47 protein-coding genes and 1 pseudogene are annotated in these 49,795 nt (G+C 59.4%); 17 read left to right on the top strand and 31 right to left on the bottom strand.

Annotated elements, in window-relative coordinates:
• Positions 1 to 132: 132 nt before the first annotated feature.
• Together ACH2ED_RS16790 and ACH2ED_RS16785 are read left to right on the top strand one after the other, a co-directional pair.
• The gene (locus ACH2ED_RS16790; RefSeq protein WP_395093595.1) at positions 133 to 2,019 is read left to right on the top strand and encodes an ATP-binding protein; all 1,887 of its coding nucleotides are present in this window, start codon (positions 133 to 135) and stop codon (positions 2,017 to 2,019) included.
• 62 nt (positions 2,020 to 2,081) lie between these two features.
• Positions 2,082 to 3,848, top strand: a complete 1,767-nt coding sequence (locus ACH2ED_RS16785; protein WP_395093593.1) for an ABC transporter ATP-binding protein — start codon at positions 2,082 to 2,084, stop codon at positions 3,846 to 3,848.
• 19 nt (positions 3,849 to 3,867) lie between these two features.
• On the opposite strand, the gene ileS is transcribed toward ACH2ED_RS16785, so the two are convergent.
• The 3 genes from ileS to ACH2ED_RS16770 all read right to left on the bottom strand — a co-directional run bounded on the left by ileS (position 3,868) and on the right by ACH2ED_RS16770 (position 10,422).
• Complete coding sequence (ileS, locus tag ACH2ED_RS16780) at positions 3,868 to 6,666, bottom strand: isoleucine--tRNA ligase (RefSeq protein WP_395093590.1); 2,799 nt, start codon at positions 6,664 to 6,666, stop codon at positions 3,868 to 3,870.
• A gap of 274 nt (positions 6,667 to 6,940) precedes the next feature.
• Complete coding sequence (locus tag ACH2ED_RS16775; protein ID WP_395093588.1) at positions 6,941 to 7,525, bottom strand: hypothetical protein; 585 nt, start codon at positions 7,523 to 7,525, stop codon at positions 6,941 to 6,943.
• On the bottom strand, positions 7,522 to 10,422 hold the full coding sequence (locus ACH2ED_RS16770; protein ID WP_395093585.1) for a prolyl oligopeptidase family serine peptidase: 2,901 nt from the start codon (positions 10,420 to 10,422) through the stop codon (positions 7,522 to 7,524). The genes ACH2ED_RS16775 and ACH2ED_RS16770 overlap by 4 nt, the downstream gene beginning before the upstream one ends.
• 37 nt (positions 10,423 to 10,459) lie before the next feature.
• Between ACH2ED_RS16770 and ACH2ED_RS16765 the strand changes: the two genes are divergently transcribed.
• A complete protein-coding gene (locus ACH2ED_RS16765; RefSeq protein WP_395093582.1) occupies positions 10,460 to 11,131 on the top strand; it encodes a hypothetical protein in 672 nt (223 codons plus the stop codon).
• Positions 11,132 to 11,393: 262 nt separating this feature from the next.
• On the opposite strand, the gene ACH2ED_RS16760 is transcribed toward ACH2ED_RS16765, so the two are convergent.
• The 16 genes from ACH2ED_RS16760 to ACH2ED_RS16685 all read right to left on the bottom strand — a co-directional run bounded on the left by ACH2ED_RS16760 (position 11,394) and on the right by ACH2ED_RS16685 (position 27,050).
• Positions 11,394 to 12,602, bottom strand: coding sequence for a hypothetical protein (locus ACH2ED_RS16760; RefSeq protein ID WP_395093580.1), 1,209 nt, complete (start codon positions 12,600 to 12,602; stop codon positions 11,394 to 11,396).
• Between the two features lie 10 nt (positions 12,603 to 12,612).
• Positions 12,613 to 16,323 carry a methionine synthase gene (gene metH / locus ACH2ED_RS16755; protein ID WP_395093577.1) on the bottom strand — a complete coding sequence of 1,237 codons (3,711 nt, stop codon included), beginning with the start codon at positions 16,321 to 16,323 and terminating at the stop codon, positions 12,613 to 12,615.
• Positions 16,324 to 16,351: 28 nt separating this feature from the next.
• Positions 16,352 to 16,606, bottom strand: coding sequence for a hypothetical protein (locus ACH2ED_RS16750; protein ID WP_395093575.1), 255 nt, complete (start codon positions 16,604 to 16,606; stop codon positions 16,352 to 16,354).
• 15 nt (positions 16,607 to 16,621) lie between these two features.
• Entirely contained in the window at positions 16,622 to 18,250 is a 1,629-nt protein-coding gene (locus ACH2ED_RS16745) for a cytochrome c biogenesis protein CcdA (RefSeq protein ID WP_395093573.1), read from the bottom strand.
• Between the two features lie 2 nt (positions 18,251 to 18,252).
• Positions 18,253 to 18,744 (bottom strand): protein-disulfide reductase DsbD N-terminal domain-containing protein, encoded by a 492-nt coding sequence (locus tag ACH2ED_RS16740; protein ID WP_395093571.1) that lies wholly within the window; start codon positions 18,742 to 18,744, stop codon positions 18,253 to 18,255.
• A 78-nt stretch (positions 18,745 to 18,822) separates the two neighbouring features.
• Entirely contained in the window at positions 18,823 to 19,509 is a 687-nt protein-coding gene (locus tag ACH2ED_RS16735; protein ID WP_395093568.1) for a hypothetical protein, read from the bottom strand.
• 42 nt (positions 19,510 to 19,551) lie between these two features.
• Complete coding sequence (locus tag ACH2ED_RS16730; protein ID WP_395093566.1) at positions 19,552 to 20,289, bottom strand: hypothetical protein; 738 nt, start codon at positions 20,287 to 20,289, stop codon at positions 19,552 to 19,554.
• A gap of 29 nt (positions 20,290 to 20,318) precedes the next feature.
• Entirely contained in the window at positions 20,319 to 20,831 is a 513-nt protein-coding gene (gene ruvC, locus ACH2ED_RS16725; protein ID WP_395093563.1) for a crossover junction endodeoxyribonuclease RuvC, read from the bottom strand.
• Positions 20,832 to 20,835: 4 nt separating this feature from the next.
• Positions 20,836 to 21,432, bottom strand: a complete 597-nt coding sequence (locus ACH2ED_RS16720) for a hypothetical protein (protein ID WP_395093561.1) — start codon at positions 21,430 to 21,432, stop codon at positions 20,836 to 20,838.
• Positions 21,429 to 22,892 (bottom strand): glycoside hydrolase family 10 protein, encoded by a 1,464-nt coding sequence (locus ACH2ED_RS16715; RefSeq protein WP_395093559.1) that lies wholly within the window; start codon positions 22,890 to 22,892, stop codon positions 21,429 to 21,431. The genes ACH2ED_RS16720 and ACH2ED_RS16715 overlap by 4 nt, the downstream gene beginning before the upstream one ends.
• A gap of 55 nt (positions 22,893 to 22,947) precedes the next feature.
• Positions 22,948 to 23,634 carry a hypothetical protein gene (locus tag ACH2ED_RS16710; RefSeq protein ID WP_395093557.1) on the bottom strand — a complete coding sequence of 229 codons (687 nt, stop codon included), beginning with the start codon at positions 23,632 to 23,634 and terminating at the stop codon, positions 22,948 to 22,950.
• Positions 23,635 to 23,637: 3 nt separating this feature from the next.
• Entirely contained in the window at positions 23,638 to 24,510 is an 873-nt protein-coding gene (locus ACH2ED_RS16705) for a hypothetical protein (RefSeq protein ID WP_309695163.1), read from the bottom strand.
• A complete protein-coding gene (locus tag ACH2ED_RS16700; protein WP_395093554.1) occupies positions 24,510 to 25,493 on the bottom strand; it encodes a hypothetical protein in 984 nt (327 codons plus the stop codon). Before ACH2ED_RS16700 ends, ACH2ED_RS16705 begins: the two co-directional genes overlap by 1 nt.
• Positions 25,494 to 25,495: 2 nt before the next feature.
• The gene (locus ACH2ED_RS16695) at positions 25,496 to 26,317 is read right to left on the bottom strand and encodes a DUF6754 domain-containing protein (protein ID WP_309693377.1); all 822 of its coding nucleotides are present in this window, start codon (positions 26,315 to 26,317) and stop codon (positions 25,496 to 25,498) included.
• Positions 26,314 to 26,598, bottom strand: coding sequence for a hypothetical protein (locus ACH2ED_RS16690; RefSeq protein ID WP_395093551.1), 285 nt, complete (start codon positions 26,596 to 26,598; stop codon positions 26,314 to 26,316). The genes ACH2ED_RS16695 and ACH2ED_RS16690 overlap by 4 nt, the downstream gene beginning before the upstream one ends.
• Positions 26,595 to 27,050 (bottom strand): hypothetical protein, encoded by a 456-nt coding sequence (locus tag ACH2ED_RS16685; RefSeq protein ID WP_395093549.1) that lies wholly within the window; start codon positions 27,048 to 27,050, stop codon positions 26,595 to 26,597. Before ACH2ED_RS16685 ends, ACH2ED_RS16690 begins: the two co-directional genes overlap by 4 nt.
• 165 nt (positions 27,051 to 27,215) lie before the next feature.
• Here ACH2ED_RS16685 and ACH2ED_RS16680 point away from each other — a divergent pair, with 165 nt between their 5' ends.
• Together ACH2ED_RS16680 and ACH2ED_RS16675 are read left to right on the top strand one after the other, a co-directional pair.
• Positions 27,216 to 27,827, top strand: coding sequence for a TetR/AcrR family transcriptional regulator (locus ACH2ED_RS16680; protein ID WP_395093546.1), 612 nt, complete (start codon positions 27,216 to 27,218; stop codon positions 27,825 to 27,827).
• 54 nt (positions 27,828 to 27,881) lie between these two features.
• A complete protein-coding gene (locus ACH2ED_RS16675) occupies positions 27,882 to 28,460 on the top strand; it encodes a sigma-70 family RNA polymerase sigma factor (protein ID WP_395093543.1) in 579 nt (192 codons plus the stop codon).
• A gap of 5 nt (positions 28,461 to 28,465) precedes the next feature.
• On the opposite strand, the gene ACH2ED_RS16670 is transcribed toward ACH2ED_RS16675, so the two are convergent.
• The 12 genes and pseudogenes from ACH2ED_RS16670 to purF all read right to left on the bottom strand — a co-directional run bounded on the left by ACH2ED_RS16670 (position 28,466) and on the right by purF (position 39,211).
• Positions 28,466 to 29,686, bottom strand: coding sequence for a M20/M25/M40 family metallo-hydrolase (locus tag ACH2ED_RS16670; protein ID WP_395093541.1), 1,221 nt, complete (start codon positions 29,684 to 29,686; stop codon positions 28,466 to 28,468).
• Complete coding sequence (locus ACH2ED_RS16665; protein ID WP_395093539.1) at positions 29,683 to 30,300, bottom strand: hypothetical protein; 618 nt, start codon at positions 30,298 to 30,300, stop codon at positions 29,683 to 29,685. The genes ACH2ED_RS16670 and ACH2ED_RS16665 overlap by 4 nt, the downstream gene beginning before the upstream one ends.
• Positions 30,301 to 30,326: 26 nt before the next feature.
• A complete protein-coding gene (locus tag ACH2ED_RS16660) occupies positions 30,327 to 30,728 on the bottom strand; it encodes a hypothetical protein (RefSeq protein ID WP_395093536.1) in 402 nt (133 codons plus the stop codon).
• A gap of 17 nt (positions 30,729 to 30,745) precedes the next feature.
• Positions 30,746 to 30,979, bottom strand: coding sequence for a hypothetical protein (locus ACH2ED_RS16655; protein ID WP_395093534.1), 234 nt, complete (start codon positions 30,977 to 30,979; stop codon positions 30,746 to 30,748).
• A 71-nt stretch (positions 30,980 to 31,050) separates the two neighbouring features.
• Positions 31,051 to 32,337, bottom strand: a complete 1,287-nt coding sequence (locus tag ACH2ED_RS16650) for an alpha/beta fold hydrolase (RefSeq protein WP_395093531.1) — start codon at positions 32,335 to 32,337, stop codon at positions 31,051 to 31,053.
• On the bottom strand, positions 32,337 to 32,948 hold the full coding sequence (locus tag ACH2ED_RS16645) for a hypothetical protein (RefSeq protein WP_395093530.1): 612 nt from the start codon (positions 32,946 to 32,948) through the stop codon (positions 32,337 to 32,339). Before ACH2ED_RS16645 ends, ACH2ED_RS16650 begins: the two co-directional genes overlap by 1 nt.
• 11 nt (positions 32,949 to 32,959) lie before the next feature.
• Positions 32,960 to 33,922, bottom strand: coding sequence for a quinolinate synthase NadA (nadA, locus tag ACH2ED_RS16640; protein WP_395093598.1), 963 nt, complete (start codon positions 33,920 to 33,922; stop codon positions 32,960 to 32,962).
• 96 nt (positions 33,923 to 34,018) lie between these two features.
• A complete protein-coding gene (locus ACH2ED_RS16635) occupies positions 34,019 to 35,716 on the bottom strand; it encodes a YncE family protein (RefSeq protein WP_395093600.1) in 1,698 nt (565 codons plus the stop codon).
• A gap of 115 nt (positions 35,717 to 35,831) precedes the next feature.
• A pseudogene (locus tag ACH2ED_RS16630) lies at positions 35,832 to 35,954 on the bottom strand (transposase); the annotation flags it as partial.
• 55 nt (positions 35,955 to 36,009) lie between these two features.
• Positions 36,010 to 36,726: an MBL fold metallo-hydrolase gene (locus ACH2ED_RS16625; protein WP_395093527.1), complete on the bottom strand. Its 717-nt coding sequence runs from the start codon at positions 36,724 to 36,726 to the stop codon at positions 36,010 to 36,012.
• Positions 36,727 to 36,736: 10 nt separating this feature from the next.
• Positions 36,737 to 37,708 (bottom strand): ankyrin repeat domain-containing protein, encoded by a 972-nt coding sequence (locus tag ACH2ED_RS16620; protein ID WP_395093524.1) that lies wholly within the window; start codon positions 37,706 to 37,708, stop codon positions 36,737 to 36,739.
• Between the two features lie 63 nt (positions 37,709 to 37,771).
• Positions 37,772 to 39,211 (bottom strand): amidophosphoribosyltransferase, encoded by a 1,440-nt coding sequence (gene purF / locus ACH2ED_RS16615; protein ID WP_395093521.1) that lies wholly within the window; start codon positions 39,209 to 39,211, stop codon positions 37,772 to 37,774.
• A 300-nt stretch (positions 39,212 to 39,511) separates the two neighbouring features.
• Here purF and ACH2ED_RS16610 point away from each other — a divergent pair, with 300 nt between their 5' ends.
• The 12 genes from ACH2ED_RS16610 to ACH2ED_RS16555 all read left to right on the top strand — a co-directional run bounded on the left by ACH2ED_RS16610 (position 39,512) and on the right by ACH2ED_RS16555 (position 49,701).
• Positions 39,512 to 39,955, top strand: a complete 444-nt coding sequence (locus ACH2ED_RS16610; protein ID WP_395093518.1) for an acetyl-CoA carboxylase biotin carboxyl carrier protein — start codon at positions 39,512 to 39,514, stop codon at positions 39,953 to 39,955.
• Between the two features lie 3 nt (positions 39,956 to 39,958).
• Complete coding sequence (locus ACH2ED_RS16605) at positions 39,959 to 41,245, top strand: homoserine dehydrogenase (protein ID WP_395093516.1); 1,287 nt, start codon at positions 39,959 to 39,961, stop codon at positions 41,243 to 41,245.
• 3 nt (positions 41,246 to 41,248) lie between these two features.
• Positions 41,249 to 41,425 carry a DUF6883 domain-containing protein gene (locus ACH2ED_RS16600; RefSeq protein WP_395093513.1) on the top strand — a complete coding sequence of 59 codons (177 nt, stop codon included), beginning with the start codon at positions 41,249 to 41,251 and terminating at the stop codon, positions 41,423 to 41,425.
• Positions 41,422 to 41,658: a DUF4926 domain-containing protein gene (locus ACH2ED_RS16595; protein ID WP_395093511.1), complete on the top strand. Its 237-nt coding sequence runs from the start codon at positions 41,422 to 41,424 to the stop codon at positions 41,656 to 41,658. Before ACH2ED_RS16600 ends, ACH2ED_RS16595 begins: the two co-directional genes overlap by 4 nt.
• 32 nt (positions 41,659 to 41,690) lie before the next feature.
• Positions 41,691 to 42,761, top strand: a complete 1,071-nt coding sequence (gene thrC / locus ACH2ED_RS16590) for a threonine synthase (RefSeq protein WP_395093509.1) — start codon at positions 41,691 to 41,693, stop codon at positions 42,759 to 42,761.
• Between the two features lies 1 nt (position 42,762).
• Positions 42,763 to 43,224 carry a DUF3565 domain-containing protein gene (locus ACH2ED_RS16585; protein WP_395093506.1) on the top strand — a complete coding sequence of 154 codons (462 nt, stop codon included), beginning with the start codon at positions 42,763 to 42,765 and terminating at the stop codon, positions 43,222 to 43,224.
• Positions 43,225 to 43,246: 22 nt separating this feature from the next.
• Positions 43,247 to 44,116 carry a hypothetical protein gene (locus ACH2ED_RS16580; protein ID WP_395093503.1) on the top strand — a complete coding sequence of 290 codons (870 nt, stop codon included), beginning with the start codon at positions 43,247 to 43,249 and terminating at the stop codon, positions 44,114 to 44,116.
• Complete coding sequence (locus tag ACH2ED_RS16575; RefSeq protein ID WP_395093500.1) at positions 44,113 to 45,120, top strand: alpha/beta hydrolase; 1,008 nt, start codon at positions 44,113 to 44,115, stop codon at positions 45,118 to 45,120. The genes ACH2ED_RS16580 and ACH2ED_RS16575 overlap by 4 nt, the downstream gene beginning before the upstream one ends.
• A 71-nt stretch (positions 45,121 to 45,191) precedes the next feature.
• Positions 45,192 to 46,964, top strand: coding sequence for a Fe-S protein assembly chaperone HscA (hscA, locus tag ACH2ED_RS16570; RefSeq protein WP_395093498.1), 1,773 nt, complete (start codon positions 45,192 to 45,194; stop codon positions 46,962 to 46,964).
• A gap of 36 nt (positions 46,965 to 47,000) precedes the next feature.
• Positions 47,001 to 47,699, top strand: coding sequence for a hypothetical protein (locus tag ACH2ED_RS16565; protein WP_395093495.1), 699 nt, complete (start codon positions 47,001 to 47,003; stop codon positions 47,697 to 47,699).
• Positions 47,696 to 48,166: a DinB family protein gene (locus ACH2ED_RS16560; protein WP_395093492.1), complete on the top strand. Its 471-nt coding sequence runs from the start codon at positions 47,696 to 47,698 to the stop codon at positions 48,164 to 48,166. Before ACH2ED_RS16565 ends, ACH2ED_RS16560 begins: the two co-directional genes overlap by 4 nt.
• Positions 48,163 to 49,701, top strand: coding sequence for an NFACT family protein (locus tag ACH2ED_RS16555; protein ID WP_395093490.1), 1,539 nt, complete (start codon positions 48,163 to 48,165; stop codon positions 49,699 to 49,701). Before ACH2ED_RS16560 ends, ACH2ED_RS16555 begins: the two co-directional genes overlap by 4 nt.
• Positions 49,702 to 49,795: the final 94 nt, after the last annotated feature.

Genomic DNA, 49,795 nt, shown 5'->3' with positions numbered 1-49,795 from the left:
GTTATGGCTTTTATGGATATATTGACTCACGGAGCATTGTAAAGCATTCTATGCGGACGCGGAGCAAGCTCCGGGGAATGTACCCGTCCGAGATTCATCAGCGCCGATTTCAATCGGCGGTACACTGTGCCCATGCGGAAAGAGCGTGGGCGGGTGATAGAGGTTCTTCAAGAAGAGAATCAGGCGGTTCCGATTGGCGTGGTCGGGTCACCGTCGGACACCAACCAGATCACCATTGATATTCTGGAGAGCGCGGAGAACTCCCGGATTCGGGGGCAGATGGTCTATCTGGTGGTGCCGCTGGGAAACAGCGGCCAGCAGATGGCGGTGCTGGGGCAGATCAGCCGGGTGGAGACCAAAAACCGCTGGCACGAGGACATGGCCTTTCGCGGGATCATCAAGCGGCAGGGCGAGCTGCAAAACCTCTCGGGGCGCGCCGATGTGCGCACGGCGACGATCAGCGTGCAGGCCGCGTTTCTCATTGATGAGAACGAAAAAGGCGAGGAGTTTGCCAGTGAAGACATGCTCGGCACCTCGCCCAGCACGGGTAAGGCCGTCTACGCCGTGCGCGATGAGGTTCTCTCGATTTTATTAGAGAAGCACCAGAAAGAGATCGTGTATCTCGGGAAAGTCTTTGGGACGCAGGTCAAGATGCCCCAGCACCTGCGGCACTTTGGCAAGGGCGCGGGCGGGGTCGGGGAGGCGTATCACATTGGCGTCTTTGGCAAGACCGGCTCGGGTAAGAGCGGTCTCGCGGCCTACTTGCTGCTCTGCTACGCCCGGCAGCGCGAGATGGGTGTTTTGTTTATTGACCCGCAGGGCCAGTTCTCCAGCGGCTGGGGGCTGCCTTTTGACCTACACCGCGCACTCTTTGCCCAGGGCCGCGATGTCAAAGTCTATAAAATGGCGACCGGACTGCGGCTGGGAGACAACGCGCTTCAGTTCTGCGAGCTACTCGCCAAAGCAAAGTTCTATCAGTTCCTCGGCATCAAGAACGCCGATAACGCCGAGATCGCGATAGAGGTTTTGTACAACCACGTACGCAAGGCACTGACGGCAGCCGGGGCGAAGCTCGATGCCGCGCCGGGGAACTTACTCAAGGACACGCTGACGAGCTGGGTCACCGACGAGAAATCGCTGGAGCGCATCTACACAGGAAAAGAGCGCCGTGAGCAGCTCGCCGAGCGCCTACGGCAGATTCTCAGCGACGACGAGGAGTTCACCGACTGCCAGAAGCGCTGGACGACGGCGCTGGATATGTTCCAGAAAATTGACTCCAAAGGCAACGAGCGCACGCCGCTGACGCAAGTCGTTGCCTCGATGATCAACACGGCGGAGACCGACACACAGCCCTTTGTGTTTCTGGACATCTCGGGCGAGGGCACGGAGTTCAAGGACGATGACGAAATAAAAGCCTTGCTCTTGAAAGAGATCGCCAGCACGCTCAACCGCGAGGGCGGCGAGGCGTTTGCACAGGGCAAGCAGCTCAACTGCTTAGTGGCGCTGGATGAGGCCCATCGGTTTGTACGGAACTTTACGCGCTCGTCGGACACCACGGAGATGTCCAAGCTCACTACGGAATTTGTGGACGCGGTGCGCACCACCCGAAAGTATGGCCTCGGGTATTTATTTATCACGCAGACCCTTGCCAGCCTCCACCGCGAGATTATCGGGCAGCTCCGGCTCTGTGCGTTTGGCTACGGCCTGACTATGGGCAGTGAGCTGGCGAACTTAAACGAGCTGGTCGGCGACCCAGAGGCACTCTCGCTCTACCGCTCGTTTGTGGACCCGCAGAGCCGCAAGCAGTACCCCTTCATGTTCACCGGCCCGGCCTCACCTCTGAGCTTTACCGGCAGCCCGATCTTCGTGGAGATGTTCACCCGCTACGAGGACTTTGTCGCCGCAAACCCCTGGGCAGATTACTCCAGCGTGCCGAAAGTGCGCAACACTCCCCTCCCCACGCGCGGCTACAAAGATGAGGAGAGCTTCGAGAAAGCCCGAACGCTGGACTTTGATTGAGCGCTCCCCTGAACGGGAGCTGTCGAATTCAGGGGAGCGTCCTGTGGTAGACTAAACGCACCATGGGGCAGATAGGGCGATTCATTCGGGAGCTGGGAAAGTACCGGGCCACACAGGCGTGGATCGCGTTTCTGACTCTGATCTCGGCACTACTCTCCCTCCAAACACCTGGGCTGATCAAGCAGATATTCAACTTTCTCGACCCACGTAAGCCCCAACCATTTCACCTACCCGGACCGTTTTCCAGCCTCACGGGGGCCTTTATTTTGCTGCTGCTCGTCTCGCTCGCGGCGGGGTTGATGAGCTACGTGATGGGCGTGACCATTCAGGCGATGGGCCAGCGCTTTCTGCTCGACATGCGCGTCCGGCTCTACACACATCTTCAGGAGCTCTCTCAGGGATTTTTTGAGAAGTCCCAGACCGGGAAGATCGTCGCCACGCTGGTCAATGATGTGGGGCAGGTCAACGGGCTAATTACGGGAGCGTTTGTCACTATCATCCAGGACTCGGTCACTCTAATTGGTGTTTTGATCCTGATCTTTATGCAGAACCCACGCCTCGCACTTCTCGCCCTCGCGGTCTACCCCATCTATATCTTGAACTATGTCTTCTCCCGCACGGTGCTCAAGGAAAACGCTAGCAAGATCAGCGAGCTTCGCGGAGTGATTCTCTCGGACTTGCAGGAGAAGTTGGCGGGGATTCAGGTGGTGAAATCCTATGCTCAGGAGCGCTCCGAGGTACGCAGCTACACCCACCTGAACCGCGACAACTTAAACCTCAATATCCGACAGAGCAACATGGGGACACTGCTCTTTGCCCGTGCGGAGTTCATCACCGCTATCGGGACAGCGACCGTGCTCTGTGTCGGAGGCCAGGCAGTGATCAATGGCGAGCTACGCCAGGGGGACCTTGTGGCGTTTCTGGTGCTGGTGACGGCCTATCTCTACGCCCCGACCGTGCGCCTGATCCAGCTCAACGACCAGCTTGCCCGCGCCCAGGCCAGCTTGCGCCGTATTTTCGACCTACTAGACACCGAGCCCGTGGTCAAGAACGATCTGCAAGCACCACCGCTTCCCAAAATCTCGGGGCGCGTGGTCTACGGGAGTGTCTGGTTTTCCTACGAACCCGAGCAGTTTGTTCTCAAGGGCATTGATCTCACGGTCGAGCCCGGACAAATGATCGCCTTTGTGGGCGGAAGCGGTAGCGGCAAGACCACCATGATCAGCCTGCTCTCGCGCCACTACGATGTGATCAAGGGCAGCATCACCATAGACGGCCACGATGTCCGAGAGATCGAGCTCACCTCCCTGCGAAAACAAATTGGGGTGGTGCTGCAAGAGAGCATTCTCTTTCACACCACGATCCGCGAAAATCTACGATACGGCAAGCTAGACGCCACCGATGAAGAACTAGCCGCCGCCGTGGAGGCCGCAAATCTCACGCAAGTGATCGAGGCGTGTCCGCTGGGCTACGATACCAAGATCGGGGAAGACGGCGTCAAGCTCTCCGTTGGGGAGAAGCAGCGCCTCGCCATTGCCCGCGCTCTTTTAGCCGACCCGCGCATCTTAGTGCTCGACGAGGCCACCAGCTCACTGGACTCCGAGACCGAGGCGCTCATTCAAGAAGCACTGGATCGCCTGATGCAAGGCCGCACGAGCTTTGTGATTGCTCACCGCCTCTCGACAATTGTCAAAGCCGATAAGATTGTCGTGATGGAGCTAGGCGAGATCAAGGAGATCGGCAGCCACTCCGAACTTTTAGAGCTTGGCGGAATCTATGCTAGGCTCTACGCCGAGCAGTTTAGAGCGGAGCTAGAGGCCGGTTCCTAGCAATACGTCGCGAGGGATTTTAATCCCCGCTGATCGCACCACGCCGCACCAATTCACGGACCACAGCGGCCTGACTCGCAGAGATTTCGGGGTACGCTGAGTCACTCCCGACATCCTCGCGCACAAACCACGACCGGGCACACTTGGTTCCTGGTGCCGGTGCGACGGTGACCAAGAGCGTCTCTCCCGTCGTAACCGTGAGCTTGGGCACGACCAGAGCCTGAGCCAGAAGCTCCAAGATCCCGTCCCCGATGGCACTTGCCAGCTCTGGCGTCACGGTGATAGTGGCCTGGGCTTCCTCCGGTTTAGAGATCAGCCCCACCGTGGATTCCTTGGCGTTGCGCGCCGCCGCGAGCGCCTGACGAAAGGGCTCCATCTGAAGATTAAAGGCATCGCGAACTGTCAATAGTGCCTCGAAACGGGCTTCCAGAGCCGTATCGGGCTCCCCTGCCACAGGCCAGTCCGCCAGATGCACACTCTCGGCTTTTCCGTCCCAGGAGGGAAGAAAATCCCAGGCTTCCTCTGCCGTGTGCACCAGAACCGGCGCGAGCATTCGGATCAGCGCGGCGGTGATTTCCAACATCGCGGTCTGTGAGGAGCGGCGCTTGGGGTCCTCGGGCAGCGACGTGTAGAGCCGATCTTTAAGCACATCTAAGTAAAACCCCGAGAGTTCCGTGTTACAGAAGCCGATCAGTGCTTGGGTGGCTTTGTAGAATGCGTACTCCTCGTAGGCCGCCGTGACTTCCCCTACCACGCCGGAGAGCTTGGAGAGAATCCAGGCGTCTAACGGATCGAGTTTGGCGTGCTCCACCCCATCAGTATTGGGGTTGAAGTCCGCGAGATTTCCGAGCAAGAAGCGCAGGGTGTTGCGCAATTTGCGGTAGCTATCGGCGAGCTGCTTTAAGATAGTATCGCCCAGCTTGGTGTCCTCGGTGTACTCGATGCTACCCACCCAGAGACGCAAGACATCCGCGCCGTAGCGCTCCACCACACCGAGCGGGTCCACGGTGTTGCCCTTGGACTTGCTCATCTTGTAGCCCAGCTCGTCCACCGTGAAGCCATTGGTGACCACGGCCTTGTACGGCGGGACGCCGCGTAGCGCGGTGGCGATCAGAAGTGAGCTATTGAACCAGCCCCGGTGCTGGTCACTTCCCTCCAGATACAGATCGGCGGGCCAGCGCAGGTCGGGCCATACCCCCGAGTCCAGTACAGCAAAGCTGGTGCTGCCCGAGTCGAACCAGACATCCAGCACGTCTTTTTCTTTCTCGAAGTCTTGAGCAGCGACCCCCTTATAGCTAAACCCAGTGGGCAAGATATCCTCGGGCGCGGCGGCGTACCACGCCTCGACACCACTCTGGCGGATCACGGCGACGGCGGCATCGAACGCGACTTCCTCCATGACCGGCTCGCCGTTGGCATAGAACAGGGCGATAGGAACGCCCCAGTGGCGCTGGCGTGAGACGGTCCAGTCAGGCCGCCCAGCGACGGCAGCGGTGATGCGGTTCTCCGACTGCGCGGGATACCAGGCGACGTTTTTGATACCCTCCAGCGCTTTTTGCCGCAGTCCGTTGTGCTCCACGGAGACGAACCACTGAACCGTGGCGCGAAAAAGCAGCGGTTTGTAGGGCGCACGCGGTGAGTGCGGGTAGGAGTGCGTGAAGCTGTAGCTCCCCAGAAGGGCCCCGAGCTCGGCCAATCGCTCCGGGATAGCTTTGTTTGCCTCGTCGGTGCTCATGCCTTCAAATGGCCCCGCCTCGCTGGTATAGCGGCCCCGTCCGTCGAGTGGCGAGAGGATCTGTAGACCGTACTTCATCCCCGTCAGGTAGTCGTCGGCACCGTGCCCCGGCGCCGTATGAACAATGCCCGTACCCGTGTCCGTGGTCACGTAGGTTGCCAGCACGCCCACGGAGTCACGGTCTAGCTCGGGCAGCGGGTGACGGAAACGCATGCCCTCAAAGTGCGCGCCTTTTCGCGTTTCGAGTACCGTGACGGCCCCTAAATCACACGCTGTCGCCGTGGCTTCGAGTAGCTCGGCAAGCAGCACGAGCTTTCCAGCTCTCTCGGTCTGAACAACCACATAGTCAAAGTCCGGGTGAAATGCCAGGGCTAAGTTGGCTGGGATGGTCCAAGGCGTCGTGGTCCAGATCACGGCGCGCAAGCCGGGCTCATTCACGCTCTCAAAAGCCACATAGATCGCCGGGCTCACGTGGTCTTTGTACTCGGCCTCGGTGTTGGCGAGCGCTGTCTCGTTGGCGATATCCCAAAGAACCGGCTTCAGTCCACGGTACACAAAACCCTTACACGCCATCGCCAGAAAGGTCTCGACGATCTTAGCCTCAAACGCGGGAGCCATTGTCAGGTACGGGTTGTCCCAGTCGCCCCGGATTCCCAGGCGCTGGAACTGCGTTTTTTGCACCGCCACCCACTCGGCAGCGTAGGTGCGGCAGCGGGCACGCAGCGTGTCTGGTGTCCAGGCTTCTTTCTTCTCTCGGAACTCTTTGACTACCTGCACCTCGATAGGCAGCCCGTGGTTGTCCCAGCCAGGCACATACGGCGACTGGAAGCCCGACATGGTCTTGTAGCGCGTGACGATGTCTTTGAGCGTCTTATTGAGCGCGTGGCCCAAGTGCAAGTTGCCGTTGGAGTACGGCGGACCGTCGTGGAGAAGAAACATGCCCTTTGGGGCGGGTTTGTCCAGCGATTTTCGGTAGAGATCCTGCTCCTTCCAGCGTGCCTGGAAAAGCGGCTCGCGGGCGGGCAGATCGGCGCGCATCGGAAAGTCCGTCTGCGGCAAGTTCAGCGTTTTTGAGTAGTCCATAGTGATCTAAATTTTGGAGAGAGTGCGCGGGTCGGCAGCGAGACAAAGCAACAGCGCCCCTGAAAGCAAAATCGCCACGGTTCGCCGAACCCTGGGGCAAGCACCATCGCTCGCCCCGAACCGTGTGTTGCTCAGGAGCGCTGGATAATCTGGGCGATACCGCCACAACGGGAGAAGAAGTGCATAGGTTGGAGATCAGTATACCGCCTGCTTCCGGAAGGTGCATCCGCGGTCCATAAAGCCTCACAGCAGGGACACTTGGACTCGTTGCTATCTACCCGCGATTACGTGCCGCCAGGACCATGACCATGAGCCCGAGTAGTGCGAGCGTCTCCTCGTCGGTGGACAGATCCCCGTGCTTTTCCAGTGCAAACTTGCTCTCAAAGAGCGAGGGTTTCTTCACCAGACGCAGCACTTTCGTGTCGCCGCGCTTGACGAGATAGGCGGGGTGAAAAAGAAACGAGGTCGCCAATCCGAGAATCGGAATCTCGCCCAACACGCCGTCAATCACCTTGATCCAGGGATTTTCTTCGTCTATCTGAAGAGTCGCATTTTCCATTCCCACGGGCCGAATCTGATAGTCAATATTCCAGAGAGACTTCCAGCCGTTACAGGTCACGGTTCCCAGTTCCGCACCCGAAGCGTTGGTAAAGGTGTAGACGGGTGAGACGGCGATAGCCTTGTGCGACTCAATATAGTAGAGCGGCTGGGTCTGCCCGGAGTCCGAGAAAATCGTAATCTTCTCCTTCCAGGAAAACTTGCGCTTGAGGTAACACACCGTCGCGCCCGATGCATCCGTGACAGTGAGCTGGCTGAGCAGTGCCAGGAGCTTAAACGAGACGGTTAGTGGGTAGTTCATTGAATTTCTTTCTTTTCTTCCGGACGGGTGTAGAACGCGCGCAGGTCACGGACGCCGCGCTCGGTGTAGGGGACGCCTTTTTGCATCCACTCGGGGCGAGCCGTATTGAGCAAGTAGTGGTCGAAGAACTCGGCCATGTGCACGGTCCAGTGCTTCATGTTGTCGCGGTTGGTCAGGCCATGCCCCTCGCCGTTGTAGTTGAACATAAACGCCTCTTTACCAAGGCGGCGCATTGCCGAGAAAAACTCGATGCCCTGCGTCCACGGCACCGCGCCGTCGGCGTCGTTGTGGATCGAGAGATACGGCGTCTGCACTTTGTCTACCCAGAATATGGGAGAGTTCTCGATGTACTTGAGCGGATCAGTCCACGGTGGGCCACCGATGCGGCTCTGGGTGCGCTCGTACTGAAACGCGCGGCTCATCCCAGACTCGTAGCGAATCCCTCCGTAGGCACTCACCATGTCCGAAACAGCAGCCCCCGCCTCGACGGCGCGGAAGAGATTGCTGCGGGTAATGAGATACGTGATCTCGTAGGCCCCCCAGCTATGCCCCTGAATCCCGATGCGCTGCGCATCTATGTAGCCGCGTCGGAGCACTTCCTGAACCGCCGGGATCACGCACTTCAGCGCTGACTCGCCGGGGTAGCCGGTTCGGTAGGTGATGTCCGGGCGTAGGACAATATAGCCATTGCTCACGTAGCGGCTCACATTGATGCTTGTCCCACCACCAGGCCGGACGTAGTTATGGAGCTGATCGGCCATCCGCTCGTAGATATAGACCATCAGGGGGTACTTCTTATTAGGATCGAAGTTATCCGGCAGCGTGAGCACCGCGGGGAGCTTCTGCCCATCGCCCGTCGTGTACTCCATCAGCTCACTCTTTCCCCAGATAAAGTCTTTCTGCTGCGGGTTCGCGTCGGTAATCTTGACCGCTTCCGTGAGTTTGGAAATACTCGGAGCGAGCCACAGATCGGGAAAAACATCGAAGCGCTCGCGGGTAAAGAGCACCGTCTCAGCATCGCGGGCCTTGACCGGCGGCCCAAAGGAGCAGTCGTCCATGACGATTTGGGTAGGACGTCCCTCCCGGAGCGATGCGGCACGCCAGTAGCCCTCGGCCTTAGAGGTCTGATCCGTGACAGTAAAAAGAAGGGGTTTGTTGGTGGGAATGGTCGGCTTCTCGGGGTCGAAGCCCAGGCGGCTCAACCGGAACGTCAGCCCCGCCTTTCGTCCCCCGGTTACCTGCCGCGCATCGCCATTTTCCGGGTTCACCTCCCAAAGATCGAACTTATCATAAAACAGCACGGACTTATCGCCCTCTGTCCAGCCTGCGGAGCCATAGGTCGGCGGCGGGGCGGGATGGTCATCGTCCTCGTTCCAGAGCGGGTGAGGAATCTTGGCCCCGAGGTTCACCACTTTCTCGCCGCTAGCCTCGCGGCACAGCCAGGTGCGCTGCGCTTGATCCCACCAGAGCAGATACTTCTCGCTCGGCGAGAGAAGCGCCGCTGCCCCTTGCTTGGTCAGCACCCGCTTCTTCTCCCCCGTCTCAATATCCATTAAGTAGATATCGTCATAGCTCTGATCCCAGGACGTAAGCTGCTGGTAGGGCTTGGCATCGCGCGCCAGTGCCCAGCGCTTGGTCGCGTCGCCCACCAGCACCGTGGGTTGATCCAGGCCGGAGAGCACTATGAGCTTGCCGCTCTTGAGGCTCAGACGTGCGGGGTAGGAGGGCTTGACCGTGCCACGCAGCTTTTGCACTGTCTGGAGCAGCCCATCGCCCGTGGTCCAGATATCAACATTGATGGAATCCACGGGGTCTTTTGGTTTGGGAGCGGGCTTGGGTGCAAGTGCCATGCTAAGGTGGCTCCCGTCTTTGGAGAAGCGCACCTGTCCCACCTCTGCGAGTTGCCAGCCTGTAGGGACGCCCGGAGTCTTCTCCGTCACCCACTCCTTGGGCTTGTCCTCACCCACTTTCCAGTGCCAGAGGGTACTCACACGGGCAGCCTGCGCTCCGGTAGCCGCTTTGGGTGTTCGTACAAAAACGAGCTGTTCCCCGGCATCGTCCCAGGAAAGGCTCCGAATATCCGACGGCCCCGCGCTCACAGTGGTATCCCCGTCTTTGTCTTTGTCTAGCTCCCGCACAAAGAGACCGTCTTTGGCATCGTCCTTACTGTCCACTACATACGCGAGTCGTGCACCGCTCTTATTCCAAACAAAATCCGTGACATCGGCAATGGTCACCCCCTGCCCCATTGTTAAATCCCGTAGCGTCAGTTCCGCGCCAACAGGCTGACTCGGTCCCGGTTGCGCCACCGCTCCTGCTCCACCCGCGGGGCGCGGGCTGGGCGTAGGGCTGGCTGGCACACGCTCCAATTGATATGCCAGCCAGCGGCTCCCCTCACTTGCCAGTGTGAAGCGACGAACTTTCTCAATTGTCTCCGTCTTCCCGGTCGTCAGATCCAGAATCCCCAGCGCCGAGGGCAAAGCGGGTTTCTTGTCCTTACGCGCCTTCTCACTCTCCGCGAACAGCGGCGCGACTGTAAAAACCACAAAACGGCTATCGGGAGTGAGCTGGGGAGTGCGCCCTCGCGGAATCTTGTACTCCGTCGCCCCCTCCGTGCTTCGAGTAAAAAGTGTCCCGTCGCCCTCGGCGGGGGCAATTACATAGGCTACCCATTTCCCATCGCGCGCGAGCTGTTGTGACTGAATACTTTTCCAGAGCTCGTAGTCGTAGTGCTTCAGTGGGCGCTTGCCGGCTTGTGCCGCTGCAACAGCACGAGGCTGGAGCTGGTTGATTGTCGCGCCCCCATTCACACGAGCAGGAAGGTTTTCCTGTCCGTAGGCCACGGCGAGCATCCCAAAAGAAAGAGCAAGAGAAAACGTCAGGCGAGTACGGTTCATGACAGCAATTATAACGGTTTTCTGCTATGATTCAGCCATGCAGATAAGATTTACTTTTTGTGTTGCCGCGCTTTTCGCGGCCAGTGGTGCCTGGGCGCAGAGTGCACCGGGTGGCCCCCTCTCTCCATCGGCGGGTTGGGCAGCGCAGCGAGCCGGTATCGGGCCGGCCAGTAGTCAGGCGGCCATTCTCGCTAAGAGCCAGTTCTTTCTCTCCACTCTCTCCAACTCCGCGATTGTCGGCAAGACAGAAACCGTGCTCCGCTACGGGGTGACGGAAAAGCTTTCCGTCGGGCTCTCGCACCTACGAAAACAGGGGACACTCCGGCCCAATGCCAACTACACCCTCACCTCCGAGTCCGTGGAGTCGCCCTCGCTGAATATCGGCATTTACGAGAATAGTATCGGTGGCAAGGGCTCCGCATTCTACGCCACAGCAGGCCGAACACTCTCGGACATGGGGGCCGTGACGTTTTCCGGGTATGTGGGCGTGGCAAAAGTCAGCGGCGAGCGTGCCCCACGCTTTCTGGTTGGCGCAGCTCTCCCACTCCTGAACAATGCGATCACCGCCTCAGCGCAGTGGGAAGGCAAGAAACTCTCCCTAGGCATCGTCGGGATGGTCGGCACACTCGGCAAGTACCCCATACGCTTTGGCCTAGTCGCCGTCGGCGACACCCTAGGCACGCTGGGCGCAACAACCTGGCAGCGCTAGTACAGCTCCGCGTAAATATCCCTGTAGTTTCCGGTCATATAATTTTGCCTGTTGCTGGTTTCGGCGGGGAGCTGCATAGGAAACGCCCCGTCACTCTATCGGGCCTCCCAGAGCGACAACAGGCAAAATTACATGACCTACCCAAGAGCGGAGCGCCGAACGCATCGCGAGCCACCAGCCCGGTTATCATAGAGGCACCGCCCCCACTTCCGGCGTGCTCACCATGAGATACCTGGGCACAGTATACCCGCCTAGCGACAGTCTATGTTTTTGTAGAAGCGCGAATAAGCGCCCGTGCCGTGCCGCGGCCAGCCTGCTGCTGGTCGTAGAGTTTGTAGGCGAGCGTGACTTCGTAGCCGCCTTCGTCGAGGGCGGAGTCGGGATACAGATAGCCCAAGTTACCGTTGGCAAACCCGACCGGCCAGCCTTCGGAATCGAGCGCTTGCCCGATCTCGGTGAAGATCTCGCCGGGCAGACCGATCAGGGTGAGTGGGCCGAGTGTGAGGCGCGAGACGGTGGCGACAGCGAAATTACGGGCGGGCTTGCGGCGCACGGCGGCGATCCACTCCAGGGACGCCTGATCAATATCCGAGCGCCCCAGCGCGGCGAGCTTTGCCCGAGACTCACTCTCGATAGCAGCCAGCATGGGCTCGTCCGGGTACGGGTTCAGCGGCAAGTGCGCGCGGTAGTGCGTGGCCGTGGGTGTGGTCAGCGCGAGGGCTTTACTCTGCTGGACGGCTTCCAGCACCGCCTCCGCGATTTCTTTGCCAACACGCTGCGCCTCGCCCTCGCCCCGACTGGTGCCAAAGCGCGGGTTGATGTCACCGCAGCAGCCTTGCAAAAAAAGGGTTGGGCAGCCCAGCGCGGGTTCGGCGTGCTCGCGTAGGCTCGCCACCCAGTCGGCGGACAGAAGCGTGTTCTGATTACCTAGAGCGACAGGATGGCAGGCGAAGTGCACTAGTGTGACCAAGGGGCCACGCTTGGTGTGAATCTGGAGAGTACGCACGCGCTCATCGCGGGGGCCGTCGGGCTTGCGCCGGTTGATCGCCGCATCGCAGCCCATCGAGCCAAGCAATGCCCCCGTGAGTGGCTCCGCAGTGGCTTTTGCTTCCCGCGCCGCTGCTTCCAAGCGCCGGAAAAGCTCCTGTGTCCAGCCGACTTCTTTGTCGCCCGTCGCTCGGATCGTCATGGTCGCCGGGCCAGAGTGCGTGTGGCTACAGGCGATGAGCACCGCCTCAGGTGCACAGCCAACAGCTTTGGCGAGCCGCCGACGCAGCGCTCTATCGTCACGGGGAGTGAACCCGATGGTGTCCAGACCGACAATCAGTACACCTTCGAGCCAGAGTGCCGTTGCCCGTAGAGTATCTCGGACGCCCGTGCTGACAAAGCCTGGCACGGGCCGCCCCGCAAACCCGGAGAGCCGTGTCCCGACGGGTGGGGTGATGTCTACCAGTGCAAGCCCGGCCTTCACGCCCGATTCCCTACTTAATCGCCTCGGGCTCGTAGCCCAGTGCAGGAGAGAGCCAGCGCTCGGTTTCTTGCAGCGTCCAGCCCTTGCGCTTGGCGTAGTCCGCCACCTGGTCGCGGTCAATCTTACCCACCGCAAAATAGTCCGCTTCGGGGTGCGCAAAGTACCAGCCTGAGACACTACTTGCCGGGTACATCGCCATGCTTTCGGTGAGAGTCATGCCAATGCGGTCTGGCTGGAGCAGCGCGAACAGCGTGGTCTTCTCCGTGTGATCGGGGCAGGCGGGGTAACCCGGCGCGGGACGAATCCCCTGGTACTCTTCCTTGATGAGCTGCTCCGACGTGAGGCTATCGCCAATGCCCCACTCGCTGCGGGCCTTCGCGTGCAGCCACTCGGCAGAGGCTTCAGCGAACCTATCGGCCAGTGCCTCCAGCATAATGGCGCTGTAGTCATCGCCTGCGGCTTTGAACGCCTCGACTCGCTCCGCCATCCCAATTCCCGCCGTCACGGCAAACGCGCCGATATGATCGCCTTCGGGCGCCAAGAAGTCCGTCAAGCAGCGATTGGGCTCGCCTGCGCGCTTCTCGCTCTGCTGGCGCAGGCTATGCAAAACCCACCCCCTATCCCCCGCCCGGTGGGGGGGATACAAGGAAGAATTTTCCTTATTGTCCCCCCGCTCGGCGGGGGTTAGGGGGTAAAGAAGAATATCATCGCCATTTGGCGTGGCGGGGAAGAAGCCGTAGACGGCGCGGGCGGTGATCCACTTGTTCGAGACAAGCTGATGGAGCATCGCCTGAGCATCATTGAAAAGCTTGAGCGCCTCGGAGCCGACGATCGCATCGTCAAAGATCGCCGGGAACTTGCCGTGCAGCTCCCAGGAGATAAAGAACGGCGTCCAGTCAATGTACTTTGTCAGCTCGTCGAGCGGGATCTCGTCAATTACTTTCACGCCCGTGAAGCTCGGAGTGGGCGGGGTGTAGGGCTTTGTTGCCTTCCAGTGATTGGTGCGCGCCTTCTCCAGCGGCAGAAAGACCGTCTTCTGTTGGCGCTGGGCAAACTGAGCGCGCGCCGCTTCCTGCATCGCGGTGTTCTCGGCCAGATAGGCCTCGCTCTCGGCCCCGATCAGGTTTTGCAGCACCCCGACGGCGCGGCTGGCATCCAGTACGTGCACGGTTTTAGCGTAGTACGGCGCGATCTTCACCGCCGTGTGCAGTCGGCTTGTCGTGGCGCCTCCAATGAGCAGCGGCACGGTAAATCCCTGGCGGGTCATCTCCTTGGCGACATGGATCATCTCGTCGAGGCTTGGCGTGATGAGCCCCGAGAGCCCGATCACATCCGCCCCGATCTCGCGGGCCTTCGCAAGGATTCGGTCGCAGGAGACCATCACGCCCATGTCAATCACTTCGTAGTTGTTGCACGAGACCACAACCCCAACAATATTCTTGCCAATATCATGCACATCGCCCTTCACGGTTGCGATCAGCATCTTGCCCTGCGCTCCCGTCGCGTTCTGCGCTTTCTCCGCCTCCAAATACGGCGTTAAGACGGCCACGGAGCGCTTCATCACACGGGCGGATTTCACGACCTGCGGCAGGAACATCTTGCCCGCTCCAAAGAGATCCCCCACGACATTCATGCCGTCCATCAGCGGCCCCTCGATCACGAGCAGGGGGCGCTTGATTTTCTCTAGCGCCTCCATCGTGTCGGCCTCGATATGGTCCGTCAGCCCCTTGAGCAGCGCGTGCTGGAGCCGCTCCTCCACGGTTCCCGCGCGCCACGCATCGTCCGCGCCTGCTGCTTTCTTGCCCTTGCCTTTCACCGTCTCTGCGAGTGTGAGCAGGCGCTCCGTGGCATCGGGGCGGCGGTTGAAGATCACATCCTCGACATGGTCCAGCAGCTCCTTGGGAATATCGGCATAGACCGGGAGCTGGCCCGCGTTCACAATGCCCATGTCCATTCCGGCCTGAATCGCATGATAGAGAAATGCCGCGTGCATCGCCTCGCGCACCACATTGTTGCCCCGGAACGAGAACGAGAGGTTAGAAACGCCGCCACTGACCTTCGCGCCGGGAAGATTCGCCTTGATCCAGGTGACGGTCTTGATAAAGTCTACGCCGTAGTTCGCGTGCTCCTCCATGCCTGTGCCGACCACCAGTATGTTCGGGTCGAAGATAATATCCTCGGGCGGAAACCCCACCGTGTCCACCAGAAGCCGATACGCCCGCTCACAGACCTCAATGCGACGCTGGTAGGTATCGGCCTGCCCTAGCTCATCGAAAGCCATCACCACAACGGCGGCACCGAACTGGCGCACGATCCTCGCTCGGCTCAGGAACTCCGTCTCGCCCTCTTTCAGGCTGATCGAGTTGGCGATGGACTTGCCGACGCTGCACTTGAGGCCCGCTTCGATTACTTCCCAGCGCGACGAGTCAATCATCAGAGGCACTTTGTTGATGCCCGGCTCCGCTTGAATGAGCTTCAGAAAGTGCGTCATGCACGCCTCGCGGTCCAGCATTCCCTGGTCGTCAAAACAAATATCTAAGACTTGTGCACCGTTGTCCACTTGCTCTAAAGCCACACTCAGCGCGTCCTCGAACTTCTCCTCCTGGATGAGCTTTAAGAACTTCGACGAGCCCGCGACATTGCAGCGCTCCCCCACGTTGACGAAGTTCGTCTCGGGGCGCACCACAAACGGCAGGGTGCCCGAGAGCCGTAGGTAGGTCTCAACACTCGGGATTTCGCGCGGCGGCAAGCCCTTCACGGCCTCACCAATGGCCTTGATGTGCGCCGGGGAGTTGCCGCAGCAACCACCGATAATATTGATCAGTCCGGCCTGTGCCCACTCCCGCAGCATCGGCCCCATGGTCTCAGGCGTCTCGGGGAACCCCGTCTCCGAGAGCGCATCGGGTAGCCCCGCGTTGGGGTAGGCGATGATCGGAATATCCGCAATCTCCGCGAGGCGCGCCAGAATCGGGCGCATCTCTTTGGGCCCTAGCGAGCAGTTCAGCCCCACGGCAGTCAGTGGGAAGTGGCGAATCGAGTACCAGAGCGCCTCAATGTCCTGGCCCGAGAGGTTTCCCCCTGCCAGGTCCACAAAGCACGATGCCATCACCGGAATATCGCGACCAAGCTCGGTCAGCAGCCCGTCAATGGCAAAGAGTGCGGCCTTTAAGTTCAGCGTGTCAAACGTCGTCTCGCAGAGTAGCACGTCCACGCCGCCCTCGATAAGCGCACGCGCCTGTCGTCCGTAAGTCTCCACCAATTCGTCCCAGCTCACGTTGCGATACGCGGGCCGATCCGCATCTACGACCACCGAGGCGCTTCTATTCAGCGGCCCGATGCTTCCCGCCACCCAGCGCTGCTTGCCGTCTTTGGCAATCGCCGCGTCTACCACTTGGCGACAGATGCGTGCGCCCTCAAGGCTCATCTCATCCGCAAAGCCTTGGAGCCCGTAGTCCTCTTGTGAGATCGTGGTCGCCGTGAACGTGTTGGTCTCGATCAGCTCCGCACCAGCATCCACATACGCCTGGTGTGTCTCCGCGACAATCTGCGGCTGGGTGATGTTGAGTAAGTCGGGGTTGTTTTTAACATCCTTCGGGTGATCTTTAAACCGCTCGCCCCGGAAATCGGCTTCCTCTAAGCCTTTTTTCTGGAGGAGAACCCCGTAGGAGCCATCAATGAGGAGAATACGCTGGGCAAGATGTGCCCGAAAATCGGCAGACATGGGCATATTCTATCATCGGAGGGCAGTGTTAACCGCCCGCCGACTTCAGCCACGCCGTCATCCGCGTAGCATCTTTGGCGATGTTGTAGTCGGTACTGGCGAGAAGCTTGCCTTCGCCATCAATCACGGCGTAGAGCGGATTGACGGCGTTATTGAGTAGCTCCAGAGCGTACTGACCGTTTTTGTTCTCGGCCTCGCTACCATTGTCGGTGTAGAGACGAACACGGATGTATTTTTTGAGCTCCGCACTAACAGCAGGCTCGGGGAAGACGCGGAACTCCACGTCGCGGCAGTTCTGTCAGGTGTGGCCCGTGAAGTCAATCAGAACCTTCTTGCCCGTCTCCTTTGCCTCGGCCTTGGCTTTCTCCAGATCACTGCCCCACTCCAGCTCGCCTTCTAGCTTCTTACCATTACCAAACCCATAGTCTGGTGGCGGCAAAAAGCCCGCGAGCAGCGGATGGAGCGGCCTGCCAGAGACACCGTAGAAGAAGTAGAGCGCGGCGACGATAAACACGCCTGACCAGATGCGCCGCGCAGGCGTTGGGTTACCCTGTGGGGTGTTGAAGCCAATCGAGAGTTTTCCTAGTAGCCAGACTCCCCCCGCGAGCAGGGAGAGGCCGTAGAGAAGCAAACACATCGGGCTACTGAGGAGCTTCCAGTTCCAGACCAGATCGGCGTTCGAGAGAAACTTGACGGCGGCGGCGAGCTCCAGAAAGCCCATCGCGCCTTTAATCGTGGTCAGCCAGTCGCCAGACTTAGGCATTTTCTTGAGCAAGCTAGGGAAAATTGCCAACAGAAAAAACGGAAGAGCGAGCGCGGTGGCAAAAAGCGCCATCCCCAGTATCGGGCGGAAGAACTCCTTGCCATTGGCCGCGAGCACCATCACGGTTCCTACAAACGGTGCGGCACAGGTGAAGCTGGCGATCACAAACGTCAGTCCGAGCAAGAACACGCCCAGATAGCCGCCTGCCTTGTGGCCACTTCCGGTCAGACTCATCACTTTGCCGGGGAGCTTCAGCTCAAAAACTTCAAGCAACGCCAGTCCAAAGACCACAAAAAGCGTTGCAAATCCGAGGTTGACCCAGGGATTTGCGGCAAAACGTGTGGCCCCGGCGGCTCCCACCGTGACGGCCATAATTAAGCCAAAGGCTGTAAAGCTGACAATAATTCCTGCACAGTACAGTGCTGCAAGATGGACAATTGTCTTCTGAACTGCCGCCGGGCTATGATCTGTTTTTCCTGTGGCAAGCTTGGTGAAGTAGGAAAACGTCACCGGGATCATCGGGAAGACGCAGGGCGTGATGAGCGCAAGTAGCCCCGCCCCAAATGCCGTCAGCATAAACGTCAGCAAGCTCGTTGGAGCAGCCTCCCCCGGCTTGCTGGGGCTCGCCACCCCCTCCGGCTTCGCGAAGGGGGATATTGGTGCTTTGCTAAACTCGGAGCGCACGGCTCCTGCTTCAATTGCCAGCGGATTGAGCTTGACTTCTTCCGTGGTAGGTGGCAGGCAGCCGGAATCGTCGCACGCCTGATAGCGCACCGAGATTTTTAACGGAACGCTTCTTGGTGTGGCATCGGCGGCAAGTGAGAGTGCCTGGGTAAACGTCGCTTGGGTCTCGTGCACGCCAACCGTCACCTTGTCCACGGAGCTGTAAAACGGCTCGGTCTTTGACTCGGTGGGCTTTCCTACAGCCGTGATCCCCTTGCCCTCAATCGTGATACTGGTCGGGGTAAAAAGGCTCTCGTCGGCAGTGACACTGTAGAGATGCGTGCCCTTTGGAATCGTCGCCCTCACCGTGACAGTGACAAGCTCACCGGGATGGGCGGGGCTCGGCGCAATCGCCGCAGAGAAAGCGGGCTTCTGCGGTGTAGCAAAGGCACTGCTTACCACAGCGAGCGTGACCAGGAAGAGGGCGAGGAGGCGACGCATGGCTACTTGTTCACCATAAGCGGAGCGGGGAGTGTGATGGTGTCAGGCGGCAGGCAACCGGTCTCGTTGCAGCCTTGCGCTTTCACGGCGGCCCCCAGCTTGAGCATCCCCGGCTTCACGGTTTTGGCAAGTGTGATTGGCACCGTGACCGTGATCACTCCCTGATGAACCCGCATTTTCTCATGGATCGTCGGGGCGGGCCAGACCGCTTTCCCGTAGGTGACACCCGCAGCTTTCAGCGGCATCACTTCGGAGGCAATTGCATACTCATCGCCGGGCTTGGGGTCGTAGATATGAAATCCCGGAGCCATGGTGAGCGTAATCGTAAGCGTCGCTTTGCCGCCCGCCTTCACTTTTGCCGGTGCGATGCTTGCTTTTGCCGCCGCGAAAAAACCGGGGAGCTTGGGAGCCGCTGCCGGTGCGGCAACTGCCAGAGACGAAACAAGAGCAGCCAGAGCTGCGGTGCGAAAAAGTGCCGTAGTGCGAATCCACATGATCGTAAAGTCCTCGTGATTACTGTACAAGTTAGGCGGGGAAGAAAGTTCCCTGCACCAAAATTAGACCTGTCCTAACTATTGTACCCGGCGCGGCCCTTCGTCTTCTGAGGCCGGGCGATCTTTCCACCAGCGTCGAAGCGCCACCGCGAGGCTTGCCAACGCACTGGCCCCTCCCAGATAGAACATAAGCCCGATCAACATCGAGGAGAGATAGTTTCCACTCGGTACCACTGTGAGTAAGAAGCCGACCCAGCTAATCAACCCAACCGCCGCACCGCCTAGGAGTCCGGCCCGCCGCGAACGCGAACTTGCCCCAGAGACCAGTGCCGCCACAGCGGGCACAGCCACCATGATTCCCATGATAATCAACTCAAGCCCCGGCTTAAAATCACTTTGCATCGCGACTGCCAGAATAGGACCGACCACCCACACTAGCGGCGTAATTGCTAGGGCAGGCAGGAGCACTTTACGAATGGTCTTGCGAGAGAGACGCTTAGGAGAGGCCTCCGTTTGCACCCGTGCGAGAGGCTCGACATGAGACGTTGGCGCTAAGTACTGCTGGGTCTCTTCTTCTTCCACCAGCACCAATGCCTTGCGAATAAACTCGGGCGAAAGACCTAAGTCCTCCCCCATCTGCTCGACTTGGGCGGCAGTTAGGGTCTCGTAGTGCTGGTGCTGAAGCCTTGTGGCAAGCTCGACCACTTGTTGGAGCTTTTTAGCGTCGTAGCGCTTCTCTTCGGGCTGCTGAAACTGTTGCTGCATAAGTCAACTCTCCTTAGCTGCCCTATGATAACCCATAACCCTCTAGTTTCGGTACTCGATCTCCCAGTCCACAATATCTAAGTTCGGTTCATCTACCAGCGCATTCACATGGTCGCGCACATCGTTCTGAGTGGGCTCGCGACGGTCATCGCTGTTGCGACGTAGCTGATTCTGGCGGGTATCAAACGTGAGAAACTGGTTGAGCGAGCCGGTCGAGCTGCCATCTCCGAGAGCATCCCAGAGTTTGGGAGCATCTTCAGCACCCTGTGGGACATTGTTAGTGGCAATGAGATTGAGCTGGACATAGCGCAGGGTCTTATTGGGCAGCGTGTTGAGATCCACTTGAAACGAGAGTGTCTTGCTCCCACGCGACACGGGCGTGGACTGGTAGGGCAGCCCCAGAGGTGTAAAGATCCCCTCGACAGGGTTCTTGAGCACGCCGCCGCTCTCGCAGGAGAACACCTGGTAGCCGGGGCCACGGTAGTTGAAGGCGACAAAGCCCACGAAGCCTTGCCCCGTGGCGGAGTTTGCCGCCGCGAAGCCATTTCCCCAGGGCCGATCCACCACGGGAGCGGGGCCACTGGCTCCCGCATCATCCGTGCGGTTGATCGTCACAAAGTAGTAGTACGGCAGGCCCGTCTCACTGCTCTGCACCTCGCCGCGCAGGGCAAAAGTGACGCGCAGCAACTTAGGGGGCTCAAACGTTCCTGCGGGCGGAATCTTAGCACAACTGGTAAGCACAACAAGCGGGAGAAGCAACAAGCGGGATCGTTTTTGCATAGCGTTTGATTGGACTGAGGGAGAGGTCTTTACCTTCGATTGTCGCGGCCACGGGTGCGCCCCATGCCACTGATTTTATGGGAGTGCGCGTGGCAGATCGCCACCGCGAGGGCATCGGCGGCATCGTCGGGCTTGGGAATTTCGCTCAGGGTGAGCAGTCGCACCACCATCGCCTGGACTTGCTGCTTATCCGCAGCCCCGTAGCCCGTCACCGCCGACTTTACTTGCATCGGCGTGTACTCCATCCACGGCAGAGAGCGCTGGGCAAACGCCAGCAAGATCACGCCACGCGCCGCGCCCACCGCGATCCCATTGGTGACATTTTTATCAAAAAAGAGCTTCTCGGTCGCCACCATATCCGGCGTGTAGCGATCCAGCAATGTGTTGATATCGTCGTAGATAGACTTGAGACGATCCGGCAGCGCCATGTCGGGCGTCGTGAGCAAGACCCCCACATCCACGGGAATTAAGCGCCCCTCTTCGTAGCGGATAATGCCAAACCCCGTCGTCGCCGTGCCCGGATCAATTCCCAGTATCGTCACGAGGTCAGGATACCACGCGCTCTGCCCCTAGGAACCGTGAGAGTGCCGCGCCGTCAATGGCGACCACTACATAGAGATTCGGGTTCGGGGTATTGGAGGTGAGCTCGGTGAGTGCACCGGACTCATCAACCGAAACACGTGCGGGGACGGTGCGAAAGAGTCTTAGCCAGGGCAGGGGCTCCGGGTGGCGGGCGAGGCAGAAGGCGGGAAGCGTGGAGAGCAGAGTTGCCTCTTGCTTTTGTTCGTCCCAGTGCCGCCAGAGACAGACATCGCCGGGGAGCCAGATCACGCCCTCACCGGAGGTGAGTAGGCGACCAAACGCCGGGTCGGGTGCGCCACCGAAGCGCTCGGGGTAGCGCGCTTTGAGGCGCGGGTCAATCGGCAAGAAGCCCTCAGCACGCCCGCCGATCAGAAACAGCCGCGCGATTTTGGTACGGACTAAGGCACGGTCCGTTTCGAGTAGCGCCGCAAGGATGTCGAAGCCTGCTGTCGCGATCAGGCTCACGGGCTCGGGCACAGTGCGAAGTGTCTCGGCCAGTGTTCCTGGCGCGATTTGCGGCGCGTCGTTGTAGGGATCGGAGGGGCCAACCTGGAGGATCATCGTGATTCGGAGGCGTTCCCTAGCCGATCCACAGCGGTGACGACGGCTTGATCAATCTGCGCTCCCGTATCGTGGCTGGCGTGGTCGCCGGGGAGAACTACGATGCTCCAGCGCTCGCCCGTGCGCCACTGGACGGCGTAGACAAACGCCTTGTCTACGGGCTGCCAGGTGATACGCTCGCCGCTCACTCGGACGCCGCGCGGAGGGGGTGGGAGATCGCTGCCCAGCCAGGGACACGACGGGACGAGCGCGGGCTCGGGGTAGACAATACTGGCAAGATGGCCTGCCATCGTGTTTGTATCGTCCTCCATGCCTTTCTTGAGCACCACTGCGGAGAAGTGCAGGTGTCCGTGGGCGCTGCCCGAGAGCCCCCGTGCCACTTTGATCTGGTACTCGATCTCCAGTGGCGGATACTTGCTGGTGTAGAGCCCCGGCCACAGATGCCGCTGCATCGCATTTTGCTCAGACCACCAGATCAAGAGGATCGGGAAGCTCTGGCCCGCCTGATCAATCTTCCAGTAGAGCTGCGGCGCAAAGTAGTCCGCCCAGCCCTCGCGCATCCACTTGCGACTGTCGCCATAGAGGTTCTCGTAGGAGTCGTAGCCGGTAATCTGAGGAGGAAAGCCCGGTCGCCAGATGCCAAACGGGCTGATCCCAAACTTCACCCACGGCTTCTCGGTTTTGATTTGTTGGTAGAGATCACGAATAAAGTCATCAATGTTCTTGCGCCGCCAGTCCGAGCGCGCGAGCTTGCCACCAGAGAGCGTGTAGCGCTTCCAGGCGGGCTCATCGGGAAAGGGCTTCTCGATTTTGTTCTTTTCGTCGGTGTAGATCTTATAGGGATAGAAGTAATCGTCCACGTGTAGGCCGTCTATATCGTAGCGGCGGACAATATCCATCAAGACATCCAGTGAGTGCTTGCTGGCATCGGACTCACCAGGGTCTAGCCACTGGAGGTTGCCGTAGGTCTTGACCCAGCCAGGGCGGGTCACCGAGAGATGGTTAGGCGCAGCAGGGCCTTTAGCACCAGACTGCCGTGCACGAAATGGGTTCACCCAAGCATGAAGCTCGATCCCTCGATCATGGGCCTCCTTCACCGCTTCTGCAAGCGGATCCCAGCCGGGATCTTGCCCCATCGTGCCGGTGAGATACTCACTCCAGGGCTCTTTTTCTGAGCGGTAGAGGGCATCGCACGCGGTACGCACTTGCAGCAGAACGGCATTGAGCTTGAGGCGCTTGGCGCGATCCAGTAGGGCAATCAGCTCCGCACGCTGCTGCTCAGGGGGTAGTCCAGGTTTGCTGGGCCAGTCAATATTATTGACACTGGCAACCCAGAGCCCCCTGAACTCACGGGCAATAGGCGGGGGGAGGCCCGCACTCTGTGCGTGTGCCTGCCCATCACTTGTCATTAGTGCGGCCCCAGCGCCCGCCGAGAGAGTAAGGAAATCACGTCGCTTCACGGAGTCAGTTTACCCCCTACCCCGGCAGGACGGGGTTAAGGGGCAAGTCCAGCCTCTAAGGTCCCGCATTGGCGCTGGCGCTGATGGCATCGGGAGCGTGGATCATAAAATAGATCCGTCCGATCAGAAGCGCCATACGGGCCATGATCGTGTTTCCAAACATCGCTCCAAAAGCGATCATCATGGCGTAGCGACCGAACTTAGAAACTTTATTCACTGCGGTGTTCTTCTGCTCAAAAGAGAAGAAGAAATAGACCATAACAGAGGCAAGAATCGCTAAGAAAATCAGGTTGTTGATCGCCGTGGCATAGGCAGCCACCGGATATTCCGGCTTGATCTTCGCGGGGTCCACCCAGACAGTCTTCGTGGCAGCGGTCTGGAGCTTGGGCCAGTAGTCGCCCGCAAAGCTCTGGAATGCCTGGCCAGACGCGAAGCCAATAAAGACACCAAAAATCAGGCGCGCCATCCAGCCGTTGCGCTTGGAGTAGATGAAGTAGAACAGCGACCCGGCAGGCAGGATCAGTGCGAGGCCCCACTGGCCCTCTTTGACCATCGGCTCCCACCAGTTGGGCTTGAGCACATCGTTCCAGGTGGCGGCGATCGCGTAGCCCCCCGCCAGCCCCAGATAGAGATGCTCAAAGAGCCGGAAGATCTTGTTTTCTTTGTAGAGAATCGAGTAGATGCCCAGGGTGCAGACCACCCCAAGAACCACGACAATCATTTTCAGCAGACTATCACTCATGGTTTAGCGCCCTCCTTCGGCAGCGGCGCGCTGCTTGCGCTCTAAAAACATTCCCAGGTTTCCCAAAAAGATCAGCACAAGAATCAGCAAGTGGGACAGCGAGAGAGAGGCCGAGGCTGAGGTCGCAAAGCCCGCTTTCTCTAGGAGAAGCTCGTACTCGCTCGCTCCCTTGAGGCCCGTCAGCATACCCTGGAGCTGGCCCGTCTCCAGCATGGGGATCGCCTCGGTTGCCATCACGGAGGTGGGGCAGTAGAGAGTGGGGATGGGAGTCTTTCCCGCACGCTGGTAGAACTGAATCCACACGGGAATGGTGTTGGCCGAAGCGATCTCGATAATGATCGAGACATCATTGACCCCTTTGATTCCCTGCATACACGCGACCTCGCCCAGTGCCATGCCCTTGATATCTTTGCCCAGGGCGCCGGGCAGATCGTTGACGGCAGCTTTGATCAGCGCTGTCGCGGCGCCTGCCGGTCGGTAGCCCCAGTTGACATAGTCGCGGCCGTACTGGTAGTCGTACTCCTTGGCGAGCTTTTCCACAGCTTGCTGCCCCAGCTCACGCCCTTGCGGGTCGCTGAAGCCAAAGATGGCGAACTTCACTTTACGCATCATCAAGTGGCGCACTGTGGCCTCGCACTGGGAGAGATTCTCGGCGAGAGTTCCTGCGGCAAAGTTGCAGGCCACGATCACAATCTTGTTCTTAGCGGCGGGATCGCTGGCCACTTTCTCGATTGTCTCGTAGTAGCTACGGGTCGCGGCGGTGATGGCGGGCTTGGGCAAGCCCTTAGTCACCGCAGGAGCAAGCAGCGGAATCGCGATCACGACGATCAGCAAGAGATAGAGAAGGCGGCGATCTACGTTATTAAGAAATTTCACTAGAGTTCCTCCTCGAAGTAGGAGCCGCGCTCAAGAGAGAGCCAGAGTCGCAGAGAGGTTGCCAGTGCGCCCACGGCGAGCCCGAAGTCAATCGCCATCGTGGCCGGGGAGCTAGCACGCTTCTGAATCCACTGGCCGATATTTTCCAGCCGCAGGTTTGCGACAATATCGGTCTTCTCATTAGGAATCCAGTTGGTCAGCGCCTGCCCAATCGGGACATTTCCTAGCATCACCAGCGCGGCAGCGACCAGTAGAATCGTCGCCTCGACGGAGCGAATGCGAAACGCGCGGTACGCGGCGGAGACGATATAGAAGGCGATAATGGAGAACATCGTGGCATCGAGGTTTTTCATTAGCCCATCGTAGAGCAGCACATCCAGGGTCTTAAATGGCCCCGTTTTCACGTACTCTTTCCCGATGTGCGCCACCGTCATCAGAACAATTCCCCCGATTAGTGTCGCCGAGTTGCCCCAACCGGAGCGCTTCATGGCGATATTGCGCAGGTGAACTGACATCAGGGAGTAGATACCCAGGCCAATCGCGAAGGCTTGCAGCGCATTGGAGATATCCGAGACTTGCTTGAAGTACGGTGTCAGGAAGTTCTCCTGCGCCGTCATCTTCTCCACATCGTCGCTGGTGAGAGGCTTCTCGGAGGTCGCGGGGAGCTGTTTGAGAATCAGCCGTGCATCTTCCGGGGAGAGCTCTTTGAGCTTGGTCTTCGCCGATTCGTCTAAAGTCGCCACCAGCTCCGAGTCGGCGAGTGGCGTGTTTTCAGGCTGGTACTTGAGCTTCTTAATGACATCCGCTTTATTGGCAACCGTCGCGTGGGTGGGCCAGAAGAACTCCACGGCGTAGAAACAGCCCGCTACCAGAGTCACCATTGCGATCAGTGGCTTGCGAAGCTTGTTGGGCACTAGGGTGAGCAGAAACAGAACCACCGCTCCAATAAGCAACCCCACAAAAATCATTCCATAGTTTCCCATAGCTACTTGCCCCCTTTCGCACTCTCTTCAGGATCCACCAGGAAGTTGCTAACATTCTGATCCGCAAACAGATTGCGGAAGAGATGCTTATTCACAAACGTGGTGCACAGCGAGCCAATCACAATGGTCGCCAGAATGCCGATCTTAACCCTATCTTGCGCCACAATTGAGCCTAGCAACGTCGGCTGCCGGGTGAGATAGGCCGTCGCGGCGTAGTACTCATCGCCGATAATCACGTAGTCACAGGCGGCGATAAAGAACGGGACTTGCGTCGTTGAGGGGGTGCCCGCCACTTGAATGGCCCCGACCATGTTGGCATTCTCCGCCATGATCAGCGACTCGGCAAAAAACGTCCCAAAAAGAAACGTCGCGGCGAACTTCTCGCGCTGGATCATGCCCGCCACACCAGCGGCGTAGGCGAACTGCTGGTTGGACAGATAGCGCACATCGTCGGGAGAGTAGGCATCGCCCCGCCCGGCTTGCTGGTAGGCGTTGGAGATCGTGTCCTCGGCGATGGGCAGCATGGCGGAGTTGTAGACCGGCATCTGAACCCGTGTTCCGTAGCGCGCCGCCGACGATGCCACGCTGGCACAGATCGCGAGTGCTTGGAGCGTAATAATATCAATCCCATCGGAGAGCCCGGTCGAGAGCAAGATCCCTCGCCCCATCTCCACCGCACGTCCCACGGCTTCATCAATGGCCGAGAGTCCGGGGATGCGCCGAATAAAATACTGCTTTCCCTTCTGCGCTGAGACCACGGTCACCACGATGACAATGGACATCAGAAGCAGCAAGATAAAAGCAGGCCAAGTTGAGTGGTTCATACTGTTTTATCCTCAATGCGACGGATGAGTGCTTCGACACCGCCTGGCTCTGCCAGTAAGCGCCCAAAAAACTGCATCCGGTTCAGGCCCACCACGGGGCCAAAAAGGGGGGTGAGGGCGATCATGCTCTGCGAGAGAATAAACGCCAGTGGGCGGTGCATCTCCAGCGCAATAATCGCGGGGACGCTCAGCCCACGCTTCACGATCTGGGTGGCAATACTCTCCAAGAGTTCCTCGCGCTCCGTCTCCGGCAGAGGCTCGTTCCATTGTGCCAGGCTCATGACGTTTGGCTCCAAAGTTTTTTCACGGTCTCCCGTACAAGCACTTCATTGTCTTGTGCGAAACGTAGACGAATTCCCCGGAACGAGTCCAGCCGGGAGGGAATCTTGAGGGTTGAGAGGTATACCCCGTCTCTACCTCGGGTCGCGCGGCGAATATCGCTCCAGAGTAGCTCCAGCTTAATGGCTGGGCCACAGGAACAGTAGACTTTTTTGTTGGTGAGCTTGTAATCCACGGGAAAAAGATACTCCGCCATTGCCCCTGTGAGGGCGATCATCGGGAGAAACAGCCCAAGAGGGTAGGGAAACGCCAGCCGCCAGAAGGCAAACGCGAGCCCATAGCCCAGTGCTACCAGGCCGATCTTCTGCGGCTCGTCCCGCAGGCGGTGGATACGCCAGGTAAGGATCACTTCCTCACTGGTTTCTTTCTCCTCAACCACATTCATCAAAGTCAAATCGGTGGGAGTATAGCCGCTCTGAGGGGCTTTCGTCAATGCACTCACAGTAGTAGGTACGCGACCGTGTGTCCCTTGGGGGACGGCTCGCCGATTAATCTCCGCAGGACTTGCGAAGAATTTAAGCCTATGGTAAACTTATGACCAGAATACGAATCCAGTCACATGATACAAAAAGAGAACAACTGCACTGGTGGAGAAGAGACACGGCGCGCTATCCTAGAGGCAGCGCGTAAGCGTTTTTTGCACTACGGCTTTAAGAAAACCACCATTGACGAGATCGCGTCGGACGCGGGAATCGGCAAGGGGACGGTCTATCTGCATTTTGAGACCAAAGAGGCGCTTCTTCTGACTCTGGCCCGTGAGGTGAAACGCAATGTCACCGACCAGATGCGTGCCATTACGGAGTCTCTTGCCTCCCCTGAGGAGAAGCTCCGCCGGATGCTCATGGCCGCGATTCTTTCGGTTCACGATGTTGCTCAGGTGACAGTGCACGGAACCGAGCTAGTTGACGAGCTGCTCTCGCCGCGCCTCATGGCGTGTGGTCAGCCAGAGCGTCAGGCACAGCTCGACCTACTCACCCGTGTGCTCTCCGAGGGAGAGTTTGACCTGCCCTGCGCACCTGCCGAGGCCGCCTCGCACTTCTTGCTCGCGATGGTGCCGTTCTTCCCGCCCTACCTGAACCCCTGCCACGCTAAACCCTCCTGCCGCAAGGGCCTGGAAGCGCAAGCGAGCGCTATGCTAGATTTCTTGATCCATGGAATCCGCAAGCACTAGATTTTTCAGGGAACCTTCTGACCGCAAAACGAATTTAGTCATCAGGAAACGATCATGCTAAACACAAAAACCGTACAAGCCGAGATATTTGAAAAGGTGATTCTCCCCCACGAAGCGTCGCTCTACGCCCCGGCGATGGCGCTCACTCGCAGCGCCTCCGATGCCGAGGACTTAGTACAGGAGACGCTCCTACGCGCCTTCGACCGCTTTGATACCTACCGCTCCGATGGCAGCCCACGGGCCTGGCTACACACAATCATGCGGAACTTATTTTACAATATGTACCGCAAGAAGTCCCGCGAGCCACGGCAAGTCCCCCTTGAAAATGCTGATGGAAGCTCCATTGAACAGCCGACTGCGCCCAATGCTTCTCCGGAGCGCCAGGTGCTCTCGCAGCTCGAAGGGGCCGCGCTGCTCCAAGCCGTCCGCACGCTTCCTGAGGAGTACCGACGCGTGGTGGCGATGGCGGATATTCAAGGGATGGCTTATCAAGAAATTGCCCAGGATCTGCACATTCCCGTCGGTACCGTCCGCTCCCGCCTCTCCCGTGGCCGTGAACGCGTCCGCCGCTCCCTGACTTCCTGGCATCCCGAGACCGCCCCCACTCTCTCTGTCCGTGCGCTGGTGAACTAAACGCCCTACCGCCCCACAACGGCGGGCAGTCCGCGTGCGCCCTGGGGACCGATAGCGCGTACTCCGAACAAATAATCGTCTTTGGAGAGCGGCAAAATAGCCTGCGTTGTCGTAAAGCTCTTGCTCCCGCTCCAGTCAAACTCCGTCGTGCGTCGCCAGAGAACCTCGTAGGTTACTGCCCCGTCCACTGCTGCCCACTGGAGCGTGGTCTGGGCACTTAGGTTCTGCTTGAGGCTCACGCGAACGGGAGCGGGCGGGGCCTGAGCGAGCTCGGAGAGCCAGGCAACGGCCACTTGCGCAACACGGGTGAGGTAGTTATAGTCCACGAACTCAGGCAGATCGCCGTACTTCGTGCCTTTCTCCACTCGCAGATCCTGGTGTTGGTGCCGCCAGTCCTCGCCAGGTTCCGTGAAGCGCACAGACGCCGGAAAGCCTACGGCCAGAAACGCACTGTGATCGCCGCCGCGCCCATAACGGTCGTTGCGTAGCGTCAATGCCACAGAAAATCCCTTCACTTGCCGCCGTGCGGAATCCGCAATGGCACGCGCTAAAGTCCGCGCAGGCGAGTCGCCGTCGGTGCCGAGGCTCTTACGGCGCGTAGCCTGGGTCGCCAGCTCGCCAAGCTCATCGGACGTGGAAAAAACCCGGATGTGCTTATCATCGCGCTTGCCCGCCTCGCTCACGGAGTTACCCACAATATCGTAGGTAGCCATCGCAACAATACTCTTGCCCTGCTCTTTCAAGCTCTTTGCAAGCTGTGCCGAGCCCAGCAGGCTCTGCTCCTCGCCCGTCACGGCGGCAAACATCACGGTGCAGCGCGGGCGCATTCCCGCCATCAGCCGCGCACACTCCAGCACCACCGCCACACCCGACGCATCGTCGTTGGCTCCCGGCGCAGGAGAGCTTGCATCCAGCACATCGGTCACCCGAGAGTCGTAGTGACCAGAGACAACCAGCACGCGCTCGGGAGAGTCCGTACCCGGCAGGGTCGCCAGCACGTTACCGATCTCCACGGCTTTTGTCATGCGCCCACCCGCCGCCTGCACCCAGCGCTGCTGCGCCACTTGCAGGTTCCCACCGTAGCTCTTCAGCTCCCGCTCCAGCCACGCCGCCGCCGCATCCGCCCCGCGTGCTCCTGAGAGCGTGTGCCGCGTCGGAATCGTCGCCAGCGAGCGCACGGTATTTTCCAGCCGCACACGGGAAACCTGCGTGATAAGCTGCCTCATGCTGCTGTTTCTCCTCGCAAGATCGCGATCAATGTTCGCATCAGGCGCTCGGTGTCGGTAGGAACTGAGAAGATATCTTGATCCTGCGTAATGCGCTTTGCCCCACGCTCCAGTGTGCCAAAGCGCCAGATATCGCCGACGGAAACCGCGCCGTAGAGGATATCTATCGTCGAATCCGTCCACTGATCCACGGCGATGAGCTCGGCGCAGAGCTGAGAGAAGCCTCGCGTGAGATCCGCCTGCTTTGCCTCGACCACCAGGAGGTTTCCCTGTGCCTGAAGCAGGTAGTCAAGCGCCCCTTTAAGCTGTGTATTAACCCGCACGTCCAGCTCAGAGCGTACTTGCGCGTCCACATGGCGGGCCGCTTCTCCTAGAATCGGGGCTATCAGGAACTCACGGCGTGGTGTCTCACTGCTCATTCCCACATGGCGGAAGGCAAAGTCTAGGCGCACACTAAGCTCGGCAAGCCAAGGGAGCGGCTCCTGAGCAAGTGGGAGGGCAAGTGTTTTGGCATCAAAATGGTAGCCAAAGGCGACGACAAGTTCTTCCGGGATAGCGGTCAGCTTGAAGTAGTCATGAAAGCCGCGAACACTGGTAGGGAGGATGAGTGCCATGCGCCCATTATAGCGCAACGCGTGCGCTATTTTTTCTCCTGCTGCGACTGCAGATGTAGCGCCAGCGAGCCTTCCGGGGTGCTGGGATCGGCAGGTTTTCCATCCACGTAGACCCGTCCTCCCTGCGACTGCACCGACTTTCCGCCGATGAAGGTGGTGGGCGACGAGAGGCGACGGGGAGACGGAGCACTCAGGCGTGTGTAGGCAAAAAATACCCATAAAACTATCCCAATGATGCTGATGATCTGCCCTGCTTGGACAAGTCCGCGCTGACTGGAGCTAGGATGGTGATCCAGTGTGCGCAGGGCGGCATTGGCCATGATCCAGCTTACAATCGTGAGGGGGCCGCAGAGCAAGAGCCCTAAAATACTCAGTGCCAGTATGAGTCCCCCGTTGACCTCAGGCTCGCGTGGTGATGTGTTCGACATTGCAATATTCCTCTCAGTTATTGTAGCATAACACCAGGGTTGCCTTTCTCCAGTGAGCCGATTTTCTGAAACTGCTGAAGTGTCTCAGCGAAGACGGCGAAGAATCCTTTTAGCTTTTTAATATCCGTCACAACGCCCCCGACGGCAAAGTAAAGCTCATCCATGCCCTCGGGGAACTTGGTGGTAAACCAGCCTTCGGCGTTCTTTACTTCCAGCCAGAGGGTGGGGTCAGCAGTGAGTTTTTCTCGCAACGGAAGCCGTCTCGGTTAACATACGGCACCCGCATCCGAGTATAGGAATGCGGGATGCAGAATGGGAACCATCAGCGGGGATTTGGTTGCTCAAAAAAACGCATCACATCATCGAGAGCATCTTGGACGACGGTGAGATGCTCGCAGTCTGGGTAGATCTTGCACTCGGTCTTGAGCGCTTTGGCCAGGCTCTGCGCCATCGGCTTACCAAAATCCGATGCGCCCGCTCCGATCAGAAACGGCGGAAGACCCTCAGGGGACGTTATGGCACCGCCCCCCGCAAGCACCGCCACAGCAGCGAAGAGCTTCGGGTACTTTTGCGCCGTCTGCACCGCCATCGCCGCCCCCATCGAGTGGCCCGTGAGATAGACGCGCTTGGGATCATAGGCATAGAGCTTGCCCAGCTCAGCAAGTAGCTTGGGAAGCTCGCCCAGCCCTTGGCCATTTCGCAAGGTGAGAAGCAGCCAGCCGCGCTTTTCACAGAGCCGCACGAGCTTGCCCGCGCCGTAGGTATCGAAGAACATGTTCTCCGAGCCGCCCGACCCGTGCAGCGCAACGACCAGCGGCAGAGGCTTGCCCGATGTCACGGCCTCGGGTGCAAGCAGGCGCACGGGAACGTTGTTGAGAGTGAGCCAGAACTGCCCGGGACGCTTCTTTCCCCAGAGCGGCGCGTTTTTTGCCACCGCTTCGGCATCACGGAGTAGCTTCAGTGCGGGATAGTCCGTCTCCAGCGCCTCACCTGAGGCAAGCTTTTTCAGGACACCGAGCAGAAGCACCACCGACGGCTCCTTCACACTCTCCAGCGCCGCCAACCGGGCTTTCAGGTTCTTTGCGTAGTCGAGGGAAATAAGCCGCTCTGCCACAAGATTCTGTCCTCGGAGGGCAATGCGAACGCTACCGCTAACCTCGCGTGGTGCGGCGTAGTAGGTAAATGCGGTCATAGGAAAGCCCGTCACGGGAACCTCGCCTAAGTCACCTTTCAGAGGTGAACCTACCCCACCAACACCAACGACGAGATTCTCGGGAGCCTTCTCTGGTGTCTCGTAAAGCCGTGAGACACGGAACTCAACACCGACACCGGTATCCGCAAGCTGAACGGAGGTACTGAAGACAAGCGGCATTGCCCAACGTCGCTCTGGAGTGCGGTCTTTCTCCTCCCCTAACAAAAGGATTGCTTGATCAAGCGGCTTGGCGCTTGCAGAGGGGCCACCGGCGAAGAAGCCCATCACGGCCTGATTGACCAGCGGCAAGACTTGGCGCTTCTGCTCCGGATTTGCCGTCTCCCAGAGCCGCTCAAACTGCTGGAGCCGCTTGCCTGTTTCATAGCGCGCCGCAATAGGATTGTTTTGTTGCTTCATCAGCTCTCTCCTCGCAAGATCGCAATCAGCACCCGCACCAGCTTCTCCGTATCTACGGGCACTCCCAGAATGCCAATATCCTGCGTAATGCGTTTCTCCGAGCGCACCAGCCGTCCGAAGCGCCAGAGATCACCAAAAGAAACCGCACCGTAGAGCACATCAGAGGTTATCTCCCCCTGCTGATCCACCGCAATCAGCTCCGCACAAAGCTGGGAGAACCCTCGGCTGAGATCCCCTTGCTTTGCCTCCACCACACAGATATTCTGCTGGGCACGCACGTAGTAATCCAGCGAACCCTTGAGCTGCTCGCTCACCCGAATCCCATACTCAGAGCGCAAGTCCGCACCTAGATACTGCGCCACATCAAAGAGCACCGGGGCAATCAGAAACTCGCGGCGCATCATCTCACTTTCAAAGCTGAGATGGGAAACCGCATAGGAAAGCTTGTTTTGCAGCGCCCTACACCAGGAAAGTTCTTCGGAGGCTTGGGAGAGCGAGAGCGTCTCCGCCTCAAAAACATAGCCGAATGCCTCCGTGAGATCGCGCGGACTGGCCGTAAGCTTGTAGTAGTCATGAAAACCACGAACGGTGGTGGGCAAAGTAAGCTGCATAGTAGAGGCTCCTATTTGTTCGGGGCGACAGAGGGGATTTTTGCGCTCCACTCCAGCATGCGTCGCAGCGGGACTTCAGACTTTAATCGCAACCCCTCGTCCATGAGAAGCTCCGGCTGACCATCTTTGAGGCACAGATAGAGTTTCTCTAACGTATTCAGGCGCATGTACGGGCAGCTCGCACAGGTGCAGCCGGAGTTCGGGGGGGCGCAGATAAACGTGGCGTCGGGGCGGGCTTTTTCCATCTGGTGGAGAATCCCGACCTCGGTATTCACGACGAACTTCTTGTGCTCGGGGTGCGTTTTGACGTAGTTGAGCAAGGCAAGGGTCGAGCCGATGAAGTGGGCTTTGTCGAGAACCGCTTCCTCGCACTCGGGGTGCGCGATCACGGTGGCGTCGGGGTGGGCGTTGATCAGAAGCGAGAGCCGCCGGGCATTGAACTGCTCGTGGACGATACAAAAACCCGGCCAGAGGATCATCTCGCGGCCCGTTTGCTTCTCGACCCACTTTCCGAGATGCCGATCCGGGCCAAAGACAATCGGCTGGTCTTTAGGGATCATCGCGACCAGCTGCGCGGCGTTGCTACTGGTCACGATTAAATCGCTCATGGCCTTCACCGCCGCCGACGAGTTGATGTAGTTCACCACATAGTGCCCTGGGTACTGCTTCAGCCACTCGCCGTAGACATCGGCGGGGCAGCGGTCGGCGAGCGAGCACCCGGCATCAAGATCGGGCAAGTAAACGGGCTTGCTAGGGTTGAGAATTTTCGCCGTCTCCGCCATGAAGTGCACGCCACAGAACACAATGCAGTCCGCCTCGGTCTTGGCCGCCGCCTGCGCCAGTGCCAGCGAGTCGCCCACAAAGTCCGCCAGATCCTGAATCTCGGAGTCCTGGTAGTAGTGCGCTAAGATAACCGCGTTTTTCTCGGTCTTGAGCTTGAGAATCTCCACGACTAAGTCCAGCGAAGGGTCAATAGCTTCGGCACGAGCGGTCAAGTCATACGGATTGGGCTGGTGCATGTCCCGCACCAGAGTCAGGTTCTTCATACCCTATTGTACCCGCTCAGCTCCCTACAAGCCGGGCAGGTTGTCGTAGAGAGAGAGCTGCTCCGACACGAGAAGCGCCACTCCCCGTGCGCCCCAGCTTGCCGCCTTCTGGGTATCATAGTAGTAGGTATAGGTGGTCGTGGTGAAGTTCTGGAAAACAGGCAGGTACTCGGGCAGCTCCAGACGTCCCTGCTCCGTAAAGTGCTGTGGCTCGACCAGACGTAGCCGCTGCCGCGAGGAGCTCAGGCCTTCCAGAACCCAGTAAGAACCGTTTGCGGCAACGCCAAGAGACCGGTTCCCCTCGAAACTCGCCCCCAGGCTACTTAAGAGTGTGCCCGTCGTGGCCTCGCAGACCCGTGCCGACGAATCTATCAGCTGTCCCTGGTGGAAGGTGCCTGAAGGGGCGCGGGAGACCGTCCCCGCCATAAACCCGTCGGGGCCGATTCCCACCCTCCAGCCGACGCCACCGCCGCTGATGTAGGCCACCGTTCCCTCGTCGTTGCTGCTCACCTCGGTGAGAACCAGCTCCGTCTCCAGCGTCCCCAGCACCCTGCGCAGCGACACGGGACGGCGCACCGAGCCGTCGTAGACCCAGATATCGCGCTGCTGGCTATCACCGGAGTGCCAGGCGACCAGGAGCGAGCGAGCGGGGCCGGGTAGCATCCAGAAAATGCCACGCTCCTCGGGGTAGATCCGCTGCGGTAGCTCGATCCTCGCCTCGACCACGCCCGTCTCCAGAGCGATTCTCTGGATTGTGTTCGTCCCTTTGACATAGCCGTAGAGCGAACGGCCATCGGGGGCGAGCTTCAGGTTACTCAGTCCCCCCCCGGGAACGATAATCGGTGTGCCCAGAGCACGCGTTGCCGGATCCAGAGTTTGGAGCGTGTTCGTGCCTCCCGAGACATCCACGATCCAGAGCTTCTGTCGCCCCGCATCCCAGACCATGTCCGCAATCCCACTGCCCATCCAGAGCCCCGGAGATACGGCAGGAAAGCGGGTGACGCGTACGGGTATTGGTGGGCTGACTTTGTCGTCAATTCGCACCCGCACCTGTGCCGTTCCCTCCGCAAGTCCTCGAAAATACCCCACCCCGAGGGTTAGATCAGAGGCTAGAACCGTATCCTTCCCCTCAACAATCTCCAGGGAGGCAGCACTGGGCCCCAGCGCGAGGGTGTTGCCCGCGCTGTCTAGCGCCGTGAACTTCAGGTCCGTCCTTCCCGCCAGAGGAACCACTTGATCGGGTAGCAGGCTTACCGAGGCCACCAGTCCGGCAACCGCGATGTCGGGCAAGAGCCCGCCCGGCCCCTGGAGCTCCACCTGCTGTTGTGCAACCGCCACCAGCACGCGACTGCTATCGCCGGGGTAGCCACTGAGGGAGTCGTAGAAGCGCACGCTCAGCTCCACGGGGCCTACCGGTAGCTCGGGCGTGAGCTCGTAGGTGGCGGTGGCCCCCTGGCTACCCGATGACTGAGACAGGGAGTAGCGGGAGACCTCCGCTGTGGCCACCTGGCCGGCTATCACCAGTGAGCGCGCAGTAATCACGGCAACACTTGCGGACTGCGGCCCACTCACAGCGCGGCTGCGGGGAGCCCAGTGGATGGCGAGCCGGGGACGAACACGAGAAATTAAATGGGGATCCGGCAGGGTGCCGCCACCACCGCCACACCCGACGAGAGTGAGCCCGGCACCACTGAGAAGAAGCGTTCGACGCGAGAGAAACATGAGCAATTTTACCGCACTTTAGAGGCCCTGAGCCTTCCGATTTGTTCATAGAGTTCTTCTCTTTGCTTGCTCCTCGCTCGAAGATTTCGGGCAGCGAGTTGACGGCTTCGGTCTTCCACTTGGTGAGGAGTGTCGGGTGTACTTCGTGCTCAGCTGCGACCTGTGTGAGTGGCTTGGTTTCTCTGAGTGTCTGGAGGACGACTTTGGCCTTGAAAGCGAGGCTATGTTGCTTTCTCATGGTGTCTTTTTTGGCTTTCCAGATTTCTTAAAAGAGCCCGTTTGACTGTCCGATTTTATAAGACCATTATACAGCGGCGCTTCCAGTAGGCACGGACAATCCCAGGGGTGTTGTTGACCTCGGAGAGATGAGCGAACCAGACGGTGGCGGGGCCGTGCTCCAGGGTATGGCCCAGCACCAAATCTGTGGCGGCGTTGTTTGAGAGGTGCCCCGTACGTGCGAGGATACGGTTTTTAAGATGCTCAGGGTACGGGCCGAAGCGCAGACGGTGAATGTCGTGGTTGGCCTCAATCACCAGCAGCGACGCGCCACAGCAGGCGGCTCGCACGTCGGGTGTGATAGAGCCCGTGTCGGTGGCGTAGACCAAGCTTGTGCTCCCTACATCCACCCGAAACCCGCACGGCTCGGCAGCGTCATGTGTGGTGAGCAGCGCACGAGTTCCAAACGACCCGAGGCCCGCCTCCTCACCTGGCGAGATAGGCAACACCGGGAAGTCGCGCTTGTCGGAGGCTTGTAGCGCCGCAAGAGTGCCTGGTGTTGCCACAATCGGGACTTTATAACGCACCGCCAGCGGCACCGCCCCCACACTATGATCGCCGTGCTCATGGGTCACGAGAACGCCGCTCAGGTTCTCCAGAGCCACCCCGCGCTCCCCACACCAGCGCTTCAGCGTTCGCACCCCAATCCCGGCATCCACCAGAAGTGCCCCCTGATCAGACGTAATGAGAAGTGAGTTCCCCGACGACCCCGAGGCGAGACAATGAACGGTCATATTGGTTTGATCACTTGGAGAAGATCTTGCCAATGTTAGGCCGCCCCTTAAGAGCGATCTCTTGGACAGTACGCCCCTGTCGATCCTGACTCAGTGGGTCGGCACCATGGGCCAATAGTAGGCAAGCAACCCCTTCCTGTCCGCAGTTCACTGCGCGGCGTAAGGGTGTCTCTCCCTTGGTATCCCTTGCTTCTATGTCCGCACCCGCTGTTATCAAGACCTTGGCAATCGCCACCGTTCCTCGTCGGGCAGCCATGTGAAGAGGTGTCATGGATCCCACACCACAGCGACCGTTCACCTCAGCACCGTGCTGCAGGAGAAGCTCCACCACGGCGCACCCCTCATCGTCACGACCATGCACATGCGCATTGGCGGCGCGGTAGAGAGCATCAGGCATAGACCCAAGAGCGCCGTACTCCAGGAGGAGCCGCACACGAGGCAGATCCCACCTCCCCGCAGCGTCACGCAGGAGCGTCCGTCCCTCATAGATAGCGGTGGCAAGGCTGCGAGTCTTGTCCAGAGCAGCCCGTAGAGGCTCCAGCGGCATCTGGTAGAAAGAGATAAATGGGTCGGAGAGCGTGGGAGCGGTCTGGGTAAAGTAGTCGCGGAGTGGTTGCTGCAGAGTATCAGCCACGCCTAAGTCCTCTAGTGCCGCGAACATATGGTGCAGCCAGCGCTCAACCTCAGGTGGCCCAATGGGAAACGGGGCATGACGACAGAGCAGACGCGGCTTCCCACGCTTGGCCGAATAATCCGCCGGACCACCCAGTGTCTCGGCTAGAAAGAGTGCGAAGTGCTCCGTGAGCACACTAAGATTCTTCGGAAACATTGCACGCAACACCAGATCGTCGGCGACTAGGTCGTGAAATCGTTCGGAGAGCCGACGGCATGCGTGCATCCCACCGATCTCTTCGTAGAGAGTAGCCAGAGTACGGCCAGAAGGCGGCTCTGATAGCCGATATTGTTGTTTGTTGGTTTTCAATTTCTTTTCCAGTCTATCTTGCTTGAACTCAGAGGCGGTCAGGCAAACCGGAAAGGACAGCACTTAGCTCACAGGAGGCTCAAACGCTAGCTTCTCCATCCTCAAGCTATCGGGAACGGGGATCGGGTAGTTGCCGGTGAAGCAGGCGAGGCAGAAGTTATCCACGGGAACAGACATCGCTCGGGCAAGCCCCGCCTCGGCAAGATAGCCCAGGCTCGTCGCCCCGATCTTCTGGCGGATCGCCTCAACAGACTGGCTCGCCGCGATCAACTGATCCTGAGTCGCCATGTCAATACCGTAGAAACAGGGCCACTTCACCGGCGGCGCAGAGATGCGCACGTGCACTTCCCGCGCTCCCGCCTCCAGAAGTAAGCGCACGACTTTGCCCGTTGTCGTGCCACGTACAATCGTGTCGTCCACCATAACAACACTCTTGCCCTGAAGCGCTTCACGGATCGGGGTGAGTTTCATGCGCACACCCATCTCGCGCATGCGCTGGTCTGGCTGGATAAACGTCCGCTGAATGTAGCGGTTCTTAATCAGCCCCTCGCCAAAGGGAATCCCACTCGCCTCCGCAAAACCCAGCGCCGCAGGGGTGCCTGAGTCCGGGACCCCAATCACTAGGTCGGCCCCCGGTGCTGGATGCTCGCGAGAGAGCTCACCGCCCATCCGTCTGCGTGCGGCATGCAGGCTCTGACCGTACATGACGGAGTCAGGACGCGCAAAATAGATCGCCTCCAGCATGCACAACGCCTGCCGCTTCATTGCGACCCCCGGCTCGACACGCCAGCCCTTCTCATTAACAACCACAATCTCACCCGGCATGATCTCTCGGATCAGAGTGGCCCCCACCGTATTGAGTGCACAGGTCTCGCTCGCCAGCACAAACCCGCCCGCATCGAGCCGCCCCAGACACAGAGGCCGAACACCGTACGGATCGCGAACCCCGATCAGCTCGTTGGGTGTGAGAATCGCCAGGGAGTACGCCCCTTCCGCTTTCTGCATCGCGAGGCGCACCGCCTCCACGGCACTCTCCCCCAGGTTTTCAGCAATCAGCAGCGCCAGAGCCTCCGAATCGTTGGTGGACTCCAGCTTGTAGCCCCGTGCAATTAGCTCCGCCCGAAGAACATCGGTGTTGATTAAGTTGCCATTGTGGGCGACGGCAACTTCCTTAGTGCCGTGCAGACACGCCGATATTGGCTGGGCATTTCGCAACACCGACGACCCGGTGGTGGAGTAGCGTGTATGCCCAATAGCACTGTGGCCAGTCAGACGACTCAAGATCTCCTCATCGAAAACCTGTGTCACCAAGCCCATATCTTTATGAAGAGCGATGCGCTTTCCATCACTCACCGCAATCCCCGCCGACTCCTGCCCCCGGTGCTGAAGCGCAAAGAGCCCGAAGAACGCCATGCGCGCCACATCTTCTCCGGGAGCCCAGACCCCAAAAACACCACACTCCTCGTGGGGCGTATCGTCGTCAAAAAATGGCTGTTGTCTCACAGGCTATTGTACCCCACGAGGGTCATGCCCTTATCAATGATACTGCGGGCGAATTCGTGCGGTGCCTCCTTGGGGTGCCTGAAACCAGTGTCGGGCAGTACTTTTAGCACTTAGAGTCTCTCTTTTGGATACCCAAAACTACCTCGACAATCCTCAGTTTCAATTCTCCAGCAGTATCACTTACTGGTCGGAACCGCCTTAAACTACTTCCGTGTGTTTTCTTGGCTGGTGGGTGAACCGATGTCTTTGACGCGGCAGTATCAAAAAATGGACTTGACACCCCTCATGATAAAATGCCGCGTGTCTAATTTTCCGATTGCCCCTGAAGACCTACAGCGCCTGGCCAAGCTGGTCGAGAAGCATGATCTAGCGGAGCTTCGCTACGAAGACGGTTCCCTCCGGGTGACCCTGCGTACAACAGCCCCTCCTGCCTCGACGACTCCCATACCTTTGGCTACCACGCTGGCTCCGCCCGTCGAGGCTGCCGCTGCTTCGGTCGCGCCCTCTGGGATCCCCATCGAGGCCCCTATCATGGGGGTTTTCTACCGATCTCCAGCTCCGGGCTCCCCGCCGTTTGTGGAGATCGGCGACTCGGTGGAGAAGAACCAGCCCATCGGAATGATCGAGGCAATGAAGGTATTCTCGGAAGTTCTCGCGGATCATGCGGGCAAGGTCGTGGCGCTTCCCGCCGAGAACGGCAGGCTTGTCCACCCCGGCGATACTCTGATACTTCTAGAAAGCTAAGCGATGCGTCAGATCAAGATCGGAATTTTAGGTCTGGGCGTGGTCGGCTCGGGCACGGTGCGCATTCTCCAGGAAAATGCGGAGGCGATCTCCCAGCGCGTCGGGGCAGAGCTGGTGATTAAAAAAATCGCCGTGCGCACCCTAGACAAAAAGCGCGATGTTGACGTTGACCCGGCGCTTCTCACCGACAACTCCTTTGAGGTGATCGACGACCCGGAGATTGATATTCTCGCGGAGCTAGTGGGCGGCGTGGATCCGTGCCATGGCTTTCTGCACCGCGCGATTCAGAACGGCAAGAATATTGTCACGGCCAACAAGGAGCTGATGGCCAAGTCGGGTCATGATCTTTTGGATGCAGCGATGGCGGCTCAGAAAGACTTCTTCCTCGAAGGCTCGGTGGCGGGCGGCATTCCGATTATCGCGGCGCTCAAAGAGAGCCTAGCGGGCAACAATATCCGCGAGGTGATGGGCATTGTCAATGGCACCACCAACTATATTCTCACGCGAATGACGGAAGAAGGCGCGGACTTCACCCCCACTCTAGCCGATGCCCAGCGCCTAGGCTACGCCGAAGCCGACCCGACGAGCGATGTGGACGGCCACGATGCCGCTTACAAGCTGGCGATTCTCTCGTCGCTTGCCTTTAACTCCACAGTGAACGAGGACAAAGTGGCACGGCAGGGCATTCGCCATATCCAGGCCCGCGATATCGCCGTCGCGCGGGATCTCGGCTACAAGATCAAGCTGATTGCTTCCGCGCAGTGTCACCCCGATGGCAGAATGCAGGCCCGGGTGCATCCGGCGCTTCTGCCCAATAAGCACCCCCTTGCCAGTGTGAACGATGTCTTCAACGCGGTTCTTGTGCGCGGCGATGCCGTGGGTGATGTGATGTTCTATGGGCGCGGTGCGGGCAGCATGCCTACAGGTAGCGCTGTGGTCGGGGATCTGATTGCTTGTGCACGTAATATTCTCTCGAACGCCACAGGCCGCGTCGGTTGTACGTGCCATCTGACGCGCCCGATGCTCCCCAGCGAGCAAGTGCAGAGCAAGTTCTATGTGCGCCTGCACGCGCTAGATAAACCCAAAGTGCTCGCGAGCATCGCCAATGTCTACGGGGATTTTGATGTCAGCATTGAGTCCGTCGTCCAGCGCGCCCTTCCCAGCGACGAAGCCGAGATTGTCTGGGTGACCCATAAAAGCCGCGAGCACCATCTGCTCGGAGCGCTCGATGTCATCAGCCGCCTGCCCGCCGTCAGCAAAGTCTACAACTGGATTCGCGTCGAGGAGTAGGCAGTGAAAAACGATATAACCAAGGAGGAGGCGACTCCCTTCGGTCAGCGCTTTGTTGTCGAAGGCAAGTTCCTCGCTGTGGACGGACGCACCCCTAATGTGCGAACCGTTTGGTTTCTGGATGAGGGAGAGACTTGCCCTCGTTTCGTGACAGCGTATCCTCTGGAGGCAGAGAAATGATTCAGGAATTAGACCAGGTTGTATTGATGACTGACTTGATGGACGATGGACTTCAGAGTGGCGATATTGGCACCGTCGTTCTTGTGCATCGAGGCGGCAAGGGCTACGAAGTTGAGTTTATTTCCCTCAGCGGCGAGACCATTGCCGTGGTCAGCGTCTTCGCCAACCAGGTTCGCCCGACCGGTAAGTTTGAAATTGCCCACGCCCGCCCGATCACTGCCGTCGCGGCCTAATTGCCCGCCGATTTCAATCGGCGGTGAAAAATATGAACCACGGACTTATCTCTACCTGGCGGGAGTTTCTGCCCGACATCACCGACGCGACTCCGATTATCTCGCTGAGTGAGGGCGACACGCCGCTTATCGAGGCCAAGCGCCTGCCGACGGCGTTTTTGGGTGCGCCGAACCTGCGCGTCTTTCTGAAGTTTGAGGGGCTGAACCCGACGGGCTCGTTTAAAGACCGTGGGATGACGATGGCGGTCTCCAAAGCGGTGGAGCGAAAGCGCGAAAGCGTGATCTGCGCCTCGACGGGCAATACCAGTGCGGCGGCGGCGGCGTATGCAGCGCGGGCGGGAATCCATTGCGTGGTGCTCTTGCCCAAGGGCGAGGTGGCGCTGGGAAAATTAGCGCAAGCACTGATTCATGGGGCGAGAGTGCTCGCCATTGACGGTAACTTCGACGATGCGCTGAGATTAGTCCGGGAGATCGCCGACGACGAGAGCCATGGCATCGAACTGGTGAACTCCGTGAATCCGGTGCGTATCGAGGGCCAGAAGACGGCGGCCTTTGAAATTATCCGTGACCTAGGCGATGCGCCGGACTTCCACGCGCTTCCGGTGGGCAATGCGGGCAATATCACGGCCTACTGGCGCGGCTTTAGCGAGTTTGCCGCGCGGGGAAAGGCCACGAAACGCCCGAGGATGCTGGGCTTTCAGGCGGCGGGAGCCGCGCCACTGGTGCTAGGGCATCCCGTGGACGAGCCTCACACGATAGCAACCGCGATTCGCATCGGCAAGCCCGCAAGCTGGGAGGGGGCGATTGCCGCGCGGGACGAGTCCGGGGGACTGATCGAGAGCGTCACCGACGAGGAAATTCTGATGGCCTACACTGCTGTGGCCTCACTCGAAGGAGTCTTTGCTGAGCCCGCGTGCGCCGCACCGTTGGCGGGGCTTAAGAAACTCGCCGCACGGGGCTACTTTGGTGATGTCCCGGCCACGGTAACAGTAACGCTTACGGGGCATGGCCTCAAAGACCCAGATCGCGCTGTGAAAACCGTCGGGGTAGTGATTCAGGAAGTCGCGCCAAGCCGAGACGCGATTCTGAAAGCACTCGCCTAATATGAAACGACCAATAATCTCGTTTGCACAAGATACCGTGGGCGACTGGTTGGCACAGCTCTCCTGTGGCCATACGCAGCATGTCCGCCACCAGCCCCCTTTTCAGAGCCGCCTCTGGGCCACGACTGAGGAAGGCCGCCAGAGTAAGCTTGGTCAGACTCTCGACTGCCCGTACTGCGAGCGCCTGGAGCTCCCCGAGCACTTTGTCCCCTTCCACCAGACCCCCGAGTTCACGGAGTCCACCGGGCCCGCAGGCTTGCAGAAAGACCACACCACCAAGCCCGGTGTCTGGGCAAAGATTTGGGTCACGGAAGGGGCGCTACGCTACCACCTAGACGGCCTGAACCAGAGGTTCGACCTGGCCCCAGGCACAGTCGGAGTCGTCGTTCCCGAGGTGCTTCACCATGTTGAGCCACTTGGCCAGGTGCGCTTTTCCGTAGAGTTCTACAAAGCCCCAGAATGAGCAGCTTGTGTTAAAATGCCGTATGCGACAAGAACCAATCACGCACGCCTTTTTTGCTGCAGGTGGTGCGACCTATATCCGCTCTGGCAGCGGGCAGATTCTCTGGGAGTTCCCCCACGCGACCCGCGATGGCTGGGTGCTCCCCAACGGCAACGTCATCCTAGCCTTAAACAAGAGTGCCAAGTACCCCGGTGGTGGGATCGCGGAGGTAGATAAAAAAGGCACGGTACTCTTTGACTGGAAAGGCACCCAGTCCGAAGTCAACACCGTCCAAGACATCGGCAAGGGGCGCTTGCTCTGCACGGAGGCTGGCAACAAGCCGCGTATCTTGGAGATCGATAAAAAGTCTGGGGAGATCAAACTGGAGGTGCCGATCCAGGCCCAGACCAAGGATCACCACCTCCAGACCCGCATGACCCGCAAGCTGAAAAACGGTAACTACCTGGTGCCTCAGCTTCTGGATAAGATGGTGCGCGAGTATACCCCCAAGGGCGAGATTGTCTGGGAGGCCAAGACCCCCAACTGGGAGAACCCTGCCTTCCAGAGCTGGGCCTTCACGGCCATTCGCCTTGACAATGGCAACACGCTCACAGGCTGCACGATAGCAAACCTGACGGTCGAGTTCGACAAAACAGGGAAAGTGATCTGGTCTGTCACCAACGATGATTTGGAAGGCCGCCCCTTCAACGACTGCTGCGGTGTTCAGCGCCTGCCCAACGGCAATACGGTTGTCACCGCGCACCACGCGCAGGGCAATGAGGTCAAGCTGGTGGAGATGACCCCAGAGAAGAAAGTGGTTTGGACGCACCGCGACACGAGCAAGCCTGGCATCCATCACTTCCAGATTCTAGATACCAACGGTAAGCCGATTAAGGGCCGCCCACTCAAATGAACAACGCACTAATCGGAAGCCTACTCGCACTGGGCCTGCTGGGTCAGCAGGTCGCAGCGCCCTCCGTCATTGACATCACCAAGTTCAAGCCCTACGCCTCCAAGCTGGGTGAGGGCAACTATGTCATCGCACCGATGTACACCAACGCCCCTGAGCTGACGGCGCAGGACGGCGTGCCCAAGGGGACGGTCTCCTCGTTCACGATCAAGTCCACGGACAGCCCGCTCTTTCCGGGAATCGCGAAAAACCAGACAGGGACGGTGCCCTACGAGCGGCGCTGCTGGGTCTACGTGCCCGCGCGGTACGTGCCCGGAAAGCCCGCGCCGCTCTTAGTGACCCACGATGCGATGGGGCGGGGGGAGCTGCCCACGATTCTGGACAACCTGATCGCGGCCAAGCGCGTCCCGGCGATGGTGGTGGTTTTCATCAGCTCGGGGGGCGGCGATGCGCAGGGCAGCGAGCGCGGCCTGGAGTACGACACGGTCTCGGGGAAGTACGCCGAGTACATCGAGACGGTTATTCTCCCCAAAGTGACGAAAGACTACAACGTGACGTTTAGCAAGGACCCCGATGCCCGCGCGACGATGGGCTGTAGCTCGGGAGCTGCGGCGGCGTTCTCGATGGCCTGGTTCCACCCGGAGTGGTACCACCGGGTGATTAGCTACTCGGGCACGTATGTGAATCAACAGTCGCCGCTGAACCCCGAGTCGCCGCGTGGTGCCTGGGAGTACCACGCGAGCCTCGTGCCCAAAGAGAAGCGCAAGCCGCTGCGGATCTGGATGCATGTCAGTGAGAATGACAACCGCTCCAAAGATGAAGAGGCAACGTTGCACAACTGGGTGATGGCCAACGACCGCATGGCAAAGGCTTTCAAGGACAAGAAATACCCCTACCAGTTCGTCTTCTCCAAAGAGTCCGGCCACTGCGACGGTCGCGTTCAGCGCCAGACCCTCGCCCAGGCGCTGGAGTTTGCCTGGAAGGACTACAAGGACCGGGGCAAGTAAGCGGTAGACCCTGTGGGCGGAGAAGATGACAACGGGAACCATTTCTCCGCCAGCGGGTACACTCTCCCGGAATGGCTACAATTCTTGGCATTGACTTAGGCACGACCAACTCCCTGGTTGCCGTGGTAACGGCGGGTGTCCCGCAGGTTCTGGGGGGGCTGCTTCCCTCCGTGGTGTACTTCCCCGAGGACGGCACCACGCCGCTTGTGGGCACGGAAGCGCTGGCGTATCTGACGTCGCACCCACCCCGCACGATCTACTCCGCCAAGCGGCTGATGGGCAAGGGTCAAGGAGATGCCCAGACGCTCCGCGGGAGCCTTCCCTACTTGCTCACTCCAGACTGCCAGATAGCGCTGGGCGAGCGGCTGGTCAGTGCCCCCGAAGTCGGGGCGTGGGTACTGCGGGCGCTGAAGCAAACCGCCGAGAAAGCGCTGGGCGAGCCGGTGACCAAAGCGGTGATCACGGTTCCGGCCTACTTCAACGACTCCCAGCGCCAGGCTACCAAAGACGCGGGCGAGCTGGCGGGACTGGATGTCGTTCGTATCGTGAATGAGCCCACGGCGGCCAGCCTGGCCTACGGGCTGCAGAACACGAAAACAGCCGCCATTGCCGTTTTTGATCTGGGCGGCGGAACGTTCGACATTTCGATTCTGCGCCTGGAAGATGGCCTCTTTGAAGTACTCGCCACCGGCGGCGATACCCGGCTCGGTGGCGACGACTTCGACGATGCTCTCGTGGCCTGGCTCCGGGCACGCGCCGTGCTCCCGCATACTGAACCCGCCACTATTCGCCTTGCCGCAGAGAAGGCCAAGCGCGAGCTGAGCGAGAAAACGGTCACCGAGCTCTTCGGGATTGCACTCACGCGCGAGGACTTTGAGGAGGCCATCGCCCCGCTGATAGAGCGTACTCTCGCCGCTTGCCGCCAGTGCCTCACCGATTCCGGCCTCCAGACCAGCGAGATCGCCGAAGTGGTGTTGGTAGGCGGCTCGACGCGTGTCCCCGCCGTGCGCACTGCCGTCGGGAAGCTCTTTGGCCGTGCGCCACACACGCATCTGAACCCGGATGAAGTAGTCGCACTCGGAGCCGCGCTTCAGGCTGATATTCTCTCGGGCAACCGCGACGACTTACTCTTGCTCGATGTGACGCCGCTCTCACTCGGGATCGAGACGATGGGCGGTGCGGTCGAAAAACTCATCTTTCGTAACTCAAAAATCCCTAGCACCGCCAAAGAGGAGTTCACGACAAGTGTGGACGGTCAGACCAAAGTCCTGCTTCATGTGGTTCAAGGCGAGCGCGAGCTGGCCGCCGACAACCGCTCGCTCGCCCGCATCGAGCTGACGGGAATTCCCACGCTGCCTGCCGGGGTTCCTAAGATAGAAGTTCGTTTTCTGCTCGACGCCAACGGGATTCTGCAAGTGAGCGCGAAAGAGCTGCGCTCGGGCGTGGCTACCGAGGTCCGCATCAAGCCCACCTACGGTCTCGATCAATCGCAGATCAAACAGCGCGTCCGCGACTCGTTTATCCACGCTGATGAAGACTTCGCCGCCCGGATGCTCGCCGACATGCGTGTCGAGGCACAAGCCGCGATTCTTGGGGCACAAAAACTCCTGCTCAGCTACGACGACGACGACAAGCCCGCCATCGAGACGGCCCTGGCTGAGCTGACCACCGCCAAAGAAAGCGCCACCGATCACAACCTCATCCGCGAGAAAATCGAAGCCCTCGACAAGATCGGCGAGAACCTCGCCGCCAGCGCCATGAGCGGGGTCGCCAACAGCCTCATCGCCGGAAAAACCCTCACCGAAGCGAGTGCGTATCTCGACGAGCGCAAGAAAGCCCCCTAACCCCCGCCCAGCGGGGGGACAACAAGGAACTTGCTCATGCCTATCTTCTTCGGTGAAAACTTAGAGTCCCCACTGACTGATGCCGCGAAGAGCTTTCTTGCGGATGAGATTGGTGCACTTGAACCCGTATTCTGGAAGATCAAGCCAACTCTTGAGGAATCCCGAAAACTCAACGATTCCGACCGACTCTACGTCTGGCTCTTTTGTGTGTCTTTTCTCTGGCACGCTGAACATGGCAACGGTACCGGAGAAGCCCAGACTCTCTTAGCGCGAGTGCTTGGAGAGATTCCTCTGCTCCCACAGGCCGAACGCCCTGCTCTCTACAACCACTGTGCGGCAATCTTTGATTGGGATTTGGAAGACTACGAAGCCACGCTTGCGCTACTTGAACGAGACGACAATATTCCGGACTACTCCTGTGTGGAGTCTCATATCCATTGGCAGATAGCCCGGAGCTGCCTGTATCGTGAAGACTACGAGCGGATGCTCACTCTGATGCAGAAGTGCTGCGACGAAGAGGCCTACGAGGAAATGGTAGAACTTCTGGTCTGTCGCCGGGCAATCGAACCCGCAATCCGGCTCGCGGCACAGTTTGAGATGAAGTGGTTTGATCGTCACATGTTGCCGTGGGATCGCTTGCTGACCACGCTCGATGAAACGGGGCAACGTGATCGGATACCGGCAGCGGCGGAGACACTACGAGCGCTAGGCATTGAGGTAAACTGGCGCGGATGATAGAACTATCTACCCTCTTTGCCTACGCCACAAGGTGCCGTGCAGAAATCTGGGCGCTGCTTCTCGCCAACCCGGAGCTCCTACACAAGACGTTTCCCACGACATCGCGCTATAACACCATCGCCAAGCTCCTCGCCCATAGCACCGCCGCCGAGGAGCGCTGGCACGCACGACTTGACGGCCAGCCCTCTCCACCATCCTACGAAGAGCGTGCCCCCGACGACCTAGAGAGCCTCCTCACCGATGCCGAGACGCTCCGCACGGAGACGCTGACCCGGCTCGCCACCGACGAGCTGGCGCGATCCATCATGCTAGAGGTGCAGGGCAAGCGCCTCAACCTCACCGCCCGCGATATCTTCTTTCATGTCTACAACCACGAGCAGTGGCACCGTGCCCAGCTCTACACCGCCCTCCAGAGCTTCGGCATTGATCCCCCCAACCTGGATTATGTCTTGTTAAGATCATGACCATCCCTTTTGATTTTTTCGTCCTCGCTGCCGTCGCGGCGGAGCTGCGGGCGGCGCTGGTCGGGGGGCGGGTGCAGAAAGTCCAGCAGCCGTCGGAGAGTGAGATTATTCTCTCGACGTTCTCCAAGGCGGCGGGCGGGCGGCGCTTGCTGCTCTCCGTTGATCCGCAAGCGGCGCGGGTGCACTTCACGCAGATCAAGCGCGACAACCCGACACAGCCGCCGGGGTTCTGCCAGATCGCACGAAAGTATCTGGAGGGCGCGTGGATCGAAGCGGTGGAGCTGCCCTACCCCGATAGAGTCCTGCACCTGGTCTGCCAAAGCGTGGACGGCGAGCGCGTGACGCTAATCTGCGAGCTAATGGGCCGCAACTCAAACTTAGTACTCGTGAGTGGAACCAGCACCGTGCGCGGCGTCCTGCGGCACGGCGGTGAGCGCGAGATGCACCATGGCGCGGCGTATAAGTCGCCGCCGGGAATCTCTACTGACACACCATTTATCTCCAAGTTCGCCGAGACCGAGGCAGCGCTGATGGCGGAAGGTGAGCTACTACAGCGCACGGTACTCGGGCAGTTCGCACCGCACTCTATTCAGGATGCCGACGGCCACACAATAGGTGTCTGGGCCTTTGAGACCAAGAGTGTGACGGGCTTTCCGCGCGAGAGCATCTCGGTCGCGCTGGACACATTCTGGGCGACCAGGCTCAGCGAAAAAGCCGAAGACAGCGCCGAGGCCGCCGCCCAGAAAGCGCGACTTCAGGCACTCGCAAGAGTCGAAAAACAGCTCGCCGATCTGGAGCGCACTATTGCCGAAGCCGCCAACGCCGACAAGCACGAGGAGTGTGGCAACTTGCTTCTGGCGCATCTCAGCCAAATCACCAAAGGCACGGAGAGCACTGAGGTGGTGGACTTCTACAGCGACGGTCAGACACGTACCATCGCGCTCGATCCCAAGAAATCCCCCCACGAGAACGCAGAAGCTTGGTTCGACCGTGCCCGCAAAGCCCGCGACGCCGCCGAGTACGCCACACGCCGCAAAGTCGAGCTAGAAGCGGAGCGGCAAGTGCTACAGCAAAATGCCCCCCTTCGCAGTGAGGAACGAGCGATTGCCGGAGGGGGTGGCGGCGCTAAAGCCGCCGGGGGAGGTAAAAATGCGGCCAGTAGCAAGAAATTCGACGGCCACAAGATCCGCACCCTTACCCTTGAGGGCGAGTGGACGCTCTACATCGGGGAGAACGCGACGAGCAACGACTACTTGCTGACTCGTGTCGCCGCCCCAAAAGATCTCTGGTTCCATATCCGAGGCGTCGCCGGAGCACATGGCGTGCTCCGCACCAACGCCCATCCGGAGCGCGTCCCAGAGAATATCTTGCGAAAAGCGGCGGGGCTTGTCGCGGCACGCTCGGGCGAGAAACACGCCGGTCTGGTTCCCGTGGACTACACCGAGCGGCGCTACGTCCGAAAGCCACGCGGTGCCAAACCTGGCCAGGCCGTCTACACCATAGCAAAAACCATGGATGTGGAACCGGCGCCCTAGTGCCGCACTTCGTTAGTTTGCATGGATGATTGGATAGAGTCTTTTCAACTTTAGTCGCGCATCTGCAGTGCGAAACTGCCAGTCCACTCGACAA

This window comes from Armatimonas sp. (assembly GCF_043757465.1).
Classification (GTDB): domain Bacteria; phylum Armatimonadota; class Armatimonadia; order Armatimonadales; family Armatimonadaceae; genus Armatimonas.
This window is presented reverse-complemented; position numbering and strand designations above follow the sequence as displayed.

Coding starts and splice junctions, on each gene's coding strand:
- ACH2ED_RS16790 (WP_395093595.1), top strand. CDS start 133: ATGCGGAAAGAGCGTGGGCGGGTGATAGAGGTTCTTCAAGAAGAGAAT.
- ACH2ED_RS16785 (WP_395093593.1), top strand. CDS start 2,082: ATGGGGCAGATAGGGCGATTCATTCGGGAGCTGGGAAAGTACCGGGCC.
- ileS (WP_395093590.1), bottom strand. CDS start 6,666: ATGGACTACTCAAAAACGCTGAACTTGCCGCAGACGGACTTTCCGATG.
- ACH2ED_RS16775 (WP_395093588.1), bottom strand. CDS start 7,525: ATGAACTACCCACTAACCGTCTCGTTTAAGCTCCTGGCACTGCTCAGC.
- ACH2ED_RS16770 (WP_395093585.1), bottom strand. CDS start 10,422: ATGAACCGTACTCGCCTGACGTTTTCTCTTGCTCTTTCTTTTGGGATG.
- ACH2ED_RS16765 (WP_395093582.1), top strand. CDS start 10,460: ATGCAGATAAGATTTACTTTTTGTGTTGCCGCGCTTTTCGCGGCCAGT.
- metH (WP_395093577.1), bottom strand. CDS start 16,323: ATGTCTGCCGATTTTCGGGCACATCTTGCCCAGCGTATTCTCCTCATT.
- ACH2ED_RS16745 (WP_395093573.1), bottom strand. CDS start 18,250: ATGCGTCGCCTCCTCGCCCTCTTCCTGGTCACGCTCGCTGTGGTAAGC.
- ACH2ED_RS16740 (WP_395093571.1), bottom strand. CDS start 18,744: ATGTGGATTCGCACTACGGCACTTTTTCGCACCGCAGCTCTGGCTGCT.
- ACH2ED_RS16735 (WP_395093568.1), bottom strand. CDS start 19,509: ATGCAGCAACAGTTTCAGCAGCCCGAAGAGAAGCGCTACGACGCTAAA.
- ACH2ED_RS16730 (WP_395093566.1), bottom strand. CDS start 20,289: ATGCAAAAACGATCCCGCTTGTTGCTTCTCCCGCTTGTTGTGCTTACC.
- ACH2ED_RS16720 (WP_395093561.1), bottom strand. CDS start 21,432: ATGATCCTCCAGGTTGGCCCCTCCGATCCCTACAACGACGCGCCGCAA.
- ACH2ED_RS16710 (WP_395093557.1), bottom strand. CDS start 23,634: ATGAGTGATAGTCTGCTGAAAATGATTGTCGTGGTTCTTGGGGTGGTC.
- ACH2ED_RS16700 (WP_395093554.1), bottom strand. CDS start 25,493: ATGGGAAACTATGGAATGATTTTTGTGGGGTTGCTTATTGGAGCGGTG.
- ACH2ED_RS16695 (WP_309693377.1), bottom strand. CDS start 26,317: ATGAACCACTCAACTTGGCCTGCTTTTATCTTGCTGCTTCTGATGTCC.
- ACH2ED_RS16690 (WP_395093551.1), bottom strand. CDS start 26,598: ATGAGCCTGGCACAATGGAACGAGCCTCTGCCGGAGACGGAGCGCGAG.
- ACH2ED_RS16680 (WP_395093546.1), top strand. CDS start 27,216: ATGATACAAAAAGAGAACAACTGCACTGGTGGAGAAGAGACACGGCGC.
- ACH2ED_RS16675 (WP_395093543.1), top strand. CDS start 27,882: ATGCTAAACACAAAAACCGTACAAGCCGAGATATTTGAAAAGGTGATT.
- ACH2ED_RS16670 (WP_395093541.1), bottom strand. CDS start 29,686: ATGAGGCAGCTTATCACGCAGGTTTCCCGTGTGCGGCTGGAAAATACC.
- ACH2ED_RS16665 (WP_395093539.1), bottom strand. CDS start 30,300: ATGGCACTCATCCTCCCTACCAGTGTTCGCGGCTTTCATGACTACTTC.
- ACH2ED_RS16660 (WP_395093536.1), bottom strand. CDS start 30,728: ATGTCGAACACATCACCACGCGAGCCTGAGGTCAACGGGGGACTCATA.
- ACH2ED_RS16650 (WP_395093531.1), bottom strand. CDS start 32,337: ATGAAGCAACAAAACAATCCTATTGCGGCGCGCTATGAAACAGGCAAG.
- ACH2ED_RS16645 (WP_395093530.1), bottom strand. CDS start 32,948: ATGCAGCTTACTTTGCCCACCACCGTTCGTGGTTTTCATGACTACTAC.
- ACH2ED_RS16635 (WP_395093600.1), bottom strand. CDS start 35,716: ATGTTTCTCTCGCGTCGAACGCTTCTTCTCAGTGGTGCCGGGCTCACT.
- ACH2ED_RS16625 (WP_395093527.1), bottom strand. CDS start 36,726: ATGACCGTTCATTGTCTCGCCTCGGGGTCGTCGGGGAACTCACTTCTC.
- ACH2ED_RS16605 (WP_395093516.1), top strand. CDS start 39,959: ATGCGTCAGATCAAGATCGGAATTTTAGGTCTGGGCGTGGTCGGCTCG.
- ACH2ED_RS16595 (WP_395093511.1), top strand. CDS start 41,422: ATGATTCAGGAATTAGACCAGGTTGTATTGATGACTGACTTGATGGAC.
- thrC (WP_395093509.1), top strand. CDS start 41,691: ATGAACCACGGACTTATCTCTACCTGGCGGGAGTTTCTGCCCGACATC.
- ACH2ED_RS16585 (WP_395093506.1), top strand. CDS start 42,763: ATGAAACGACCAATAATCTCGTTTGCACAAGATACCGTGGGCGACTGG.
- ACH2ED_RS16580 (WP_395093503.1), top strand. CDS start 43,247: ATGCGACAAGAACCAATCACGCACGCCTTTTTTGCTGCAGGTGGTGCG.
- ACH2ED_RS16575 (WP_395093500.1), top strand. CDS start 44,113: ATGAACAACGCACTAATCGGAAGCCTACTCGCACTGGGCCTGCTGGGT.
- hscA (WP_395093498.1), top strand. CDS start 45,192: ATGGCTACAATTCTTGGCATTGACTTAGGCACGACCAACTCCCTGGTT.
- ACH2ED_RS16565 (WP_395093495.1), top strand. CDS start 47,001: ATGCCTATCTTCTTCGGTGAAAACTTAGAGTCCCCACTGACTGATGCC.
- ACH2ED_RS16560 (WP_395093492.1), top strand. CDS start 47,696: ATGATAGAACTATCTACCCTCTTTGCCTACGCCACAAGGTGCCGTGCA.
- ACH2ED_RS16555 (WP_395093490.1), top strand. CDS start 48,163: ATGACCATCCCTTTTGATTTTTTCGTCCTCGCTGCCGTCGCGGCGGAG.